The 57,424-nt window shown below is 60.7% G+C and carries 53 protein-coding genes, 1 tRNA gene and 2 pseudogenes (2 of these 56 only partly in view); 25 read left to right on the plus strand and 31 right to left on the minus strand.

Annotated elements, in window-relative coordinates; genetic code table 11:
* The 4 genes from ABH944_RS13610 to purT form a co-directional block, all read right to left on the minus strand.
* A protein-coding gene (locus ABH944_RS13610) for an acetolactate synthase large subunit (protein WP_404607018.1) crosses the window boundary here: on the minus strand, positions 1 to 723 show its 5' end (the start). Its footprint begins 930 nt before the window's first position; 723 of the gene's 1,653 nt are visible here — the first part of the coding sequence; its start codon is at positions 721 to 723; the stop codon falls past the left edge of the window.
* A gap of 334 nt (positions 724 to 1,057) precedes the next feature.
* A complete protein-coding gene (locus ABH944_RS13615) occupies positions 1,058 to 1,486 on the minus strand; it encodes an MliC family protein (RefSeq protein WP_404607020.1) in 429 nt (142 codons plus the stop codon).
* A 72-nt stretch (positions 1,487 to 1,558) separates the two neighbouring features.
* Complete coding sequence (locus ABH944_RS13620; protein ID WP_404607339.1) at positions 1,559 to 1,714, minus strand: DUF6726 family protein; 156 nt, start codon at positions 1,712 to 1,714, stop codon at positions 1,559 to 1,561.
* A 66-nt stretch (positions 1,715 to 1,780) separates the two neighbouring features.
* Positions 1,781 to 3,043: a formate-dependent phosphoribosylglycinamide formyltransferase gene (purT, locus tag ABH944_RS13625; protein ID WP_404607022.1), complete on the minus strand. Its 1,263-nt coding sequence runs from the start codon at positions 3,041 to 3,043 to the stop codon at positions 1,781 to 1,783.
* Between the two features lie 371 nt (positions 3,044 to 3,414).
* Between purT and ABH944_RS13630 the strand changes: the two genes are divergently transcribed.
* Both ABH944_RS13630 and ABH944_RS13635 read left to right on the plus strand, forming a co-directional pair.
* Positions 3,415 to 3,933, plus strand: coding sequence for an META domain-containing protein (locus ABH944_RS13630; protein WP_404607340.1), 519 nt, complete (start codon positions 3,415 to 3,417; stop codon positions 3,931 to 3,933).
* 299 nt (positions 3,934 to 4,232) lie between these two features.
* Positions 4,233 to 8,309, plus strand: a complete 4,077-nt coding sequence (locus ABH944_RS13635) for a DNA translocase FtsK (protein ID WP_404607023.1) — start codon at positions 4,233 to 4,235, stop codon at positions 8,307 to 8,309.
* Positions 8,310 to 8,378: 69 nt separating this feature from the next.
* On the opposite strand, the gene ABH944_RS13640 is transcribed toward ABH944_RS13635, so the two are convergent.
* Positions 8,379 to 9,440, minus strand: coding sequence for a transporter (locus ABH944_RS13640; RefSeq protein WP_404607024.1), 1,062 nt, complete (start codon positions 9,438 to 9,440; stop codon positions 8,379 to 8,381).
* Positions 9,441 to 9,560: 120 nt separating this feature from the next.
* Positions 9,561 to 10,781, minus strand: a complete 1,221-nt coding sequence (locus ABH944_RS13645; RefSeq protein WP_404607025.1) for a lactonase family protein — start codon at positions 10,779 to 10,781, stop codon at positions 9,561 to 9,563.
* Between the two features lie 284 nt (positions 10,782 to 11,065).
* On the opposite strand from ABH944_RS13645, the gene ABH944_RS13650 reads away from it, so the two are divergent.
* Entirely contained in the window at positions 11,066 to 11,218 is a 153-nt protein-coding gene (locus tag ABH944_RS13650; RefSeq protein ID WP_089160676.1) for a DUF3096 domain-containing protein, read from the plus strand.
* Between the two features lie 182 nt (positions 11,219 to 11,400).
* On the opposite strand, the gene ABH944_RS13655 is transcribed toward ABH944_RS13650, so the two are convergent.
* Positions 11,401 to 11,649 carry a hypothetical protein gene (locus ABH944_RS13655; protein ID WP_097261824.1) on the minus strand — a complete coding sequence of 83 codons (249 nt, stop codon included), beginning with the start codon at positions 11,647 to 11,649 and terminating at the stop codon, positions 11,401 to 11,403.
* A gap of 374 nt (positions 11,650 to 12,023) precedes the next feature.
* On the opposite strand from ABH944_RS13655, the gene ABH944_RS13660 reads away from it, so the two are divergent.
* Positions 12,024 to 13,889, plus strand: a complete 1,866-nt coding sequence (locus tag ABH944_RS13660; protein WP_404607026.1) for a glycoside hydrolase family 15 protein — start codon at positions 12,024 to 12,026, stop codon at positions 13,887 to 13,889.
* Positions 13,890 to 14,370: 481 nt separating this feature from the next.
* The gene (locus ABH944_RS13665) at positions 14,371 to 15,642 is read left to right on the plus strand and encodes a polyhydroxyalkanoate depolymerase (protein ID WP_062090971.1); all 1,272 of its coding nucleotides are present in this window, start codon (positions 14,371 to 14,373) and stop codon (positions 15,640 to 15,642) included.
* Between the two features lie 123 nt (positions 15,643 to 15,765).
* On the opposite strand, the gene ABH944_RS13670 is transcribed toward ABH944_RS13665, so the two are convergent.
* Entirely contained in the window at positions 15,766 to 16,398 is a 633-nt protein-coding gene (locus ABH944_RS13670) for a TetR/AcrR family transcriptional regulator (protein ID WP_165088084.1), read from the minus strand.
* 503 nt (positions 16,399 to 16,901) lie between these two features.
* Here ABH944_RS13670 and rsxB point away from each other — a divergent pair.
* The 3 genes from rsxB (at position 16,902) to ABH944_RS13685 (ending at position 18,979) form a co-directional block, all read left to right on the plus strand.
* Positions 16,902 to 17,819, plus strand: coding sequence for an electron transport complex subunit RsxB (rsxB, locus tag ABH944_RS13675; protein WP_404607027.1), 918 nt, complete (start codon positions 16,902 to 16,904; stop codon positions 17,817 to 17,819).
* A 5-nt stretch (positions 17,820 to 17,824) separates the two neighbouring features.
* Positions 17,825 to 18,469, plus strand: a complete 645-nt coding sequence (gene nth, locus ABH944_RS13680; RefSeq protein WP_062090973.1) for an endonuclease III — start codon at positions 17,825 to 17,827, stop codon at positions 18,467 to 18,469.
* Between the two features lie 78 nt (positions 18,470 to 18,547).
* Positions 18,548 to 18,979, plus strand: a complete 432-nt coding sequence (locus ABH944_RS13685; protein WP_062090974.1) for a DUF1841 family protein — start codon at positions 18,548 to 18,550, stop codon at positions 18,977 to 18,979.
* Positions 18,980 to 19,076: 97 nt separating this feature from the next.
* On the opposite strand, the gene ABH944_RS13690 is transcribed toward ABH944_RS13685, so the two are convergent.
* Positions 19,077 to 19,457 (minus strand): c-type cytochrome, encoded by a 381-nt coding sequence (locus tag ABH944_RS13690; RefSeq protein WP_404607028.1) that lies wholly within the window; start codon positions 19,455 to 19,457, stop codon positions 19,077 to 19,079.
* A gap of 79 nt (positions 19,458 to 19,536) precedes the next feature.
* Positions 19,537 to 19,902, minus strand: a complete 366-nt coding sequence (locus ABH944_RS13695; protein WP_097261818.1) for a c-type cytochrome — start codon at positions 19,900 to 19,902, stop codon at positions 19,537 to 19,539.
* 418 nt (positions 19,903 to 20,320) lie between these two features.
* Between ABH944_RS13695 and ABH944_RS13700 the strand changes: the two genes are divergently transcribed.
* The 5 genes from ABH944_RS13700 (at position 20,321) to ABH944_RS13720 (ending at position 24,928) form a co-directional block, all read left to right on the plus strand.
* Positions 20,321 to 21,163 carry an AAA family ATPase gene (locus tag ABH944_RS13700; RefSeq protein WP_062090977.1) on the plus strand — a complete coding sequence of 281 codons (843 nt, stop codon included), beginning with the start codon at positions 20,321 to 20,323 and terminating at the stop codon, positions 21,161 to 21,163.
* A gap of 13 nt (positions 21,164 to 21,176) precedes the next feature.
* Entirely contained in the window at positions 21,177 to 21,812 is a 636-nt protein-coding gene (locus ABH944_RS13705) for a GNAT family N-acetyltransferase (protein WP_404607031.1), read from the plus strand.
* 18 nt (positions 21,813 to 21,830) lie between these two features.
* Positions 21,831 to 23,006, plus strand: a complete 1,176-nt coding sequence (locus tag ABH944_RS13710; protein ID WP_404607032.1) for a vWA domain-containing protein — start codon at positions 21,831 to 21,833, stop codon at positions 23,004 to 23,006.
* 382 nt (positions 23,007 to 23,388) lie between these two features.
* Positions 23,389 to 24,342, plus strand: a complete 954-nt coding sequence (tal, locus tag ABH944_RS13715) for a transaldolase (protein ID WP_404607033.1) — start codon at positions 23,389 to 23,391, stop codon at positions 24,340 to 24,342.
* A 169-nt stretch (positions 24,343 to 24,511) separates the two neighbouring features.
* Positions 24,512 to 24,928 (plus strand): VOC family protein, encoded by a 417-nt coding sequence (locus ABH944_RS13720; protein ID WP_404607035.1) that lies wholly within the window; start codon positions 24,512 to 24,514, stop codon positions 24,926 to 24,928.
* Positions 24,929 to 24,950: 22 nt separating this feature from the next.
* On the opposite strand, the gene ABH944_RS13725 is transcribed toward ABH944_RS13720, so the two are convergent.
* The 6 genes and pseudogenes from ABH944_RS13725 to ABH944_RS13750 form a co-directional block, all read right to left on the minus strand.
* Positions 24,951 to 26,060: an FUSC family protein gene (locus ABH944_RS13725; protein WP_404607037.1), complete on the minus strand. Its 1,110-nt coding sequence runs from the start codon at positions 26,058 to 26,060 to the stop codon at positions 24,951 to 24,953.
* A 139-nt stretch (positions 26,061 to 26,199) separates the two neighbouring features.
* Entirely contained in the window at positions 26,200 to 27,750 is a 1,551-nt protein-coding gene (gene mctP / locus ABH944_RS13730; protein WP_404607342.1) for a monocarboxylate uptake permease MctP, read from the minus strand.
* Complete coding sequence (locus tag ABH944_RS13735; protein WP_404607038.1) at positions 27,750 to 28,004, minus strand: DUF3311 domain-containing protein; 255 nt, start codon at positions 28,002 to 28,004, stop codon at positions 27,750 to 27,752. The genes mctP and ABH944_RS13735 overlap by 1 nt, the downstream gene beginning before the upstream one ends.
* Before the next feature lie 226 nt (positions 28,005 to 28,230).
* Positions 28,231 to 29,154: a class I SAM-dependent methyltransferase gene (locus ABH944_RS13740; RefSeq protein WP_404607040.1), complete on the minus strand. Its 924-nt coding sequence runs from the start codon at positions 29,152 to 29,154 to the stop codon at positions 28,231 to 28,233.
* Entirely contained in the window at positions 29,151 to 29,624 is a 474-nt protein-coding gene (locus ABH944_RS13745) for a DNA-deoxyinosine glycosylase (protein WP_404607042.1), read from the minus strand. The genes ABH944_RS13740 and ABH944_RS13745 overlap by 4 nt, the downstream gene beginning before the upstream one ends.
* A gap of 11 nt (positions 29,625 to 29,635) precedes the next feature.
* Positions 29,636 to 30,187: pseudogene (locus ABH944_RS13750) on the minus strand (chorismate--pyruvate lyase family protein); the annotation flags it as partial.
* Between the two features lie 148 nt (positions 30,188 to 30,335).
* Between ABH944_RS13750 and ABH944_RS13755 the strand changes: the two are divergent.
* Entirely contained in the window at positions 30,336 to 30,593 is a 258-nt protein-coding gene (locus ABH944_RS13755) for a hypothetical protein (protein WP_404607043.1), read from the plus strand.
* Between the two features lie 95 nt (positions 30,594 to 30,688).
* Here the strand turns inward: ABH944_RS13755 and htpG are convergent, their stop codons facing one another.
* Positions 30,689 to 32,593, minus strand: a complete 1,905-nt coding sequence (gene htpG, locus ABH944_RS13760) for a molecular chaperone HtpG (protein WP_404607045.1) — start codon at positions 32,591 to 32,593, stop codon at positions 30,689 to 30,691.
* Between the two features lie 214 nt (positions 32,594 to 32,807).
* On the minus strand, positions 32,808 to 34,250 hold the full coding sequence (locus ABH944_RS13765; protein WP_404607046.1) for an aminotransferase-like domain-containing protein: 1,443 nt from the start codon (positions 34,248 to 34,250) through the stop codon (positions 32,808 to 32,810).
* 313 nt (positions 34,251 to 34,563) lie between these two features.
* Here ABH944_RS13765 and ABH944_RS13770 point away from each other — a divergent pair.
* From ABH944_RS13770 to ABH944_RS13785, 4 genes and pseudogenes are all read left to right on the plus strand, one after another.
* Positions 34,564 to 35,226, plus strand: a pseudogene (locus ABH944_RS13770) (VOC family protein); the annotation flags it as partial.
* A gap of 389 nt (positions 35,227 to 35,615) precedes the next feature.
* Entirely contained in the window at positions 35,616 to 36,812 is a 1,197-nt protein-coding gene (locus ABH944_RS13775) for an aminotransferase-like domain-containing protein (protein ID WP_404607048.1), read from the plus strand.
* Positions 36,813 to 36,897: 85 nt separating this feature from the next.
* Positions 36,898 to 37,362: a RidA family protein gene (locus ABH944_RS13780; RefSeq protein ID WP_404607050.1), complete on the plus strand. Its 465-nt coding sequence runs from the start codon at positions 36,898 to 36,900 to the stop codon at positions 37,360 to 37,362.
* A 606-nt stretch (positions 37,363 to 37,968) separates the two neighbouring features.
* On the plus strand, positions 37,969 to 40,374 hold the full coding sequence (locus ABH944_RS13785) for a bifunctional diguanylate cyclase/phosphodiesterase (RefSeq protein ID WP_404607051.1): 2,406 nt from the start codon (positions 37,969 to 37,971) through the stop codon (positions 40,372 to 40,374).
* Between the two features lie 131 nt (positions 40,375 to 40,505).
* Here ABH944_RS13785 and ABH944_RS13790 read toward each other — a convergent pair whose 3' ends face one another.
* The 5 genes from ABH944_RS13790 to ABH944_RS13810 form a co-directional block, all read right to left on the minus strand.
* Positions 40,506 to 40,964, minus strand: a complete 459-nt coding sequence (locus ABH944_RS13790) for a CopD family protein (RefSeq protein ID WP_404607053.1) — start codon at positions 40,962 to 40,964, stop codon at positions 40,506 to 40,508.
* A gap of 242 nt (positions 40,965 to 41,206) precedes the next feature.
* A complete protein-coding gene (gene parC / locus ABH944_RS13795) occupies positions 41,207 to 43,519 on the minus strand; it encodes a DNA topoisomerase IV subunit A (protein ID WP_404607054.1) in 2,313 nt (770 codons plus the stop codon).
* A gap of 49 nt (positions 43,520 to 43,568) precedes the next feature.
* Positions 43,569 to 45,584, minus strand: coding sequence for a DNA topoisomerase IV subunit B (locus ABH944_RS13800; RefSeq protein WP_404607055.1), 2,016 nt, complete (start codon positions 45,582 to 45,584; stop codon positions 43,569 to 43,571).
* A 311-nt stretch (positions 45,585 to 45,895) separates the two neighbouring features.
* Complete coding sequence (locus ABH944_RS13805; protein ID WP_404607057.1) at positions 45,896 to 47,830, minus strand: ATP-binding cassette domain-containing protein; 1,935 nt, start codon at positions 47,828 to 47,830, stop codon at positions 45,896 to 45,898.
* Positions 47,831 to 48,019: 189 nt separating this feature from the next.
* Complete coding sequence (locus ABH944_RS13810) at positions 48,020 to 48,424, minus strand: DUF4399 domain-containing protein (protein WP_404607059.1); 405 nt, start codon at positions 48,422 to 48,424, stop codon at positions 48,020 to 48,022.
* 365 nt (positions 48,425 to 48,789) lie between these two features.
* Between ABH944_RS13810 and ABH944_RS13815 the strand changes: the two genes are divergently transcribed.
* On the plus strand, positions 48,790 to 48,972 hold the full coding sequence (locus tag ABH944_RS13815) for a rubredoxin (RefSeq protein WP_075644035.1): 183 nt from the start codon (positions 48,790 to 48,792) through the stop codon (positions 48,970 to 48,972).
* A 54-nt stretch (positions 48,973 to 49,026) separates the two neighbouring features.
* On the opposite strand, the gene ABH944_RS13820 is transcribed toward ABH944_RS13815, so the two are convergent.
* Positions 49,027 to 49,761: a class I SAM-dependent methyltransferase gene (locus ABH944_RS13820; RefSeq protein ID WP_404607061.1), complete on the minus strand. Its 735-nt coding sequence runs from the start codon at positions 49,759 to 49,761 to the stop codon at positions 49,027 to 49,029.
* 49 nt (positions 49,762 to 49,810) lie between these two features.
* Positions 49,811 to 50,614, minus strand: a complete 804-nt coding sequence (locus ABH944_RS13825; protein ID WP_404607063.1) for a bestrophin-like domain — start codon at positions 50,612 to 50,614, stop codon at positions 49,811 to 49,813.
* Between the two features lie 134 nt (positions 50,615 to 50,748).
* On the opposite strand from ABH944_RS13825, the gene ABH944_RS13830 reads away from it, so the two are divergent.
* The 4 genes from ABH944_RS13830 to ABH944_RS13845 all read left to right on the plus strand — a co-directional run bounded on the left by ABH944_RS13830 (position 50,749) and on the right by ABH944_RS13845 (position 54,458).
* Entirely contained in the window at positions 50,749 to 51,033 is a 285-nt protein-coding gene (locus ABH944_RS13830) for a hypothetical protein (RefSeq protein ID WP_404607065.1), read from the plus strand.
* A 471-nt stretch (positions 51,034 to 51,504) separates the two neighbouring features.
* Positions 51,505 to 52,704, plus strand: coding sequence for a GGDEF domain-containing protein (locus ABH944_RS13835; protein WP_404607066.1), 1,200 nt, complete (start codon positions 51,505 to 51,507; stop codon positions 52,702 to 52,704).
* 1,176 nt (positions 52,705 to 53,880) lie between these two features.
* A complete protein-coding gene (locus ABH944_RS13840; RefSeq protein ID WP_404607068.1) occupies positions 53,881 to 54,078 on the plus strand; it encodes a hypothetical protein in 198 nt (65 codons plus the stop codon).
* 305 nt (positions 54,079 to 54,383) lie between these two features.
* Positions 54,384 to 54,458, plus strand: a tRNA-Arg gene (locus tag ABH944_RS13845).
* Positions 54,459 to 54,930: 472 nt separating this feature from the next.
* Here the strand turns inward: ABH944_RS13845 and ABH944_RS13850 are convergent.
* A complete protein-coding gene (locus ABH944_RS13850) occupies positions 54,931 to 55,149 on the minus strand; it encodes a hypothetical protein (RefSeq protein ID WP_404607069.1) in 219 nt (72 codons plus the stop codon).
* Positions 55,150 to 55,360: 211 nt separating this feature from the next.
* Between ABH944_RS13850 and ABH944_RS13855 the strand changes: the two genes are divergently transcribed.
* A complete protein-coding gene (locus ABH944_RS13855; protein ID WP_404607070.1) occupies positions 55,361 to 55,684 on the plus strand; it encodes a hypothetical protein in 324 nt (107 codons plus the stop codon).
* A 246-nt stretch (positions 55,685 to 55,930) separates the two neighbouring features.
* On the plus strand, positions 55,931 to 56,191 hold the full coding sequence (locus ABH944_RS13860; protein ID WP_404607072.1) for a hypothetical protein: 261 nt from the start codon (positions 55,931 to 55,933) through the stop codon (positions 56,189 to 56,191).
* A gap of 56 nt (positions 56,192 to 56,247) precedes the next feature.
* Here the strand turns inward: ABH944_RS13860 and ABH944_RS13865 are convergent, their stop codons facing one another.
* From ABH944_RS13865 to ABH944_RS13885, 5 genes are all read right to left on the minus strand, one after another.
* Positions 56,248 to 56,424 carry a hypothetical protein gene (locus ABH944_RS13865; protein ID WP_165936509.1) on the minus strand — a complete coding sequence of 59 codons (177 nt, stop codon included), beginning with the start codon at positions 56,422 to 56,424 and terminating at the stop codon, positions 56,248 to 56,250.
* Between the two features lie 186 nt (positions 56,425 to 56,610).
* Positions 56,611 to 56,802: a hypothetical protein gene (locus ABH944_RS13870; RefSeq protein WP_404607074.1), complete on the minus strand. Its 192-nt coding sequence runs from the start codon at positions 56,800 to 56,802 to the stop codon at positions 56,611 to 56,613.
* A 70-nt stretch (positions 56,803 to 56,872) separates the two neighbouring features.
* Positions 56,873 to 57,046: a hypothetical protein gene (locus ABH944_RS13875; protein WP_404607075.1), complete on the minus strand. Its 174-nt coding sequence runs from the start codon at positions 57,044 to 57,046 to the stop codon at positions 56,873 to 56,875.
* A gap of 106 nt (positions 57,047 to 57,152) precedes the next feature.
* Positions 57,153 to 57,356: a hypothetical protein gene (locus tag ABH944_RS13880; RefSeq protein WP_031361269.1), complete on the minus strand. Its 204-nt coding sequence runs from the start codon at positions 57,354 to 57,356 to the stop codon at positions 57,153 to 57,155.
* 56 nt (positions 57,357 to 57,412) lie between these two features.
* Positions 57,413 to 57,424 carry the 3' portion of a hypothetical protein gene (locus tag ABH944_RS13885; RefSeq protein WP_404607076.1) on the minus strand. Its footprint extends 210 nt past the window's final position, so 12 of the gene's 222 nt are visible here — the last part of the coding sequence; the start codon falls outside the window, past its right edge; the stop codon is at positions 57,413 to 57,415.

Here is a 57,424-nt window from a genome sequence, read left to right on the forward strand (position 1 = left end):
ATGTGATTCGTCGATCACGCCCTTGCCCATCTGCGTGGTGAAGAACGGAATACCGATCTGGTCGACGAACTCGCGCAGCATCTTGGTGGTGGTCTTGCGATTTCCGCCCGCGCCGATCATCAGCAGCGGATATTTCGCCTCGCGGATCGCCTCGACGGCGCGTTCCACCGCCTTTTCCTCCGCTATCGGACGGCGGCTGAAACTCTTCGGAATCGGCGCGCCGTCGCCCTCTTCGTGCGCCACGTCCTCCGGCAGTTCGAGGTGCACCGCGCCCGGACGCTCCTCTTCGGCACGCCGGAACGCCTCGCGCACGGACGCCGGAATATTGCCGATAGACACCATCGAACGCGTGTATTTGGTGAGCGGCTCCATCATCCGCACGACATCGACAATCTGGAAACTGCCCTGCTTGCTCGATTTGATCGGCTTCTGGCCGGTGACCATCAGCATGGGCATGCCGCCGAGCTGCGCGTACGCGGCGGCGGTCACGAAATTGGTCGCACCGGGTCCGAGCGTCGCCAGGCATACGCCGGTTTTACCCGTCAGGCGGCCGTAGGTCGCGGCCATGAAACCCGCGGCCTGTTCGTGGCGGGTCAGGACCAGCTTGATTTTGGAGCGGCGCAGCGACTCGAGGAGATCGAGATTTTCCTCGCCGGGAATGCCGAACACGTATTCGACTTTTTCTGCTTCGAGGGCTTTGACAAACAGATCCGATGCTTTCATGGGGAGTCTCGCTTGGGGACGCGTGCACGGTAAATGTCGTGCAAAAGACGGAAATGAAATGGACCGGGTGTTGCGAAATAAGGCCGCGCGGCACCCGCCCGTCCGTTTATGGTCGGTTGACCTGCGCGCGGTTTCCGCGTGCGAATACAACCTTACTCCGGATAGCCATTTGATGTCGCGGACGACGAGGCGGTTTAAGTTGGCCAGGGTGTCAGCCTTCAAACCTTACGCGTGTTCGGGTTCACGGTCAGGGAAGGATCGGGCATGGAATGCAAAGAGCCCGTTCCGACGTAAATTGGAACGGGCTCTTTATCATCATGCGGCCGAACAGGTCCTAGCTACCCGTTTTGCAGTCGGCGAGCATTGGCGGGGTCTTGGGATCGGCCGTGTCGTCGGTGAGCGAACCTTCCGGGCCTTTCGTCCACCACGTGTAGTGATCGCCAACGTATTTCGCGCCCGATGCCGCCAGCACGTTCACAAACAGCATCTTCCGGCCATCGACGGTCAGCACCGCAAAACTCTGCTTGTTCTTCGTGTTCATGTACTGCACAGTCAGCGTGCTGCCGCCGTGGCATTCGTAACGCAGCGTGTTGGTCGTCGCGGTCTGGATCTGCGGCACGGTCAGCGGCATGGCCACAGCCGAATGGGTCACGGCCATCACACACAGCGTCCCGGCAATCAGCGCGGCCGATCTGACCCGTCCTGCGATTCGTTCGATTCGTATGATCCTTTCAAACAGCGGTTTCGTCTTTCCGTCCTTCATCGTTCTATCCTTTCGTTACCTCTTTCCTGCGCAGGAAAAACCGGCGCCTTCAAAGCACTCACCCGACATCCATCAAGGATCGATCACATCCGCGCACGCGTCAGTTGGCGCGGCCGCCACGTGGCCGACCAGCGGCACCATCTTCAATCCCGCCGAGGCCACCCGGCACGGCGCCGCCGCAACACCGCACCCGGCCAGCCCAACCACCGTCGCGCACAGCGCGACCATTGCACACCATTTCACTTGAAACCTCCGTGCCGCTCGCAAAAGCGCGTCGCGAGGGGCGTGTTACCGTCATCGAGTGGAGACGGGTCTTACCTTAGACGCGGCCAGCTTCGCGCGTTCCCGCGCTTCGCCGGTATCGCGTCCGGTTGCAAGCGCGACGCCCATGCGGCGCTTCGCAAAACTTTCCGGTTTGCCGAACAGGCGCAGGTCCGAATCCGGCACCGCGAGCGCATCCGCCACTCCTTCGAACGCGACGCCCGCTTCCTCCAGTCCGCCATAAATCACCGCCGATGCACCCGGCGCGCGCAACGCTGTATCCACGGGAAGGCCGAGGATCGCACGCGCGTGCAGGTCGAATTCGGAGAAGCGTTGCGTGGCGAGCGTGACCAGCCCGGTGTCATGCGGTCGCGGGCTGACTTCGGAAAACCACACGTCGTCGCCACGCACGAACAATTCGACGCCGAATAATCCGCGGCCGCCGAGCGCCGTAGTGACCTTCGCGGCGACATCGCGCGACTTTGCAAGCGCCGCGGCGCTCATGGCCTGGGGTTGCCACGATTCCACATAATCACCCGCCACCTGGACATGGCCGATCGGCTCGCAGAAATACGTCTGCAGATCGCCCGTTTCCGGGCTGACCGCGCGCACGGTGAGCTGCGTGATTTCGTACTCGAAATCGATAAACCCTTCCACGATCACACGGCCGTGATTGACGCGGCCACCGGCCATGGCGTGCTGCCAGGCAGGTTCGATATCGGCGGCGCTCTTGAGCACCGACTGCCCCTTGCCGGACGACGACATCACCGGTTTCACCACGCACGGAAAACCGATCTTGCCGATGGCGGCCGTCATCTCGTCCAGCGACTCGGCGAACGCATACGGCGACGTCGGCAGGCCAAGCGTTTCCGCAGCGAGACGGCGAATGCCTTCGCGGTTCATGGTGAGCTGGGTCGCGCGCGCGGTCGGGATCACGACGGCGAGTTGTTCGGCTTCGATTTCGGCGAGGGTATCGGTTGCTATGGCCTCGATCTCCGGCACGATCAAGTGCGGCCGTTCGGCTTCGATCAGCGCGCGCAACGCCGCGCCGTCAGTCATGTCGATCACGTGCGAGCGATGTGCGACCTGATGGCCGGGGGCATCGGCGTAACGGTCGACGGCGATCGTCTCCACGCCGAGCCGCTGCAATGCAATGATCACTTCCTTGCCGAGTTCACCCGCGCCGAGCAACATCACGCGCGTCGCGCCGGGTGTGAGCGGCGTGCCGATTATCGACGGCTGCGCGCCGGATTGAAGGGAAGAAACGGCGGACGCAGCGGACTTCGCGCTCTGCATGGATGCTCCAGAAAAAGAGGCCTGACAAGCCCGCGATGTTAACACGCATGCCCTTTTCCGAACCCGATCGGTGTTGCGTTTCCGGGCGCGGCGGTCAGATCCGGAATGACGGCGAGGTCGTCCGCGGAGCGGCTGCGCGACGGCTTTCGCTTGATCAAGCGCGCGGCCGCGCTAACTTTTCTTTACATGTTGCAATCACTTTGCCGCAATCTGCCTTGGTCAATCTTAGGACGAGTGCGATACCCTTACGGTTTTGCCAGCCCCAAGGAAATTCCATGTCGATGCAGCCTTCCCGTTCGCAACCTGCGCGTGTTTCGGCGCGCTACCGGGTCCATGCTGCGTTCCCGCGTTCCAGGCCCTCGTTTGCCGCCATGGTGTCGATTGCGGCCGTCGTTTTCGGCACCACGCTGGCGGGTTGCAGGATGCCGACGCATCCGGACAGCGCCGCGCCGCCGACCGATCCCTACAACCCGGCCGCGACCCAGCTTCTGGACGATACCCAATGGCAACTCACCAGTTGGACCGATGCCGACGGCAAGACGCGCCCGGTCCCGTCCAATCCGGCCGGTAGCGCCGGTGGCAGCGCTGGCGGAGCGCCGATCACCCTGAATTTGTCGACGCAAGGCGGCCAACGCAAAGCGAATGGCTTTTCCGGCTGCAACCGTTTCACCGGCACCTACGACCTGATCGACGGCAAGCTCTCCTTCGGCCCACTCGCCAGCACGCGAATGGCCTGCGCGCCGGGACCGGGCAGCGGGCTCGAACAACCGTTCCTGCAGGGCCTCGCGGACATCGAAAAAACCGGTGTGCAAATGCGCCCGCCGCAACAATTGCAGATCACGCTCAAGAACGGCGATGTATTGACGTTCACACAAGCCACGCAACCTTGAGGGTAGTTGAGGTTAATGAAGGGCGGTTTGGAAGGTTGAGGTTGTGAGCCTGCTCAGGGGGCAGGCTCGGGGATGATGGCCGGTTTGGCCTTCCACCCTCGAGACCGGATCTTCAAGACTGCCTGACCCGGCCGGCATCGTCTCGATGCACACTTTTTCGTTCCCGGCCGATTACATGTTTCGCTTGGCCACCGCCTGCATCGCCGCGTTCATGGCGGTTAAACTCGGCGGTATCGATTCATCTTTGTCCGAGCCTGGGTTCGCTGCTCACATCGCTTACATCATTCCTGGTTCCTTGCATGCACACGGTAGTTTTCGGCTGGTTCGGTGCTTCGGCCGTCTGGTTCATCCCCCTTCTCTGGCGCGTGGCCAAGTCCGTTCTCCCGAACGGCGGCGGCCTGCGCGGCCCGGGCACGATCCGGCTTTGGCTCGGTTTCTTCTGCGTGCTCCTCGCGAGCTGCACGCTGGAAGCCGCGCTGTTTCATTCGTTCGCATTTGCCGCCGATGTCGACCATCTCGGCCACGCGCTGTTGCTCGGCCTGGGCGGACGTGCCGGCGTTATCGGCACGCCGGCTGCGCTGGGCGTGGGTGCCGGTGCGGCGGCGGTTTTCCTGGTCAGCTTGCCGTGGCTCTGCGGATTTAGGTGGCGCGACACGCTTGGCTGGGCAAACGGCGCGTTTGGCCTGGGCCTGAGACCAGAATGGCTCACGCCACGGGAACGGCCGGTCCGCGAGAAACCATCGCGCGGGCGGGCATCGCGGGAGAAGACGGAAACGCGGGGTGCAAGCGCCGGCCTTGGAAGCTTCAAGGGAGGCGGCCCGGGCGCAGGCGTCACCACGTCCGGCAGGACCTCGCACGATGCTCCGGCGCTCGGCTTACCAACGGCGACGCAACGCCAGGGTGGACGCTATCAGCGGCCGACTGTCTGGCGGCCGCAGCCGGCGCGTCGAAGCGAAAGCGAGCGGCCGCTGCGCGGCCCCGAGGCCGCGCGCCCGATCGAACCCTTGCCGCAGGTCCGTCGTGAGCCGCGTGCTGGCAAGGAGAGTTATTCGGATCGATTCCCCGATGCACGCCCGGCCGCTTCGCGCAACGAGCGTGGCGCGGGAACGCGGGAGCCAATCGAGCCGATCGCACCGGCCGGGTGGTTGAAGACCGGCGCGGCGTCGGGAACCTCCTCGGGAACGCGGGAAAAGACAGCGGGCGTGAACGCGCCCGCCGCTGCGACGGGTGCGGGTGCGGCTGGCGTCACGCGGGTCGCGAATGCAGCGGGTTCGGCGGGTTCGGCGAGTACCGTACCGCCCAATGTCGCTCCGACATCGACAACACGGGCAACCGGCCGCTCTGTGGATTCTGGCGTGCCACAGCGGCCAGAAGTATCGCGTTCGTCACTGAACCGAAGCGCACCGGGCGCTGTCCGTTCGTCAGGTTCCTCCAGTGTTTCTCACGCCGCTTCTCGCAATACATCGATGAACCCGGCTCGTGGCGAATCGGTTCCTCCGGTGGTGTCGAGCGACTCTTTTTTTGCTTCGACAACATCGTCGGCGGCCGTTCCGCCCAAGCCCGCCGGTCCGCCGCCAGCACCTGAACGTATCAAGGAGACGCTGCGCTCCATCGAGCAAAGCACCGCGCAATGGACCACGCGCGGAGGTAGTGTCGATGCCGCACGGGAAGCGGGAGCGGTGCCTGACGCGAGTGGTGCGAATAGCGGACAGGGCGCGGCGGCGTTCAATGTTGCGGGTGCTTCGAGTGCGCTTGCCGCTTCGGCAGGCTCCGTTGTACCAGCGTCCGTGCCGATTACTGCGTCAGCTGCATCGCTGGCGTCAGCGCTTGCACCGTCTGCCGTCTCGGTATCTTCGGTTAGCGTTGATCCCGGGAGTCACGCAGCCTCGGGCACGCCGATGCCGGGTGCATCGGATCTGGCGAAAAGCGCTATCGCCTCCGATTCGCCCCTGACGCCGAGCACAAACACGCCGTCGCCGACAACACCAAGCCAGCCCGCCGCCTCGGCAAGCGCAACGCAAAACCCGGCCGCGCCCCCGCCGGTTGCGTCGACGGCTGCTCTGCCCCACCTCGCTTTCCCAACAGCGCACGGCAACGGGACCGAACAAGCGAGCGCAACCAACTCGGGCACGGCACATTCCGTCGATGCTCACCCGAACCCGGTATCGAGCCAGCCAACGCCCCACGTCGATGACAACCAGCCTATGGATCGAACACCGAATCCCAAGTGGCCGGCCAGCATTGATGGAACTGCGCCCCTGACCTCTTCCGGTGCATCGGGCAATCCGCCGAGCGGTTCATTTGCGCTGCCGGAAGCGGCAGCGCCGGATGCATCGACGTCGCCGCCAACGCAAACACCAACACCGACGCACACATCGGTTCATCTCTCCGATCTGCCGCCATGGGCTATTCGCGCCGGTCAAACGCACCCCGTACAGACGACGCAGGATATCGCTGCAACGACACCGTCATCGCAGGTATCGGCAAGCGCTGAAACACCGTCCGCGGTTCTGGTCAGCACGCCGCCATGGCAAGCCGATGGGGGCGCCGCGCGCCCGCCGTTCAGAGTCGTCGACACATACACCGCGCCGGCCGAAACCGAAGCCGAAGCCGAAGCCGAAGCCGAAGCCGAAACCAGTGTCGATGCTCACTCCAGCACCGACACCGCGAACGGATACGCGGCGCACGCCCAAACGCAAACGCCATGGCAAACCGCGCCGGAAGCACAACCCGAGCCGAACCTGGACCACGCATCGAACGTCGTGCACTTCCCGCGCGCGGGTTCGACCTTTACCCCTATCCCTGCCCCTGAAACCACCCCGCCGCAACCTGAGCCCCGCCCGCCGGTACGCGGTTTCATCGCGACTGAATTCGAGTTCCACGCGCCAGCGGCGTCGGCCGTCGATCTCCCCGGCCTCGATCTCCTCGAACCCGCGTCCGACGAAGTCGAACCCGTCTCCGAGCAACATCTCGCTGAAACGGGCCAGTTGATCGAGCAGCGCCTGCAGGAATTCAAGGTACCGGTCACGGTGGTCGGGGCATCGGCGGGACCCGTCATCACGCGCTTCGAAGTCGAACCGGCGCTCGGCGTGCGCGGCAGCCAGATCGTCGGCTTGATGAAGGACTTGTCGCGCGGGCTCGGACTCACGTCCATCCGCGTGGTCGAAACCATTCCCGGCAAGACCTGCATGGGGCTCGAACTCCCGAACGCCAAACGGCAGATGATCCGGCTCTCCGAAATCCTGGAAGCCGATGTCTATCGCGACTCGAAGTCGTTCCTCACGATCGCGATGGGCAAGGACATCATCGGCAATCCGGTCGTGACCGACCTCGCGCGCGCACCGCACATGCTGGTCGCGGGCACGACGGGTTCCGGCAAATCGGTGGCGATCAACGCAATGATCCTGTCGCTGCTCTACAAGGCGAAACCGGAAGACGTGCGCCTGATCATGATCGACCCGAAGATGCTGGAACTGTCGGTGTACGAAGGCATTCCGCACCTGCTCGCGCCGGTGGTCACCGACATGAAGCTGGCCGCGAACGCGCTGAACTGGTGTGTCGGGGAAATGGAGAAACGCTACAAGCTGATGTCGGCGGTGGGCGTGCGTAACCTGCAGGGTTTCAACCAGAAAATCCGCAATGCCGAAGCTGCCGGCAAGAAGCTGACGAACCCGTTTTCGCTCACGCCCGATGCACCCGAACCGCTCGCCAAACTGCCAATGATCGTGGTCGTGATCGACGAGCTTGCCGACCTGATGATGGTTGCTGGCAAGCAGATCGAGCAGCTGATCGCGCGGCTGGCGCAGAAAGCGCGCGCGGCCGGCATTCACCTGATTCTCGCGACGCAGCGGCCGTCGGTGGACGTGATCACCGGCCTGATCAAGGCGAACATTCCGACGCGGGTGGCGTTTCAGGTGTCATCGAAGATTGATTCGCGCACGATCCTCGACCAGATGGGTGCGGAGTCTCTTCTCGGCGCCGGCGATATGTTGTTCCTGCCGCCCGGCACCGGTTATCCGCAACGCGTGCATGGCGCGTTTGTCGCGGACGAGGAAGTGCACAGCGTCGTGGAGTATCTGAAGCAATTCGGCGAACCGGAGTACGAGGAAGGGATCTTGTCGGGGCCGACGCCCGAAGGCGGTACGCCGGACCTGTTCGGCGATACGCCGGATGCCGAAGCAGATCCGCTCTATGACGAAGCCGTATCGTTTGTGTTGCGCACGCGCCGGGCATCGATTTCTTCGGTGCAGCGGCAATTGCGCATTGGCTATAACCGCGCGGCGCGGCTGGTTGAACAGATGGAAACAGCGGGTCTGGTTTCGCCGATGGGCACGAACGGGAACCGCGAAGTGCTCGCGCCGGGACCGGCAGACTAAGCGATTACCAGAAGATCGATGCACAGGCAGGGTTGCAAAACCATAAGCCTGGACATCGGCCGGACTACGTCACCACAATCGCAAGCGCCGCAACAAATACAGCGTGAAGCCGGCACAAATGGCCATCACGCCGATCACGATCAAGAACGAATAGCTGGCATGTGTGCCGGGTAATCCGGCCACGTTCATGCCGAAGATACCGGACACGAGTGTCGCCGGCATCAGCAACGCGGACATGATCGCGAGCCATAGCAGCTTGCGGTTGATGTCCTCCGAGAGCAACGCGGCAATCTCGTCCTGCAGCAGCTTCGAGCGTTCGTATTGGGCTTCGAGCCCGGCGGCCAGCCCGTTGAGCACCTGAATTGCCTGGATCAGCGTTTCCATCGACCTCGGTTCCGCCCATTCCAGCCGCTGCATCACCAGTTGCGTCAGTGCGTGACGTTCCGGGTCCACAAACCGCTTCACCTCCACCAGGCGCCTGCGAACAGCCCCCAGCTCCGCGCGCCAGTTCGAGTGCCGGCCGTCGAGCACGCCCTCTTCCACGTCGTCGAGCCGGTCGCCGGTTTCATCGATACGATCCGCGAACGTGTCATTCAACGCACGAATCAGGCCGGCAAAAAGATCGACGGTATCGCGAAACATCGCGCCTTCGAGTACCGCATGGCGTAGCCGGTCGGTGGATTGAAGCGGCTGCGCGCGCACCGTGATCATGCGGTTCTTATCGACGTAAAACCGCAGCGCACCCGTCGCCCGGCGCGTGGCCTGCGCGTTCGGATCGGCGTCCGGCGTTTCCGATATGCGCTCCAGATCCGCCACCACGCCGTACATGAACGTCCCGCCCATGTGCACGCGCGGGCGCTTGTCCTCACCGTTCAGGAATTCACGCGCGACATCGGGCATCGCGGTGACGCCGGTCAGCCAGCTTTCGACGGTGTCGTCGTTTGCACTCAGATGCAGCCACGTCGGACCTGCGCCCGCGATCTCGCGCCGCGCTTCATCCCACGACAGCCGTAACGCCTGCGCCCCGACAAAGTGGAACGCGCAGATAAAACCCGGCGGTATAGGCGAGTCCTGCTGCGTACTGACGGCGGTCCGATCAGATTCCCTGCTTGATGCTGACGTATTGTTCAACGTTGAATTCCTTCCATAGCGGGACGACCCCGGCCTTACCCGTTAAACCAACACCGTGATACCTGAGGAAACTGTGCGGGCCGCGAACAACCGACGGCCTGCACCGCTGCAGGATAATCTTCAGGATGGCGAAACAAACTTGAAATCGACCGGTGAACCGATCTCCAGGCACTTCGGATCGGACGCGAGTTCGCCCGTGTCCGGATTGCGCCGGAAAAAGTAGACGCTGTCGCTGTCCTGATTGCCGACGATCAACCAGCGCCCGGTCGGGTCGATGGCGAATTCGCGCGGCGTCTTGCCGAGCGTCGAGTTGCGGGCGAGCAGCTTGAGATGACCATTGGACGGATTCACGGCGTAGGTCAGGATTTCGTTTGCATCGCCGCGATTGGTGGCATACAGGAAGCGGCCATCCGGCGACAGATGAATCGCGCCGCCGCCCACCTTTCCTTTGAATCCGGGTGCGGTCATTGGCAGGGTTTGCCTCAACGTGAGCTTGCCGTCGTCATAGTCGTACACCGACACCGACGCATTCATTTCGGTCGTGAGATACGCATGTTTGCCGGCCTGGTCGAAGATCAGGTGGCGCGGCCCGGAACCCGGTTTCACGAGCGTATAACGCGACTCGGTCGGCCCGAACAACCCGCGGCTGCCGTCCGGGGTGTACCGGTACGAATAGATCTTGTCGGCCCCCAGGTCCTGCGCGAACAGGAAACGGCCATCGGGCGAAAACACCGTGGAATGCACGTGCGAATTGTCCTGGCGCCCTTTCACGGGGCCACTGCCGTCGTGATGCACGGTCAGCACGGACGGATCGACGCGGTCGCCTTCCAGCGGAAACACGGCGAAGCTGCCACCCGGATTCGATGCCACCGAGTAGTTCGCGGTCAGCAGATAACGGCCATCCGGCGATAGGGCGAGATACGCGGGATCGTTGCCATCGGAGGAGACGCGGTTCACGAAGGTCAGCTGCCCGCTTGGCGGATCGAAGCGGAATGCGCTGATACCGCCACGTTGCGAAGCAGGACCATTGTCCCCCGGCAGTTCGTTGACCGCGTAGACATGCTGCCGGTCCTTGCTCACCACGAGATACGACGGATTCACCGCCTGCGCGGATGAAAGGCGCGTGATCGCACCGGTGCCCGCATCGAACCGGTACACATAAATGCCCTCGCTCTTGCCGCTGCCGGTGTACGTGCCCACGAGCAAGTCGTATACGCCGTTACCGGACGCACCGGAAGCATTCGCCGACGCCCCCGCAGCCGTGCCGGCACCTTGCGCGAAGGCCTGAACAGCCGCGAACGACAACACGGCGGCAACGCCCGCTGCAACACCTTTTGACATCAATCGCGACCGCCGGGACGGCTTGAAATGCTCTGACGCGACGACGCGGCACGATGTTTGCGTGGGAGCAAAGCTCCGGATACGGAACGTGGAAGTCAACCGCACAAAACTCGTCACACGAGGGAAATGAGTGAAATTCGTCAAATGCATACTGCCTCCTGATCATTCGTTATTACGGCTTGTTTCAGGTTATGTGAGACTTGGGCAGCGCCCGATTGTTGCCTGTCACTGCTTCGGCGCATGATGCAGACCCATTCCCATCAAAAAACCAACAAGGAGTCACCATGGATATCCATCTGAGCCTCGGACCGCTGGTCGCGCTGATAGCAGGCATTCTGATCCTGATCGTGCCGCGCCTGCTCAACTTCATTGTCGCGATTTACCTGATCATCATCGGACTGATCGGCGTGTTCGGACTGAGCGGGACGCATTTCTGACGGCCGCGTCGAGCGCGGCGCATCCCCCGGCCCCTCCGGCCATCCAGGATGCGTTTCGTAAGACGTTGTTATTGGAATGAGGTTCCGAAAGCCGAGCAAGCGCCGGACGCGCGGCCGCCATCCGCGACCCGCGTTCCAGGAATGCTTGAAGTTCGACGAAGGCGCGGCGTGCTGCAGCGCAATCAGTTATTGGCGAGCTGGTCGAGCCGCATGCGGCCCTGCAGCGACAAGCCGCCTACGGCGGTTTGCCCGTCTGCCTCGCGATGCCGCGTGAAACAGGCGCGTTCGATCAGGAACGACGCAGCGGTTTCCATCCCGTTGCGGGAGAGGCCGAGATTCTTGTAATTGAGATCCAGGAGCGTGTTTTGATCGGCGATACGGCTCGCAGCCGACAGGATGGCGATGCAATCGGCTCTCGACGGATTCAGCATGGCTTTCACTTTCGATGTCCTCGAAACGTTAAGCAAGCAGGAAGCGCGTGACGTGCATCAACAGGTTCTGGTGCCGCGAACCCACCCGTGGCCATCTCGGGCAAACCGTCAGGCGCGAAGTTTCATTCTATGCATTTGTCACACGGTTTTTCAACCTTCATTCGATTGCCGTTTTTGCAAGGCGCCCCGGGCTCGGCGTGAAGGGCTGAAACGTGAGGCTGAAACGTGGAGTCAAAGCGGCGCACCGACATGCATGAAAGACGCAAAACACGAATGCGCTTCATAATCGAACGCTCGAAGGACCGGAACAGCCTGGCCTCCCCCAACCACGCGGCGCCTGCACTGCGGCCGCATCGACATCATTTTCCTAGCCTATGCCCGCATTGATCGAGGACTACGCCCTGGTCGGCGACGGCCACACCGCCGCCCTGATTTCGAAAGAAGGCTCCATAGACTGGCTGTGCTGGCCGCGCTTCGATTCAGGCGCGTGTTTTGCCGCCCTGCTGGGCACGCCCGAAAACGGCCGCTGGCTGATCACGCCCGACCTGCCCGATGGCGCCGCGCCCCCTGTGATCACCCGCCGGTATCGAGGCGACACGCTGATCCTGGAAACCGATTTCGAAACGCCCGACGGCCGGGTTTCGCTTATCGACTTCATGCCGGTCCGGGACGGCGCGTCCGATCTCGTGCGGATCGTGGTCGGACGGCGCGGCACCGTGAAGATGAAAATGGAACTGGTGCTGCGCTTCGATTACGGCTCCTCCATTCCCTGGGTCAGCCGCCTTCCCGACGACAGCGGCATCCGCGCGATAGCCGGTCCCGATCTGTGCGTGTTGCGCACGCCTATCGAACTCACCGGCGAGAACATGCGCACTGTCGGTGAATTCACCGTGAGCGAAGGCGAGCGCGTGCCCTTCTCGCTCGTGTATTCGCAATCGCACTTGCGCCTGCCTCCCGCGCTCGATCCCCATACGCAGTTCGCGCGCACCGAGAACTTCTGGCTGGAATGGTCGGGACGCAGCAAGCTTGATGGCCGCTGGGGTCCGGCTATCCGCCGCTCGCTGATTACGCTCAAGGCGCTGGCCTACGAACCGACCGGCGGTATTGTCGCCGCGCCGACCACGTCGCTGCCGGAGCAGCTTGGTGGCACGCGCAACTGGGACTACCGTTACTGCTGGTTGCGTGACGCCACCATCACCCTGCTCGCCATGATGCGCAGCGGTTACTACGATGAAGCGCGTGCGTGGCGGGCATGGCTCGGCCGCGTGATGGCCGGGTCGCCGGACCAGGTGCAGATCATGTACGGCATTGCGGGCGAGCGGCGCCTGCCGGAATGGGAAGTTGAATGGCTGGCGGGTTATGAGAACTCGAAGCCCGTGCGGATTGGCAACGGCGCGGTCAACCAGTTGCAACTCGATGTCTACGGCGAAGTGATGAATGCGCTGCATCTCGCGCGCGTGGGCGGCCTGCAAGGCGATGACACCGTGTGGTCGATCCAGCGCGCCATGCTCAATCACCTGGACACCGTCTGGCAGGAAGCCGATGAAGGCATCTGGGAAACGCGCGGCGGGCGCCAGCAATTCACGTTTTCGAAGGTCATGGCGTGGGTGGCCTACGACCGCGCGATCAAATCGGCGGAACAGTTCGACCTCGAAGGCCCGCTCGACCACTGGCGCAACATGCGCACCACCATTCACGCGGACGTGTGCGAGAAAAGCTGGAATCCATCGATGAACTCGTTCGTCCAGACCTACGGTGGCGACGATCTCGACGCAAGCTTGCTGCTGATTCCGCTGCTCGGCTTTCTTCCGCCGGATGATCCGCGGGTGATTGCAACGGTCCACGCCATCGAGCGCGATCTCACGCATGACGGGCTGGTCAAGCGCTACCACACGGCGGAAGTATCGGATGGTCTGCCGCCTGGTGAAGGCACGTTCCTCGCGTGCAGCTTCTGGCTGGTCGACAACCTGGCGTTGCAAGGCCGCCACGATGAAGCGTATGCCATGTTCGAGCGTCTGCTCGGTCTCGCGAACGACGTCGGCCTGCTGGCCGAGGAATATGACACGGTCGCGAAACGTCTGGTTGGTAACTTCCCGCAGGCGTTTTCGCATGTCGCGCTGGTTCATACCGGCATGAACCTGATGCGCCACGAGCAAGGCATGGCGAAGGCAACGGGCCAGCCTGCGTCGCCTCAGGACAAACCCTCGGACGCAATGTTAACAAAAGAAAGCGAATCGTAATGTTATTCGCACGATTGACTCGGATTACTGATTTTTTAGCAAAATTCACGCTGAATAGCGGTAAAGAGCACGTATGTTGCGTTGCACAAAAGCCTATTCTTGGCTATGATCAAAGAGGCTTTCCCGACCGGTCGTTCGGCGAATTGAAATTGGGAATGGGGTCTGGTTTCACGGCTTAGCCGGCATGTGTTTCGTGTGCTGTTCCATGTTCAGCCCAGAAGGCGCAACGCCGGCTTTGCCCAATCCCTGCCCCCAATTCCCCGTGACCGGTCTTGACCGCCCGTGAAGCAAACAGGCAACAACCAAACAGCGACGTAGCTACGAACAACTGCCAGCACCAGCATTGCGGTGCAATCGACGAACTGCACGCCGAGCCGGGAACCAGCGAAATCCTGACCCCGGCATGACGCCACCGCCGATAGAGGCCAACCGCCGGACACGCTCACCAACGTGGGCGGCACCGGTTTTACACAGGTCAGACATGCTCTATCAATTCCACGAATTCCAGCGGGCCATGTTGAGCCCCCTTACGGCATGGGCAGAGGCGGCATCGAAGTCGTTCACGAATCCTTCCAGTCCCCTCGCGTATGTACCCGGTTCCACCCGGCTCGCCGCCGGCTACGAATTGATGTATCGCCTCGGCAAGGACTACGAAAAGCCCGAGTTCGAGCTGCATCAGATCGAGAAGAACGGTCATGCCATTCCTATCGTCGAGCAGATCGTGCTGGAAAAGCCCTTCTGCCGGCTGATCCGCTTCAAGCGTTTCTCGGATGACAGCGCTACCGTCACCGAACTCAAGACCGAACCTATCGTGCTGGTCTGCGCGCCGCTGTCGGGCCACCACTCCACGCTGCTGCGCGACACGGTGAAAACGTTGCTGCACGATCACAAGGTGTACCTGACCGACTGGCTCGACGCCCGCATGGTGCCGCTCGAAGACGGCTCGTTTCATCTTGACGACTACGTGGAGTACATCCAGGAATTCATCCGCCATATTGGCGCGAAGGATCTGCACGTGATCTCGGTGTGCCAGCCCACCGTGCCGGTGCTCGCCGCCATCTCGCTGATGGCCAGCCGCGGCGAAGACACGCCCCGCACCATGACCATGATGGGCGGACCCATTGATGCGCGTCGCAGCCCGACGTCGGTCAACTCGCTCGCCAGCGAACATTCATACGAATGGTTCGAGAACAACGTGATCTACACGGTGCCGGCGAACTATCCGGGTGTAGGCCGCAAGGTGTATCCGGGCTTTCTGCAGCATGCCGGTTTTGTCGCCATGAACCCGGAGCGGCACGTGACAGCTCATTGGGACTTCTATCAGAACCTGATGCGCGGCGACGACGAAGATGCCGAGCAACATCGCCGTTTCTACGACGAATACAACGCCGTGCTCGACATGGACGCTGATTACTACCTCGAAACGATTCGCATTGTGTTTCAGGAGTTCCGCCTTGCCGAAGGCACGTGGGACGTCAATGGCGAACGGGTACGTCCGCAGGATATCCAGGACACGGCTCTGCTGACCATTGAAGGCGAGCTCGACGACATTTCCGGCAGCGGCCAGACCCGCGCGGCACATGACCTGTGCACCGGTATTCCGGCGAAGAACAAACGCCACTACATGGCGGAGAAAGCCGGCCACTACGGCATTTTCTCAGGACGCCGCTGGCGCACGATGGTGTATCCGCAACTGCGCGAATTCATTCTCGCGCACGACAAGGCGCCGAAGAAGGAAGCTGTCCCGGCTTGATCGCGGTCTGATCCGGATAGCGCCTGAAATTAATTGGCATGACAAAACACGCCGCGTTTTACGCGGCGTGTTTCATTTGCGGCCGCCTCTGCGACGAGGAGGCGCGAGGAAACCGCACAACTGTCACCGCCGCAGCAAGTACGCGAGCAGCAGTTCAGTATTCATCTTGATGATTTCATCGCGTTCGGCGTCGCGGCTGAAGTCGAGTCCGAACGTGGCTTCGAGCGTGAATCGATTCGATACGATGTAATAGCCCAGACCCGACAAGGTCACGTAAAAGCGCAGCGGATCGACGTTATTGCGAAATAGTCCGGCGTGCTGACCACGTTCGAGAATCTTCGCGAGCGTGGCGACCACCGGCGATATCAACTCCCGAATACGCGTGGAACCCTTTATATAGCGGGCTTCGTGCAGATTTTCGTTATTGATGAGCCGCAAGAGTTCGGGATGCTCACGATAATAATTCCAGATGAAATGCGCCAGTTGCGTGATGGCTTCGACGGGTGCAACACCGTCGAGGTCCAGCGTCTTTTCGGCGTCCGTCAGTGCGGCGAATGCATGTTCGAGCACGGCGGTGAACAACTGCTCCTTGCTGCCGAAATAATAGTAGAGCATTCGCTCGTTGGTTTCGGCACGGCGTGCAATTTGGTCGACACGTGCGCCGAACAAGCCGCCCGCAGCAAATTCCTCTGCAGCGGCCAGCAGGATGCGACGGCGTGTACCCTCGGGGTCTCTTTTGATTTTTGGCTGGTTCATGGTGGCTTTGTGATCGACAAACCGCGTTATCTGGATAGCGTCACGCGTTCCCGTGTCCTCAGGAAGCATGCGATGGATCGGTTACGCCAACGTGAGTGGGGAATACCGTCCTGCAGTCAATCGAAAGCGATTTGATTATGTGCACATCGTTGGCATGTTGGCAATTGGGAATGATTGGGAACAGATTGAAATTCAGCGATAATGCCGCTTCCCGTGCAACGGTCGGAAACGCTCGAACATGATGTCAATGAGCGCGAACCTGAGCGGTCGACATGTCCCCACGTGCCGTCACCGACGGTCACCGCGGTCGCCGCGCTCACCCACGGTCTCCGAATGCGGATCGTACGGATCGCGCCCAATGGCCAAGCGTCTGTTTGCCTGACCCGCGGGCCCGGCCAAGGCCGGATGAGCGGTCCGTTCGTGTTGCATGCATTCGCGCCTGGCTTGTGAGCCCGTTCGCGCCGCCCTCCCCACGCTGTTAGCAAGCCGTTAATGTGACCGTAGTGACTGCAACCTCTTCCAAGACTCTCGCCGACCAGATCGAAGACCGGCTGCCCCAGACGCAATGCACCAAATGCGGCTATCCCGCATGCCGGCCGTATGCGGAAGCAATTGCCGCAGGCGATGCAAACATCAACCAGTGCCCGCCGGGCGGCCGGGAAGGGGTGGTTCGCCTGGCCACCTTGCTAGGCATGCCCGTCATCCCGTTGAACCCGGATAACGGTGTGGAACGGCCACGGCCGCTTGCGATCATCGATGAAAATCTTTGCATCGGCTGCACGCTTTGCATGCAGGCATGTCCAGTCGATGCAATAGTTGGTGCAGCGAAGCAGATGCACACGATCATTCCCGAGCTCTGCACCGGCTGCGACCTGTGCGTGCCGCCCTGCCCGGTCGATTGCATCGCAATGGTCCCGGTCACCGGCCAACAGACCGGCTGGGACGCGTGGAGCCAGCAGGAAGCCAACGCGGCGCGCAAGCGGCACGACCGGCGCCTGGCGCGCCTTGAACGTGAACGCGACGCGGCCGAAGCACGCAAGGCAGCGCGCGTCGCCGGGTCGTCGGCTACTGAACCTGATACTGAGTCTGGCAACGAGCCCGGTACTCAGTCGTCTAGTCAACCGGATAGATCGGTTGAATCAGGAACGGAGCAACCCGCCGCCGCGGCCGACGACGCGCAGGCGAAAAAGCGCGCCATCATCCAGGCCGCGATGGACCGTGCGCGCCAGAAGAAAGAAGAGCTGGCCAGACTCGGTGCAGGACCGAAAAACACCGACGCGGTCAGCCCGGAGGTTCAGGCACAGATCGATGCCGCCGAAGCCCGGCGACGCCGTCTCGGCATGACTCGCACGGGTGAAGAGAACAGTTCGACGCCTGTCATCGACCCCAACCGTGAACCTGGTAGCGATAACAAGACCTGAACACGATGAATCCTAAAAAACGCCATGCGATCTTCGAGACGCTGCAAAGCCTGAATCCGCATCCGACCACCGAACTCGAGCATGAATCGCCGTTCGAATTGCTGATCTCGGTGATGCTGTCGGCACAGGCCACCGATGTCTCCGTCAACAAGGCCATGCGGCGCATGTACCCGGTCGCGAACACGCCGGCCAAGGTGCTGGCGCTCGGCGAAGAAGGTGTGACGGAATACATCAAGACCATCGGATTGTTCCGGACGAAGGCGAAGAACGTGATTGCCACGTGCAGGATCCTGGTGGAGCAATACGGAGGCGAGGTGCCGGACGATCGCGAGGCGCTCGAAGCGCTGCCGGGCGTGGGACGCAAGACGGCCAACGTGATCCTGAACACGGCGTTCGGCCATCCGACCATCGCTGTGGACACGCATATCTTCCGGGTGTCGAACCGCACCGGGCTTGCACCGGGCAAGGACGTGCGCGCGGTCGAAACGGCGCTGGAGAAATTCGTCCCCGACGAGTTCAAGCAGGACGCGCATCACTGGCTGATCCTGCACGGCCGTTATGTATGCCGGGCGCGCGTGCCGGAATGCTGGCATTGCGCGATCGAGCCGCTGTGCGAGTACCGGCCGAAGACGCCGGCGCCCATCGAGTAACAACGGCGGCCGGGACGCAAGCGGGCGAGAGACGCCGATGCAGCTTAAAATGGCCCTCTGAAAACGACCGCCACAACCATGTTCAACCCCAGCCGCGACGAAGTTCGCCAATTTTTCACCGACACCTGGCGCAAGCAGCGCGAGGGTGGCGTCCTCACGCCGCTTGAGAGCATTGCGGCGGATTGGATCGGCGAGCATCCTGAATACCAGCAAGAACTCGCCGATCCCGATGTAACCCATGCCGACTATTCGCCGGATCAGGGCAAGAGCAACCCGTTCCTGCATTTATCGATGCATCTCGCCATTACCGAGCAACTTTCCATTGATCAGCCGCCCGGTATCCGGCGCGCGCATGAGCGGCTGGTCGGACGCCTGGGTTCGACGCACGACGCTCAGCACGCGATCATGGAATGCCTCGGGCAGATCATCTGGGAATCACAGCGCAACAACACGCCGCCGGACACCGACGCGTACCTTGCGCTGATCGAACAGCGGGCGTCACGAGACTGAAGGATCAAAGGCTGAGTCAAAAACGAAAACACCCCGCGGGTAGCCACCGGCGGGGTGTTTTTTAGCGCACATCAAGACAGCGGCAAGCCGGTGATGCTTACTTCTTCACGACCAGGTCGCCTTGCAGCGATTCGATATACGCCGAGATGTCTTTCAGGTCGCTTTGCGACAAGCTTTGCACCTGCGCGGCCATGATCGGGTTGCTGCGCCCGAAGTTCGGATTGCCGTTGCCCATCTGGTACTGGCGCAGCGCCCAGTAGAGATAGTCGGCGTGCTGGCCTGCGAGCTTCGGATATTCCGCGCTCACCGGCTTGTTCAGGTTCGGGCCGTGGCAGGCCGCACAATTGTGGGCCTCGGTAAGCACCTTGCCATTGCTTGCATCGGCTGCATGCGCCGGCTGCATGGCCAGGACGCCGATCGCGCCGATCAGCGCGGCTGCCGTGCATGCTGTCTTCAACACTGTGTCGAGTGCCTTCATGAATTCTCCTATCCGCGATTAGTGATTACCGGGTGACGGGCGCCGTGGATCTGACAATCAGATTCGGGCGCAGCGCGGATCACTTGTCGGGATTGTTCTTCGAAGAGGGGGTTTGCGCGGCGTAATACGCAGCAATGTCTGCTATATCCTGATCGGACAGCGTGGTCGCTATGCCATGCATGGTCTCGAAATGGCGGTCGCCCTTCTTGTAGGCATGCAGCGCGTTCTCGATATAACGCGCGCTCTGGCCGCCAAGCATGGGAACCCGGTAGACCTCGGGATACGCGGTGCGGTAACCGGGAATGCCGTGGCACCCGATACACATCGCAACTTTGCCCTGGGCTGCCTTCGCATTGCCCACGACATCGGCGGATGCCTGTGTCGCGAAGCCGGCAAGCCCCGACAGCGCTGCGATCACGGCACATTTGCCGACGAATTTATTCATAGCTTCTAACCTGGCATGAGGGGAAATCCGGCACCTTGGACGCCTGGCGTTCCGGGACTTTCTCGGGACTGGTCAAACGGACGCGCTCTGAATCCTGCCTTGGAGCACTGCCCCGCGCGGATTCGTGCAGATTCGCGCGGGTTCGTTCACCAGCCACGCGGGCCAAAAAAATCGCGCTAATTGTACCGCGCGACCTACCCTGCGTCCACCGGCCGCAGCGGGGCCAGCCCCATTGCGCAAGGCCGCTGCGCCTGGGGTCCCGGGAGACTGCGACAATCTGTCCGATAGACATTTGCTTCTTCCTCGGCAGCAATGGCCCGGTCGAGCGCGGGTTGCGTGCGATCGGGCGTTCCCGAGGCGCCGCCGCCAAAACCCTTCTGACTTATACTGCAATTTTTCCTTCTCCGAGGGACGCGTCATGCGTTTTGAAGGTTCATCGCAGTACGTCGCCACCGACGATCTCAAGCTCGCCGTCAACGCCGCCATCACTCTGCAGCGCCCGCTCCTGATCAAGGGCGAGCCCGGCACCGGCAAGACCATGCTGGCCGAGGAAGTCGCCGCCGCGCTCGGCATGCCGCTCCTGCAATGGCACATCAAGTCGACCACGAAGGCCCAGCAAGGCCTCTACGAGTACGACGCGGTGTCGCGCCTGCGCGATTCCCAGCTCGGCGACGAACGCGTGAAGGACATCCGCAATTACATCGTCAAGGGCGTGCTGTGGCAGGCATTCGATGCCGATGAACCCGGTGTGCTGCTGATCGACGAAATCGACAAAGCGGACATCGAATTCCCGAACGACCTGCTGCGCGAGCTCGACCGGATGGAGTTCTACGTCTACGAGACCCACGAACTGGTGAAAGCAAAACACCGGCCGCTGGTGATCATTACGTCGAACAACGAGAAAGAACTGCCCGACGCGTTCCTGCGCCGCTGCTTTTTCCACTACATCAAATTCCCCGAACCCACGACGATGAAGCAGATCGTCGAAGTGCATTTCCCCGGCATCAAGCAGGAACTGCTCGCCGCCGCGATGCAAAGTTTCTTCGAGTTGCGCAACGTGTCGGGCCTGAAGAAGAAACCGTCGACATCGGAACTGCTCGACTGGCTGAAGCTGCTGCTGGCCGAGGACATTGGTCCGGAGGCGCTGCGTTCCACCGACCAGAAACAGGTCATTCCGCCGCTGCACGGCGCATTGCTCAAGAACGAACAGGACCTGAGCCTGTTCGAGCGCCTGCTGTTCATGAACCGCAACAACCGCTGAAAGGGCTGCACGCATGAGCCGCTGGATCGAACCGGTTACGCTCGAAGGCACGTATGTGAGACTCGTGCCGCTCGAACGCGAGCACCAGGACGCACTTGCCGACGCCGCCGCGGACGGCGAGTTGTGGAAGCTCTGGTACACGAGCGTGCCCTCGCCCGACACGATCGCCACCTGGATGGACACGGCACTCGCCATGCGCGATTCACAAGGCGCGCAACCGTTCACGATCATCGACGCGGCGACGGGTGACGTAGTCGGCAGCACGCGTTATATGAACGTTGAAGCGGCGCATCGGCGGCTTGAGATCGGCAGCACCTGGTATGCAAAACGCGTGCAGCGCACGGCAATCAACACCGAAGCCAAGCTGCTCCTGCTCTCGCATGCGTTCGACACGCTGAAGACCATCGCCGTCGAGTTCCGGACCCACTTCATGAACCGTCAATCGCGGGCGGCCATTGCGCGGCTGGGGGCGAAGGAAGACGGGATCCTGCGCAATCACCAGATCGGCCGGGACGGCATTTACCGCGATACGGTGGTGTTTTCGATTATCGAATCCGAGTGGCCGGCCGTGCGCGCAAATCTGCGCGGCAAACTTGAAACGCGGCACGAATCCCGGCTTGAATCCCGGCTCATCACGCGGCTCGACTGATTGGGCAAGGAGCCCGGCATGCTGATCGACTTTTTCTACTCCCTGCGCAGCGCCAAGCTACCCGTTTCAGTGAAGGAATACCTGACACTGCTTGAAGCGCTGAAGGCCCAGGTAATCGGGCCGTCTATCGACGAGTTCTATTTTCTCGCGCGCATGACGCTGATCAAGGACGAAAAATATTTCGATAAATTCGATCAGGCGTTCGGCACATATTTCCACGGCATCGCAGCGCTCGATGAAAACGCGTTCGACGTACCGCTCGAGTGGCTCAAGAAACGACTGGAGCGCGATTTCACGCCCGAGGAAAAACGCCAGATAGAAGCGCTTGGCGGTATCGATAAATTGATGGAGCGCCTGAAGCAGCTTCTCGATGAGCAGAATGAGCGGCACGAAGGCGGCAGCAAATGGATCGGATCAGGCGGAACGTCGCCGTTCGGCAACGGCGGGTTTAACCCGGAAGGGATCCGGATTGGCGGGGATTCCGCCGGGAATAGAACGGCCGTCAAGGTTTGGGACGAGCGCGCCTACAAGGATTACGACGATCAGGTCGAGATCGGGACACGCAATATCAAGGTGGCATTGCGCCGCTTGCGGCGTTTCGCGCGTGAAGGCGCGGCTGAAGAACTCGATCTGCCGGACACCATTCGCAGCACCGCCGCCAATGCGGGCTGGCTGGATCTGAAGATGGTGCCGGAGCGCCACAACAATGTGAAGGTGCTGATGCTGCTGGATGTAGGCGGGTCAATGGACGACCACATCAAGCGCGTTGAAGAACTCTTTTCCGCGGCGAAATCAGAGTTCAAACATCTGGAGTTTTATTACTTCCACAACTGCGTCTATGACTATCTGTGGAAAAATAATCGGCGGCGACATGGTGAGCGCACCGCCACGTTTGATGTGCTGCACAAATTTTCGCCGGATACGAAGCTGATTTTTGTCGGCGACGCCACCATGAGTCCGTATGAGGTCGTTCAACCAGGCGGATCGGTTGAATATAACAATGCCGAGGCGGGTGCGGTCTGGTTAAGGCGGCTCGCCGATCAGTTTCCCCATTTTGCGTGGCTCAACCCGGAGCCGGAAAGACTGTGGGAATACCGGCAATCGGTGTCGATCATTCGTCAGGTGCTCGGCGGACGAATGTTCGGGCTGACGCTTGGCGGACTCGAAAGCGCAATGCGGGCGCTGTCTAAATAATCGGCGCTTGGAGCAAGTGGCGGGCGTTGTCACACAGGCGCGGCGGGCGTAGATTGATTGCATCGACGCGAAATATTCACGCGAAAAACGTGTAATGGACGGGTTGACGAACGGATCAACGGGTGAACTCTCGACGCCACCCACCGTCGAAACGAACTGCGCACCGTATGCAATGCAGCAGTTCGGCGGCCGGACGCAGGAAACACGGCCGCGAACCATGCCGTACTCTGCGCCGAATGGCGTGGCAGGAATAGAATGGCATTTAGGGCGAGCCGCTCGCCAGCAGCTTTGGCGCAGCATCGGCACCGGCGGCCTCGCAAAACCCTTTCACCCGCGGGCACTCCGCATCTTTGACAACGGCACAACGCGCCGAAAACCAGATATGACCTCCGCTCTCGACCAGCTCAAGCAATACACGACCGTTGTCGCCGACACCGGCAACTTCCAGCAACTCGACGAGTTCAAACCTCAAGATGCGACCACGAACCCGTCGCTGATCCTGAAGGCCGTCCAGAATGACTCTTACAAGCCGCTGCTCGAGAAGACCGTCAAGGAGCACGCAAGCAAGCCGATGGCGCAGATCATCGACCAGTTGCTGATCGCTTTCGGCAAAGAGATCCTGAAGATCGTCCCGGGCCGTGTATCAACGGAAGTCGATGCCCGCCTGTCGTTCGACATCAAGGGTTCGATCGCCAAGGGCCGCGACATCATCAAGCTGTATGAAGACTCGGGCATCGACCGCAAGCGCATCCTGGTCAAGCTGGCGTCAACGTGGGAAGGCATCCGCGCGATGGAAACGCTGCAGAAGGATGGCATCCACTGCAACATGACGCTGCTGTTCTCGACCGCGCAAGCTGCAGCCGCAGCGGACGCCGGTGCGCAGTTGATCTCGCCGTTCGTCGGCCGGATCTACGACTGGTACAAGAAGTCGGCCGGCGCGGATTGGGACGAAGTCAAGATGGGCGGTGCGAACGATCCGGGCGTGCAGTCGGTGCGCAAGATCTACGCGTACTACAAGAAGTTCGGCTACAAGACCGAAGTGATGGGCGCGAGCTTCCGCACGGTTAGCCAAATCACGGAACTGGCCGGCTGCGACCTGCTCACCATCAGCCCCGACCTGCTGAAAAAGCTCGCCGAGAGCAACGAAAAGGTCGAGCGCAAGCTGTCGCCGGAAGCGGTCGCAAACGATCCGGTGAGCAAGATCGCTATCGATGAATCGAGCTTCCGCTTCCTCGTCAACGACGACGCCATGGCGACCGAAAAACTCGCCGAAGGCATCCGCGCGTTCGCGGCAGACGCGGTCAAGCTCGAAAAACTGATCGAAGCGCTGAAATAATTTCTCGTTCGTAACACCTGCATTGCGCGTCTGAAAACGGGCGTCGGCGTTATTGCGCCGACGCTTTTTTTTATGCGGATCGAGGCTGCGCGGTGCGTTTTTAGCCCCCGGGCGTGGGCTAGACTTTTGGCACGGGCAGCAGGGCTGCCCGACAAACCAGGAGTTGCCAATGCGTCTCGAACCCTATTTGTTCTTCAACGGCCGTACCGAAGAAGCACTCGCGTTCTACCAAAAAGCGCTAGGCGCGCAAACACTGTCCGTCCTGCATTTCAAGGACTCTCCCGAGGGTGTGACCGCCACGCCCGAATGGCTGGACAAGGTCATGCACGCCACCTTCCGGATAGGGTCAAGCGTGATCATGGCATCGGACGGCGTGAACCCCGCTCCGCAGTTTTTTTCAGGCTTCAGTATTTCGATAGTCGCCGACGACTTCGCTTCAGGCCAAAGAATGTTTGACGCATTGAGCGCGGGCGGCGAGGTACGGATGCCGTGGCAACCGACGTTCTGGAGCAGCGGTTTTGGCATGGTCTCCGATAAATTCGGCATGCCTTGGATGGTGACCGTGATGGGCGACATGGAGGGCTGACGCCGCCTTCGTCTGCATCGCTTTATCGATGAAACGGCTGCGCGCCTTCGATGTTCCATTGCCGCTCGATCTCGATCAGCCGCAAGCGCAGCCGGTCGACCTGTTCCGCCAGCCGTTGCGCGAGCCAGTACGGTCCCTGCAGCTCAGGTGCCAGGCTCGCCGCGACATTCGCCGTCTGCTCCAGTCGCGCCGATGCTGCGGCAGGCCCCGTCGCAGCGTGCAGCAAACCCACCCGCCCAAAACGCAACGCGCGTGCAATCAGCAGCAACGTGTGCCGTACCGCGCGCTCGTCAGTGTGAGCCCTCCCGGTGAATCCGGGAGCGCCGGCCGGCACGGCCGCCGCCATCATTTCCAGCGCGGTGAGAAGCGAGCGGTGCTGGCGCTGGATGTCGTCGAGCACGGCAGCCGGCACATTGATTTCCTTTGCCACCGACGCCAGCAAGGAGCGCGAACTCACCAGCCTCGCGTTCATCGCGAGGAAGCGCTTGGTCAGGGTATCAGGGGGAATTGGCCGCCCTTCCATGATCGCGCCGTAGATCTGCGCGCTTTCGCGCATGTTGTCGGCGAGCCGGTAGCGCCATGAATAGGTGGCGTATTGGGGCAGCACGAACGAAAACCCAAGCGCGATCACGATCCCGATCAGCACCGTCAAGGTGCGCCACAAGCCGACCTCAATAGACAGGTCTCCGTGCCCCGCGACGATGATCGTGGTAATGGCCGTCAGCAACGCGATATATCCCGGCTTGCCGATGGCGTGATACGCGCATACGCCCGCTATCACCGCGAGCAGCACGTACGTGACCATGGTCGAATGGGTGGCCGACTGCAGCAGGATCAGCCCAAGCCCGAGCGACGCCCCAAGCAGCGTGCCCAGCGCGCGCTCCGCCGCTTTCTTGCGGATATTGCCGTGATGCTGCAATCCGCCGATCACTACCAGCAAGGTCACCGACGACCATTCGCCATGCGGAATATTGATACCCGAGGTCAGCGCAATCGACGAGAGCATGGCCAGCGCCACGCGCGCCCCGTGCAGGTATTTGGCATAGCGATAACGAAAATACGGCGAGCCCAGCACATGCAGTAAGCGCCGTGCCTGGCTGCGGTGGGGCCGGGTCGTATCGGTCGAGGACATGCGGTTCCGGTGAGTTTGGCGGACGAAAGGCGGATGAAACCGGACGCGCAAAGACAAAACGCCCGCAACATCCGTTACGGGCGTTTTACCAGCTTTCGGGACACAACGGGGTTGGATCCCCGCTTTTTCCCTTTTTGGATCAGGTTTCCGCGACGTCCAGGTAATCCTCTGGACTCGTATGGTCATGCGACCGCTTCAGACCGATCACGCGCACCAGGATACTCACCACGATCGATACCACCAGGTTCACAACCAGCGCCCAGACCGCGGCGTAACCGGGGATCGCATAGCCGAACAGATGGATCGTGAAGATGGAGCCCGCCAGCTTCAGCGACACCGCCATCCACGTACCCGTCGCAATACCGGCAGCCCAGCCGAGCAGCAGGCCGCGGTGATCCAGGACCCGCGTATAAAGCCCGAGCACCAGCGCCGGCAGCGTCTGGATGATCCAGATCCCGCCGAGCAGTTGCAACTGGATGGCGTAGGTCAGCGGCAGCGCAAGAATGAACACGACGGCACCCACCTTCACCAGCAGCGACACCAGCTTGGCGACATTGGTCTCCTGCTCCGGCGTCATGGTCCTGTTCACGAACTCCTTATGCACGTTGCGCGTGTACAGGTTGGCCGCTGCGATCGACATGATGGCCGCCGGAACCAGCGCGCCAATACCGATAGCCGCAAACGCCACGCCCACGAACCACGACGGGAAGAAGTGCAGGAACAGCGCCGGGACCGCGAAGTTCGAACCATACGCCTTGAAGTACGGAGCGAATTCCGGCATGTCCTTCACGCCCGATGCCAGCGCCATGTAGCCCAGCAACGCGAGCAGCCCGAGCACCAGCGAATACGCCGGCAGCAGCGCCATGTTGCGGCGGATCGTGTTGCCGGACTTCGACGACAACACCGCCGTCACCGAGTGCGGATACAGGAACAGCGCAAGCGCCGACCCTACCGCCAACGTCGCATAAGCGCTGTAGCCGTTCAGGCTCGATGCATCCGGTGCCTTCAGCAGGATCTTCGCCGGATCGACATGGCTGAAGATCGCGCCGAAGCCGCCGAGCTGCGCCGGGATGATGATCATTGCGGCGATGATCGTGATGTAGATCAGCACGTCCTTCACGACCGCGATCATGGCCGGCGCGCGCAGGCCTGACGTGTACGTGTAGGCCGCCAGGATCGCGAACGCGATGATCAGCGGCAGGTCGCCGATGAAGCCCGTTGTATCGAAACCAAGCGCACCAATCACCACTTCAATACCCACGAGCTGCAACGCGATGTACGGCATGGTCGCGATGATCCCCGTCACGGCAATGGCCAACGCCAGCATGCGGCTGTTGTAGCGGGCGTGCACGAAGTCGGCGGCGGTCACATAGCCGAACTTCTTCGAGATCGCCCACAGCTTCGGGAACACCACGAAAGCGAACGGATAGATCAGGATGGTGTACGGCAACGCGAAGAAGCCGGTGGCGCCGGCGCCGAACACGAGCGCGGGAACCGCGACGAACGTGTATGCCGTATATAAGTCGCCACCCAGCAGGAACCACGTGACGATCGTGCCGAAGCGACGGCCGCCGAGGCCCCATTCATCGAGTTGACCGAGATCGGCCTTGCGCCAGTGAGCGGCGACAAAACCCAGGATCGTCACGCCGATAAAAAACAGGACGAAGACGAAGGTTGCGGTGGAATTCATCATCGCGGGCTCCCCGGTGTGAGCTTGGGAACGTCATGGACAGGCTTGGTCTTCACATAGACCACGGCCGTGATGACCGCGCTGATCAGCACCCAGAGCAACTGGTACCAGTAGAAAAACGGAAAGCCCCAGAGGACCGGTTCAATCTTGTTGTAAAACGGCACCCAGACAACGCCGATCCAGGGAAGAACCAGCAGCCAGAGCCACTGCTTGTTGCGGACTTGACCCGTGGCGGCCACCGCTTCTTGAGCCATGACGGCCTCCTCTTTTCTCTTGAAATATGCTTCCAGACTGTTGCTCTGCGCGGATCTCGCGGCAAAGCTCAGTCTAATAGCGCCCCGAAATAACACGTGGAGTATATGGACGCATAAAAGTGGGTCAAGCAGGGCGAACCCGAACCGTAATGAACGCGGAAAGCACTATGTAATACCTTCTTTATCGCGTGGCTCGGCTCGGCGCGGGTTCGTCCCTCGTCAGCGACTAGATCGAAAAACTCGCTGCGTTGTCCCCGCCTGCGCTGATCGACAGGCCCTTCACCCATTGGCGTGCCGGCAACTTCAATTCCTTCTCGATCAGCTTCGCGCGCTGTTCAAGCTGCGCGTACGGCACGTCGAGCGCAGGACCCGCGAACGCGATGGCAATGCGGTTGCCGTCGTGAACTTCGGGCAGCGCGATCACGCGGCCATCGAAGGCTTCGTTCAGGCGCTTCATGTTGCGCACGAAGCTTGGATGATCGCCGAACAGGTTGACCGTCACCACACCCGCCGGCGCCGTCAGGCAGGCGCGGCACGCACGATAGAACGCCACGCTGTCGAGCACGGGGCCGCGCGCGGTGGCATCGTAGACATCGATCTGCAAGGCGCCGATGGTGCCGTGATTCGCACGGTCGTTGACGAAGTCATACGCGTCCTGCTCATGGACGGTGAGGCGCGCGTCGTCGTTCGGCAGCTCGAACATCGTACGCGCCGCTATCACGACGGAGGGGTTCAGCTCGACCGCTTCAACCTTCGCGCGCTTCAGGAACGCATGCGCGAACTTGGTCAGCGCGGCCGAACCGAGACCGAGTTGCACGATGCGCTTCGGCGTTTCGATGAACAACAGCCACGCCATCATCTGCTGGGCGTATTCAAGCTCGATGTGATTCGGCTTCTTCAGGCGCATGGCTCCCTGCACCCATTCAGTGCCGAAATGCAGGAAACGCACACCGTCCTCTTCCGAAAACGTCACGGGCGCGAAGCGCGGCTTGCGGGGGACATCGATGCGCGGCGCGTCGTCGAGATCGTCATCGCGTTCGCGCTTGAAGCGCTTGTCCTGCTTCTTCAGTTGCTTGCCGTGTTTCTTGTCTTGGCGCTTGCCGCCGAACGCGCGCGCTTCAGCCGACGCACGTTTGATTAATTGGGTCATTTGAGGATGTCGCGCCAGATGCGCAATTTTTGATCGAACGAGAGGATAGCATTCGCCGGACTCGACGACGGCAGGACCAGGGTTTCGTAGCCGGCCGCACGGATCACGGGCTCGAAACGCCCGGAGGTCTTGCCGTTGAAGCAGAGCTTTTTCAGCCGCGGCGCATGAAGGCGAAATGAAGCGAAGTCGTTGGGGTTGGCGTTGCGGATCGCGGTGTCCAGGCTGCCTTCGCGTTCGCACGCGGCAAGCACGTCCCACAGGCCGATGCCACGTTTCAGGAGCTTGAGCACGCGTTCGTCGTAGGGGAGCTCGTTCAACGGCTCCTCGATCACCGTGCCTACCAGCCGCCAGAACTGGTTACGCGGATGCGCGTAGTACTGCGTCGCCACCAGCGACGCCACGCCGGGAAAGCTGCCGAGGATCAGCGTATGGGTGTTCTCATCGGCGACGGGCGGGAAGCCTTTTAGCATGCATCCCCGCGTGCGAGAAACGACCATAGGGCCGGCAGGAAACACTCGGTGACCATGAGCGGTGCGCCCAGTCTCACGAACACCGAACGGCGCGCGACAAAGGCATGGGGTTTTTCATGCTGTATTTGCCTGGCGGCAAGCCGGTATAGCGGATCGCGTGCGTCGATCCTTCGGCTGGTAAGCGGCGAACGCCACACGCTGCTGTCGCCATATAACAACTCGGCGAGCGGCCGCGTTCTCAAGCGCCGCATTGCCTGCCACACGCCCGAGCTGACATCGAACGGCACAACGCTGTGCGCCGCGACGAACGGCACGCGATTCACATTCAGCACGACTTCGCGGATCCATACCGGCGTGCGCGGCGTGATGTCCAGCGCGGCGGCTTCGTCGCGCCACGGCTGACCGACCGCCTCACGCGTGACATGGACGGTGACATCGCCCAGTTCACGCAAATGCGCGGTCAGCGAGCCGCCGCGCGTGAGCCAGTCTTTCTGATCAGCGGTGAAAGTGGGAAGCGGGCGCTCGCGCCACGCATGAGTACCGGCAAGAGGAGCTTTTGGCATGCCCGGGATTATAAAACCAGAGACGTAAATAGGAGGATTCGTATAGATGCCGGCAGACACTCACAGGAGACTGGCGAACCGGTCGGGGTACGACCGGTGCTCGCGGCGGCTTCGCGACGAGCTATCAATAAGTCATGAGAGGACACACATGCCGGTCAATACGAAACAGACATCGAAGGCAGTCGCCACGCTGGCGTCGCATACGCTGCACGACCCGAAGGCGTCGGTGATTGCCAAGAGCCTTGCTGCCTCGGCGTTATCGCAAACGCATACGATGAATCAAACGGGCGCCGAGATGGAACACAAGGCCGGGCAGGTTCTTCACAGCGATAAATATTCAAAGGACACCAAGACGCTGGCGGGATCGGTCGTCGCGCAGGCGAACAAGGAACGCCGGGCAAAATAAACCGCAACGCTGCGCAGCTCATGCCTCGTCTGCAATAAAAAACGCGCTGCCGGTTTCCCGGCAGCGCGCTTTCCTCGCTTCTTCCCAACGATAACTTATCGCGCCAGCAACAACGCGTTCGTGCGCTTCACAAAGCTCGCCGGATCTTCCAGCGTGCCGCCTTCGGCCAGCATCGCCTGATCGAACAGCAGATGACACCAGTCGCCGAAATTCGCATCGTCGGCGCGAAGCTTCTTCACCAGCGGATGCTCCGGATTCACTTCCAGGATCGGCTGCATCTGGGGCGCCTGCTGCCCTGCCTGTTTCAACATGCGTTGCAGGTAACCGCTCATGTCGCCGTCATCGGCGACGAGACACGTCGGCGAATCGGTCAGGCGGAACGTCAGGCGCACATCCTTCGCCTTGCCTTCCAGCGCCGCCTTCATGCTTTCCACGAGCGGCTTCAATTCTTCGCCAACCTTCTCCTGCGCCTGCTTTTCCTCGTCGTTCAGCGCGCCGAGATCCAGGTCGCCGCGCGCCACGCTTTGCAGCGGCTTGCCGTCGAATTCGTTGAGGAACGACAGCATCCATTCATCGACGCGATCCGTCAGCAGCAGCACTTCCACACCCTTCTTGCGGAACACCTCCAGATGCGGGCTGTTCTTCGCGGCCTGCCAGGTATCAGCGGTGACGTAATAGATCTTCGTCTGCTCGGGTTTCATGCGCGCCACGTAGTCGGCGAGCGCCACCGTCTGCTCCGACGAATCCGTATGCGTCGATGCAAAGCGCACGAGCTTGGCAATCCGTTCGCGATTACCGTAGTCCTCGCCGATGCCTTCCTTGAACACCTGTCCGAACTCTTTCCAGAAGCTGGCGTACTTGGCCTTCCCGGTCTCATCCGTCGCTTCGGCTGACGACGATGCCACTTCTTCCAGCATCGACAGAACGCGCTTGGTCACGCCTTCGCGAATGGCCTTCACGTCGCGGCTTTCCTGCAGGATTTCACGCGATACATTCAGCGGCAGATCAGCCGAATCGACCACGCCCTTCACGAAGCGCAGATACGCGGGCACGAGTTGTTCCGCGTCGTCCATGATGAACACGCGCTTCACATACAGCTTCAAACCTCCGCGATGATCGCGGTTCCACATATCGAACGGCGCGTGCTTCGGCACATACAGCAACTGCGTGTATTCGCTACGGCCTTCCACCCGGTTATGCGTCCACGCGAGCGGATCGTCGTGATCGTGGGAAAGGTGTTGATAGAACTGCTTGTATTGCTCGTCGGTGATGTCGCTCTTCGAACGCGTCCACAACGCACTCGCCTGGTTCACCGTCTCGTCTTCGTCCTTCGTGACCATCTCGGACTTCTCGGCATCCCACTCTTCCTTCTTCATCAGGATGGGCAATGCGACGTGATCCGAGTACTTCTGGATGATCGACTTCAGCTTGTGCGTGGAGAGGAATTCGTCTTCTTCCGGGCGCAGATGCAGCGTGATGCTCGAACCGCGTTGCGCGCGTTCGATCTGTTCGACCACGAAATCGCCCTCGCCCGCGCTTTCCCAGCGCACGCCTTCGCTGGCCGGCAAACCGGCGCGACGCGTTTCAACCGTGATCTTGTCCGCGACGATAAAACCCGAGTAAAAACCCACGCCGAACTGGCCGATCAGCGCTGCGTCCTTTTGCTGGTCGCCGGATAGCTTCGAGAAAAATTCCTTCGTGCCCGAGCGCGCGATCGTGCCGAGATGGGAGATCGCTTCGTCGCGGCTCATGCCAATGCCGTTGTCGTCGATCGTCACGGTGCGAGCGGCCTTGTCGTACGAGATGCGGATGCGCAGATCCGGATCGTTCTCGTACAGTGCACTGTTTTCAATGCCTTCGAAGCGCAACTTGTCCGCCGCGTCCGATGCATTCGAAATCAGCTCGCGCAGGAAAATTTCCTTGTTGCTGTAGAGCGAATGGATCATCAGATGCAGAAGTTGTTTCACTTCTGCCTGAAAGCTCATGGTTTCTTGTGCCATGGTCGGTTCCTCTGGTTGTGTCGAATGTTGACGGGTTTTTTCAGCGGCCGCGATACAGCCGGACGGTGCGCCCGGACAGCGCATGAGCATCATGGCCTCCTGCCGGAACGCACCGCGCGAATTCTGCGGAACATGAGGTCGCCGGCGATAATTTCAAGGGGCCGACGAGACCCGCAGCGCCGCGTGATTGCGTTTGAGGATGCTGCAGGCAGGTCTACCCGACGCGATCCGAGTAACCGGCCAGCATCGCGGGCAGGCCCGGATCGGCGCAGTTCGCGATGTTGAAACGCATCCACGTGCTGGGTAGTTGATGCGGAGAAAACAGGCTGCCGGGCGTCAGCAAAAAGCCGGCTTCGTGTCCGGCAGCGGCGAGCCCTTCGGAATCCACGCCGGTGTCGGCCCATAAAAACATGCCGGCCGATGGCACCAGATACGGCTTGTAGCCAACTTTTTCGAGCATCCGGACGGTTTTCTCGCGAACCCCGTCCAGTTTCGCACGCAGCCTTTCCACGTGACGCCTGTAGTGGCCCTCGGTGAGCACTTTATACAGCACGCGCTCATTGAGTTCGGGGCTCGTCATGCCGACCAGCATTTTCTGATCGGCGATTGCATTCGCCACCTCCGGCGCCGCCGCGACGTAACCCACGCGCAGGTTCGGCGCGAGCGTCTTCGAGTAGCTGTTGAGGAAAATCACGCGCTTCAGCTGGTCGAGGCTCGCGAGGCGCGTCGCGGGAAAATTGGTCGGGCAAAGATCGCCGTAGATATCGTCTTCCACGACGATGAAATCGTAGGTTTCAGCGAGTTGCAGAATGCGAAACGCCTGCGCCGCGGTCAGCGACGTGCCGGTCGGATTCTGCAGCACGGAATTGATCACGAGCATCTTCGGGCGCCAGGTCTGGACCATGGATTCGAGCGCATCGAGATCCGGACCGTCCGGCGTGTACGGCATGCCGACCAGCCGGGCGCCCTGCGCCACGAAGCGGCCGAACATCTGGAACCAGGCGGGGTCGCCAACTATCACGGTGTCGCCAGGTTGCACGAAGACCCGCGCAATCAGATCGATGGCCTGCGTGACGCCGGACACCATCACGATCTGGTCCGTCGACGCGCCAATCTCAAGTTCCTCCAGCCGTGTCTGAATTTGCTGGCGCAGCGGCAGAAAGCCCTGCGGCGTGCCGAAGCCGAGCAGTTGTGCGCCGCTTTGCCGGCTCAGGGCGCGAAATGCGCCAGTCAGCAACTCGCCGTTCAGCCAGCTAGCCGGGAGGTAGCCAATGCCCGGCCCTTTCGCCGGACTCGACGTGTGCAGCATGTTGCGCAGCAGCCAGACCACGTCGATCGTGCTGGGCACCGGTGCGCGCTCGGTGGCCAGTGCCGGGTGGACGTGGGAATCGTTGGAACTGGTCCGGTCGCGCACAAAGAACCCGGAGCCGCGCCGCGAGTCGAGATACCCATGCGCGACCAGCCGTTCATACGCCTCGACCACCGTGAACCGGGACACGCCCTTGTCGACCGCGAGTTTGCGGATGGACGGCATGCGCATGCCCGGGCGGAACACTCGCTCGTCAATACGGCGCCGGCCCCATTGCACCAGCTGGTCGACGAGCGTGAGTTGCGGCGCGCCGTGGGGCGCGGGAATCTGGTCGAGCGGAACGGACATGTCAGGTTCCATCGGGGTTGAATGCGTTCGATGACTGTACAGAAGGGTATCGGATGAATTGTACCGTTACTGTTACGGTCGTTGCCGATACATTTAAGACTGGGACTATAGGTAAAGTTGGCGGTATTTGTCCGCGTTTCACGCGTTTTCAGTACCGCCAAGGCGGTTCGGCCGGGCGGTTCAGTCTCTTCGGGCCAAGTGCCAATTACCCGGCCGGATGGCTAACGCAGAGCTCATGGGCGGGCGGAACGGGTATGCTGACGGGCTTAGCCGGCGTTGTCCGGGCAATCTTCCTTCAAGTTATTCGTGCACTATGACCGCTCATCCGCTGCAACTCGACCACCTCGTTATCGCCGCCCGCACGCTGGAAGAAGGCGCGGACTTTATCGCCGCGAAACTGGGAATCGAGATGACCGGAGGCGGTGCGCATCCTCTTATGCGCACGCATAACCGTCTGCTGAACCTGTGGGGCGGCGCGTATCTCGAGGTGATCGCCGTGGACCCGGACGCAGCGTCCGTCGATACCCCGCGCCCTCGCCTGTTTGCGCTCGACGACCCCATGCAGCAACAACGTCTTGAAGCCGGCCCGCAACTCGTGCATTGGGTCGCGCGGGTGAATCGCCCGAAAGTGCTGACGCGTTGGCAGGCGCAATATCCGGAGCGCATCCCGGCCGTGGTGCCCATGACGCGAGGCGCTAACGCGTGGGATCTCACCATTCCCGCCGATGGTACTTTTCCAGCGTGGCAAGGCGCCGGCGACGGCCTCCTGCCGTCGCTGATCCAGTGGGACACGCCGCAGCATCCGAGTGAATCGCTGCCGGAAACGGGTATCGCGCTGAAGTCGTTGACGGGGTTTCATCCGCGCGCACACCTGATCTCCGAGCAACTGGCATGGCTGGGTGTGTCGCATCTGATGCGGGTCGAGGTGACGGCGGGCACGCCGGTGCTCGTCGCGGAGTTCGAGTTGCCGGATGGATCAATTGTTACGCTGGGGGAATCGGCGGAATCGATCGAAGCAGCGAAGCAAGCCGAGGCCGCGCCGGCCAAACCGGCCCGCAAGCGCGCGAAGAGCAGGAAGACCGGGGACGCAGACGCAGCGAATGACACGGACACGCCCGAGGAGACGGCCGAGGCCGAGCCGGCGCAAGACGAATCCGTGCAGGCAGATCCGCGTTAGAACATCCGGCGGCGGGCACGCCATAATATGTGTCCCCCACTGTTTATCGATTGCGCTGAATTGCAGTGAATCGCGCTTTTCGAACCAGATGCAGAAACGCAGTGCGCATTAACTTTTTCGCAGCACCGTGCAGCATTTATCAACCCGCAGGCGCAATAGACCGCTTACCGAGACCAACCGAGGACCCCATGAATCAAGCCGACCTTCAAGCCAAGCCGTGGCAACTTTCCGAACGCGCGAGAAAGCTCACCAGTTCGGCCATTCGCGAAATCCTGAAGGTCACCGAGCGGCCCGAGGTCATTTCGTTCGCGGGCGGATTGCCGTCGCCGGCTACGTTTCCGGTGGAGGAAATGCGCGTGGCATGCGACCGCATCCTGCGTGACAGCCCTGCCGCCGCGTTGCAATACAGCGCCACCGAAGGTTACCTGCCGCTGCGCGAATGGGTCGCGCAACGCTACTCGGTCAACGGCGCATCGATCCGGCCGTCGCAGGTGCTGATCACCACAGGCTCGCAGCAAGCGCTCGACCTGCTCGGCAAAGTGCTGATCGATCCCGCCAGCCGCGTACTGGTAGAAACGCCCACGTATCTCGGCGCCCTGCAGTCGTTTTCCATGTACGAGCCGAACTACGTGCAAGTCCCCACGGACGAACACGGCTTGATCGTGTCCTCGCTCGACGCCACGCTCACAGCCGGTGCACGCTTGTTGTACGCGCAGCCGAATTTCCAGAATCCGACCGGCCGTCGCCTGTCGCTCGAGCGCCGCACCGCACTGGCCGCGTTCGCACAGCGCGCCGGCTTCCCGGTGGTCGAGGACGATCCCTACGGCGCCCTGGACTACGCGGGCGCACCGCTGCCGACCATGCTGTCGATGGCGCCCGATCACATCGTCCACCTGGGTTCTTTCTCGAAGGTCCTGTCGCCGGGCATGCGCGTGGGTTACATCATTGCGCCCGAGGAGCTGCACTTCAAGCTGGTGCAGGCCAAGCAGGCAACCGACCTGCATACGCCGAGCCTCACGCAGCGGATCGTGCACGAAGTCGTCAAGGACGGCTTTCTCGAAACGCATATCCCGAAGATCCGCGCGCTGTATCGTGATCAATGCGCGGCCATGCTGGCGTCACTCGAACAGCACATGCCGGCGGGCGTTGAATGGAACCGTCCGGAAGGCGGCATGTTCGTGTGGGTGAAGCTGCCGAAACACATCGATACAATGAAACTGCTTGAGCAATCCATCGAGCAGCATGTGGCATTCGTGCCCGGCGGCCCGTTCTTCGCGAATGAAGCGGAGCACAACACGCTGCGGCTGTCGTTCGTCACCGTGCCGCCGGCGAAAATCGACGAAGGTGTCGCCAAGCTCGGCGCGCTGGTCCGCGCGCTGGTCTGATCTCGTTGCAAGGCGGGCGCGCAAGGACGGAACGACCGCCCCGGTGCGCTCTCGCGTCATCCTTTCCATCTCTAGGGAACACCCCATGGCCCAATTGAACGTCTACGACAAGCTGAAGGAACTCGGCATCGAATTGCCTACGGCCGGCGCCCCTGCCGCCGCCTACGTGATGAGCGCGCAAAGCGGCAACACGATCTATTTGTCCGGTCACATCGCGAAGAAGGACGGCAAGGTGTGGGTGGGCAAACTGGGTGCCACGCTCACCACCGAAGAAGGCCGCGCCGCCGCACGCTCGATCGCCATCGACCTGATTGCAACGCTGCACGCGCATGTAGGCGACCTGAACCGGGTGACGCGGATCGTGAAGGTAATGAGCCTCGTCAACTCCACGTTCGAGTTCACCGAACAGCATCTCGTCACCAATGGCGCGTCCGAGTTGATCGCCGATATTTTCGGTGAGCGCGGCAAACACGCACGCTCGGCATTTGGCGTAGCGCAAATTCCGCTCGGCGCTTGCGTCGAAATCGAATTGATTGCCGAAGTGGCCTGAAATCGCTGCTTTAAACGCTTAAGACGCGTAAATAGTTGCAACAAATTTTAGTCTTGTTCTTAATCCCGATGCCGCCTGGCATCGGGATACAAAATACCGCAGTTCGTTGGTTTAAATTCACATTGGCGAAACAACTGCCGCCCGGTCAGAACCGCTCCAGACAAGCGCTTCAGCCTATCCGTGTATACCTCGATACCTCACTTCACCGCCGCGCTTCCTTAAATGGGTCGCCTTCAGTAATATCTAATCCGGTTGTCATTGGTATTATCTGACTCAGCCGTCATTATGGAAATCAGCCTCACGCGGGGGAGGCTGGATAACCAGCGGCAATCGGTCAACCCGGTCAACGCCGGACAGAGTTCTAAAAATAGTATTACTAAAACCATCGTAAGCGAAATGCAAGCACGCTTGATGTACACGTAGGCTCATGCCTGCAAAGAGAGCCTGCAAACAAATTCGAACGATGGCCCGGATTCACCGGAAAACGGCAATAATGCCCCGCCTCACCGGCATTGAACGTGCTGCAGTAATGCCGACACCCATTTGTGTTGTTCCGGACGCACTATCGGCGCAACCCGTCACAGGGTCCATGGACTGACCAAACCCATGAATCGATCACGGCCCAAAGCGCCACGCGACATGAAGCAAGCGGATTTTCCGCGACGGCGCCGCGCATTGTTCGCCATTCCGGCGCTGGGCGGGCTCGTGCTCGTCCTGCTGTGGACGGTAATCTTTGCGCGCCTGTCGGTGGAACGCGACGCCGCGACGCACGCATCCATGGCGTCGGCGGCCATTCTGTCGTCCGCGCTCGAGCAGCACACCATCAAGGCGATTCACCAGGTCGACCAGATCACGCGTTTCGTCAAATACGAGTTCGAGAAGACACCTGGACAGTTCAACCTGGCAAGCACGGTTGAAAAAGGCGTGGTGCAGAGCGACACCCTTGTGCAGGTCTCGTTGATCGATGAACACGGCATGCTGATCGCGTCCACATCGGGCGCCACGCCAAAACCCGTCGATCTTTCCGATCGCGAACATTTCCGCATTCACGCTCTTTCGAACGACGACCTGCTCTACATCAGCAAGCCCGTCCTCGGCCGCGTCTCGCGGCAGTGGACACTGCAAATCACCCGCCGCCTGAATCATCCCGACGGGTCGTTCGCCGGCGTGGTGGTGGTTTCGGAAGACCCCAGCTACTTCACGAGCGACTTCTACAACGTGGCGTCGATCGGACGCGACGGCGTGGTCGCCGTGATTTCGGACAACGGCTCGGTGCTCGCGCGCAGCACCGGCGTGGGCGCAACCTCGCCGCTTGGCAAACCGGACGGCCACCCGATAAAAACAGCCGAGAGCGGTAGCAACCGGCAAGGAGCGTTCACCGCAAGCGGCGTGTACCCAACCTCGGACCACGCATCCGGCATCTATGTCGATCCAATCGACAACGTCACGCGCATCGTTTCGTATCGGCATATAGACGGTTATCCGCTCGGCGTGCTCGTCGGCCTGTCGCAGGCTGAGGAATTCACCGACTTCAATCACACGCGGCGTGTTTATCTGCTGATGGCGACCTTCATCTCGCTCGCCATGCTCGGCTTCTTCGCGGTGGCGACCGGGTTGATCGGCAAGCTGCTCGGGCGCGAGCGCGAGATGACGCATCTGGTCGAATATGATTTGCTGACGGGCCTGCGCAACCGCTACTCCACGCTGCAAATGCTGCGCCACGACGTGGCGAAGCAGGAGAATGTAGGCCACCTTGCGCTGCTTTTCATCGACCTCGATAACTTCAAGACGGTCAACGACACCCTCGGCCATAACGCCGGCGACATCGTGCTGCAAATGACAGCGTCGCGACTGGCGGAAACGGTCAGTGACAACGGCATGCTGTCGCGTATTGGCGGCGATGAATTCGTCGTGGTGGTCAAGGGCGCCGACGTCGAGCGGCAAGCGGTGGAACTGGCTGAAGCGGTTTCGCATATGTTCGCCACGCCGTTCGATGTACGCGGCAGCGCCTTCGTGCTGCATGCGAGCATTGGCATTGCGTTGTATTCGGTTTCGAGCGAAAGCGAAATCGACTTGTTGAAAAAAGCCGATCTGGCAATGTACAGCGCGAAGGACGCGGGCAAGAACTGCTATCAGTTCTATTCGCCGCAGTTGTCACACCGCGCGGATCATTTGATGAAGTGGGAGCAGCAATTACGGGTTGCGCTGGCTCAGAATCAATTGTTTCTGGCGTATCAGCCGAAGATCGACCTCACCCGCCGATGTATCACGGGCTTCGAGGCGCTGGCACGGTGGAATCATCCGCAACACGGGCTGATTCCTGCCAATGAGTTCATTCCGGTCGCAGAATCGACGGGGTTGATCGTGCCTATTGGCGACTTCGTGATTCATACAGCTTGCCGGCAATTGGCCATTTGGCAGAGTCAGGGGTATGACGGATTGTCGCTTGCGGTGAATATCTCCGCCGTGCAGTTCTGGCGCGGAGATTTGCTTGAGACGGTTGCGGTCGCCATTCGCGAAAGCGGTATTGCGCCGGGGAAACTCGAACTCGAGATTACCGAAACCGTGATGATGGAGTTTCCGGATATCGTCGCGGAAAAGATTTCGGCCTTGAAGCGCCTGGGTGTCCGGATCGCACTCGATGATTTCGGCACCGGATATTCGTCGTTGTCGTATCTGAATCGCTTTGCTGTCGATACGCTCAAGGTCGACCGGTCATTCATCCAGGCTATTCCACACGATCGCAGCGTCTGCGTCATGGTTTCTGCAATCGTCAATCTCGCGCGGTCGTTGGGACTGACGGTCGTGGTTGAAGGGACCGAAACCGAGGAGCAGATTGCATGGTTGTCGCGGCTTGGGCCTATTGAGGCCCAAGGGTTTCTCTTTTCCCGTGCCGTTCCTGCCGAGGGCGTGCAGGCCCTGCTCGATCGGTTTGGCGTCTGCGGCCTGGGACTCATGGCCGACGTTGCGGCAATGCCGTTTGGCGAAGCGCCTTCCAACGCCATCGATTGAACATGCGGTTCGTGGTTGATTCAGCACGTACGGCTTGCTGCTAACGCAATGCTGCCCGGCCAGGTGAATCCCCGAATGCGTTTTCGCAAGAGCTGACGCCGGGCCTCCTACATGGGCCACCCAGCAGCGCGCTACATTCCCCTCGATAACACTGCGGCACCCACCGTCACCACGCCCAGCACAATATTGACCAGCACCAGCCTTCGGATGGTGCCCACCGCCCTCGCGCCGTCCGGCCAGTTTTGCGATTGCACTGCGCGGCGGATTTTCGGGAATACACCAAACCGGATATGGCCGAAGATCAGCATCATCACAATGCCAAGACCCGCCATGATGTGTAAAGGCAGCGCCGCGTGAGCCCCGCCGAATTGCGTCAGTAAAAAGCCGCCCGTCAGCAGTATCACCAACACGGATGCCGCCACCCAGTTAAAAAACCGGACGAATACCGATTCCCATAACGGCAACCTCAATTGCGGCGATAAATCCGCTATTGCCGGCCGAAGACAGAAGTGAGCAAAAATCATTCCGCCAATCCACACCGCCACTCCAAGCAAATGCAGGAACAACGCCACTTCAATCGCTTTATTCATTGATGTTCCTAAATGCAGATGAATCACCGGATCCTGCTGTCGAGCCAAACACTTAGTCACCCCAAGCATTTATCCGCCACTTCGCCCGCCGTCTCCGTTTCAAGTTTTTACAAGGGTCGGGCGTTCGACTCAGCTAAACGGAGCCAGTTCAAGTATTTTCCAGATAAACAAACGCCCCGGGCCGGCTGAGCCAACCCGAGGCGTTATGACTCGTCGCTTATGCGTCGTATATTCGTCGCCTATCAGCCTTCGAACACCGGCCGCAATTCGGTCACCTTGATAGTGGACTCGGGAGCACGGCCCTTGCGCGCCCGCTTGCCCACATGCGTTTCCAGAGCCGCGCCCGCCAGTTTCTCGTCACGCGCCTTGCCGCCCCGGCCCGTGCCGATCAGCACCAGGCCACGTGCGTCGATAGCAAGCGCCTGCCGCAACGTCTCCTTGGGATCGAGCGCGATCAAGATGACGCCGCGGCCACCGCCCGACAGGGTCTTCATCTCATCGATGTCGAATACCAGAAGGCGCCCGTTGCTCGACAAACACGCGACCTGGGTCGCGCCCGGCAAGACCGGCATGGGCGTGAGCGGCGCCGCGCCTTCGTCGATAGTCATGAACGACTTGCCCGCCTTCACCCGGCTCACCATGTCGCCGAGCTTGGCCATGAAACCAAAGCCGTTACTCGACGCCAGCAGCAACGGCTGCTCGACCGACGCGGCGAAGTAATGCAGCAAATGCGATCCCGACTCGAGCTCGATCAGCGACGTGACCGGCACACCATCGCCCCGCCCGCCCGGCAGCATTGCAACGGGCACGGAGTACACGCGCCCGTTGCTGCCCCACGCGATCAGCATGTCGGGCGTCCGCGCCTGGAAGGCCGCATAAATGCCGTCACCCGCCTTGAACTGGAAGCTGGCCGGATCGAGGCCATGGCCCTTCAACGCCCGCACCCAGCCCTTCTGCGATACCACCACCGTCACCGGATCATCAACCACGCGTGCCTCGAACATCGCCCGCTTTTCCGGCTGGATCAGCGTGCGGCGATCGTCGCCATATTGCTTGGCGTCGGCTTCGATCTCCTTGATCAGCAAGCGCTTCATGGCCGCGTCGCTGTTCAGCAGCTCTTCGAGCTTTTCCTTCTCGCTGCGCAATTCCTTCAGCTCCTGCTCGATCTTGATTGCTTCGAGCCGCGCGAGTTGGCGCAAACGGATTTCGAGGATGTCGTCGGCCTGGCGTTCGCTGAGACTGAACCTGTCCATCAACGCCTGCTTCGGCTCGTCGGCTTCACGGATGACGCGGATCACTTCATCAATATTCAGGAAGACGATCATCCGCCCTTCAAGAATATGGATCCGGTCGTTCACCTTCCCCAGCCGATGCTGCGTGCGGCGCGTGACAGTCGCGAACCGGAAGCCCACCCATTCGTGCAGGATCTCGCGAATACTTTTCTGACGCGGCCGGCCGTCCGCGCCGATCATCACCAGGTTGATCGATGCATTCGATTCCAGGCTTGTGTGCGCGAGCAGCGAATTCACGAACTCCGTCTGGTCGATACGGCTCGACTTCGGTTCGAACACAAGCCGCACCGGCGCGTCCCGGCCGGATTCGTCGCGGACCGTGTCGAGCAACGCGAGCAGCGTCTGCTTGGTCTGCAACTGATCGGGACTCAGCGCCTTCTTGCCAAGCTTGATCTTCGGGTTGGTCAGTTCCTCGATTTCCTCGAGCACCCTCTGGCCCGACGTGCTTGGCGGCAATTCGGTAATGACGAGTTGCCACTGACCACGCGCCATCTCCTCGATCTTCCAGCGCGCCCGCACCTTCAGGCTGCCGCGTCCGCTTTCATAAGCCGCCGCAATCTCGGCCTGACTCGAAATGATCTGCCCGCCGCCGGGGAAATCCGGACCGGGAATCAGTTCGGCCAGCCGCGCGTGATCGATCTTCGGATCGCGGATCATGGCGACCGCCGCGGCCGCGACTTCACGCAGATTGTGCGAAGGAATCTCGGTCGCCATGCCCACGGCAATACCCGACGCGCCGTTGAGCAACAAGAACGGCAGGCGTGCAGGCAAGAGCTTTGGCTCCTGGAACGAACCGTCGTAGTTCGGCATGAAATCGACGGTGCCCATGTCGATTTCATCCAGCAGCAATTTCGCGATAGGCGTGAGACGCGCTTCCGTGTACCGCATGGCCGCAGCGCCGTCGCCGTCGCGCGAGCCGAAGTTGCCCTGCCCGTCGATCAACGGATAGCGCATCGAAAATGCCTGCGCGAGACGCACGAGCGCGTCATACGCCGACTGGTCGCCGTGCGGATGGTATTTACCCAGCACGTCACCCACCACGCGCGCCGACTTCACCGGCTTGGCCGTGTTGGCGAGGCCCATCTCGTTCATCGCGAACAGGATGCGGCGCTGCACGGGCTTCTGCCCGTCGGAAACATCGGGGAGCGCCCGGCCTTTGACCACGCTCACTGCATAGTCGAGATACGCACGCTCGGCGTAATCGCCAAGCGTCAGTTTTTCGCCTTCAGGCGCGGCTTCTTGGTCCGCGAAGAGATCGTCCATCAGATTTCCAGTGTTATGCGTTGACGAAGTTCAGGGGGTGCATGCGGCGTCAGATGTCGGCTTCGACTTCGTTGCCCTTCTCCTCGAGCCAGCTGCGCCGCGACGCCGCTTCACCCTTGCCCATCAGCATCGTCATGCGTGTGACCGTGTCTTCAAAACCGAGATCACCCACTTGAACCGGCAGCAAACGCCGTGTGTCCGGGTTCATCGTGGTGTCCCACAATTGCTCCGCGCTCATTTCGCCCAGGCCCTTGAAGCGGCTGATCGACCATTGGGTTTCCCGAACGCCGTCCTTCCTCAGCTTGTCCAGAATCGCCTCGAGCTCGCCTTCATCGAGCGCATAGAGCTTTTGCGCCGGCTTCTTGCCGCGCGCGGGGGCATCGACGCGAAACAGCGGCGGCCGCGCGATGCACACATTGCCCTGCTCGATCAGCTGCGGAAAGTGCTTGAAGAACAGCGTAAGCAGCAGGACCTGGATGTGCGAGCCGTCCACGTCCGCGTCCGACAGGATGCAGATCTTGCCGTAACGCAGGTTAGAGAGATCGGCCTTCTGGTCCAGGCTGTCCGGGCTATGCGGATCCACGCCGATCGCCACTGCGATGTCGTGAACTTCATTGTTCGCAAACAACCGGTCGCGCTCGGTTTCCCACGTGTTCAACACCTTGCCGCGCAACGGCAGGATGGCCTGGAATTCCTTGTCGCGGCCCATCTTCGCGGAGCCGCCCGCCGAATCGCCCTCAACGAGGAAGAGTTCGTTGCGCGAGACATCCGTGGATTCGCAGTCGGTCAGTTTGCCGGGCAGCACCGCCACGCCCGAGCTCTTGCGCTTTTCTATCTTCTGCCCGGCGCGCGTGCGCGCCTGAGCCTGCCGGATCACCAGTTCCGCAAGCTTCTTGCCATACTCCACATGCTGGTTCAGCCACAGTTCGAGCGCGGGCCGCGTAAACGACGACACCAGTTTCACTGCGTCGCGGCTATTGAGGCGTTCCTTGATCTGCCCTTGGAACTGCGGATCGAGCACTTTCGCCGACAACACGAACGACACCCGCGCGAACACGTCTTCCGCCAGCAGCTTCACGCCCTTGGGCTGAAGGTTGTGGAGTTCGACGAAGCTCTTGACCGCCTGGAACAAACCGTCGCGCAAGCCGGATTCGTGCGTGCCGCCGGCGGGCGTCGGGATCAGGTTGACGTACGACTCGCGCAACAACGGTCCTTCTTCGCTCCACGCGACGACCCACGTTGCGCCCTCGCCTTCGGCGAAGGTTTCCTCGGTCGACTTTGCATTGCCCGCGAAACGCTCACCTTCGAACAAGGGGATCAACAGGTCGCTGCCGCCCATGCCTTCGAGCAGGTAACCGCGTAATCCATCCTCGTATTTCCAGCTTTGGCGCTCGCCGGTTTTTTCGTTGATGAGCACGACTTCCACGCCCGGCAGCAACACTGCCTTCGAACGCAGGAGCCGCTGCAACTCACCAACCGGCAGATTCGGTGAATCGAAATACTTGGGGTTGGCCCAGGCGGTGACGCGGGTTCCGGACTTCTTTTCGCCGCGGTTCATGGCGCGGGTTTCGATCGGCTTCACCACATCGCCGTTCGCAAAACCGAGTTCCGCGACCTTGCCGTCGCGCCACACGGTCACGTCCAGGCGCGTTGACAGCGCATTGGTCACCGACACACCCACGCCGTGCAGGCCGCCCGAAAACGTGTACGCGCCGCCGGCGGCCTTGTCGAACTTGCCACCCGCGTGGAGTCGCGTGAACACGATCTCGACGACGGGCACGCCTTCTTCCGGATGCATGCCGAACGGAATGCCGCGTCCATCGTCTTCGACAGACACCGAATGGTCAGCATGGAGCGTGACCGTGATCTGCTTGCCGTAGCCGCCGAGCGCCTCGTCCGAGGCGTTGTCGATGACTTCCTGAATGATGTGCAGCGGATTTTCGGTGCGGGTGTACATGCCGGGCCGTTGCTTGACCGGCTCGAGGCCCTTGAGCACCTTGATCGATGCTTCGCTGTATCCGCTGTTCTTGCCGCTGTCGGTGGTACTCGGTTTTTTCGTGGACATGTCTGGACGTGGGTCCGGCGGTCCGGGCGGCCGCAACTTGATGGCAGCGGCCACGCCGGACAACCGGCGAATGCGTGAACATAGCAGGCCAACCCGGCCAACCGCGCCTGAGCCGGCCGCGCCGGATTGCGCGTGATTAACTCGAAAACGCGACGGCCTCTCGCGTGACTACAGCGTTTCACTACAAGGTGTCACCACGGTGTAACCGCAGAGATCCTTGTCCGCCAGGCCGTGCGCCCGAAAACGCGACGTATTTTACTGTTTCCGATAAATTTTTCGATATGGGGAAGATGCTGGCCCCGAAGGCCGGCTTACTTGCGCTTCGCTTCCAGTTCTTCCCAGCGTTCGAGCGCGACCAGCAATTCCTCGTCGATAGCCGCGTGCCGTTCGCTCAGGCGGGTCCCTTCTTTCGGATCTTTCGCGAACACCGAACCGTCTTCAAGCTTGACCGCAATCGACTTTTGCTCGGCTTCGAGTGCCGCGATCTGTGCAGGCAACGCTTCCAGCTCGCGCACTTCCTTGTACGGCAGTTTGGTCGAGCGCTGCGAATTGCGCCCGGCGCCGCTGTCTTTCGAGGTGTCTTCCTTCTTCGCCTGCTTGGCCGTGTCACGGGCGGCGTCCAGAGCGATTCTCTCCGAACGTTCGCGCTGGATCTGCCAGTCGGTGAAGCCGCCCACGTATTCACGCCACTTGCCGCCGCCTTCGGATGCAAAGACCGAAGTCACCACGTTGTCCAGGAACTGGCGGTCGTGGCTCACCAGCAGCACGGTGCCGTCGTAGTCGGTGAGCAGTTCTTCCAGCAGTTCGAGCGTCTGGATGTCAAGGTCGTTGGTCGGCTCGTCCAGCACCAGCACGTTCGCCGGCCGCGCGAACAGGCGCGCGAGCAACAGCCGGTTGCGTTCCCCGCCCGACAGCGAGCGCACGGGCGAACGCGCGCGCTCCGGTGCAAACAGGAAGTCGCCGAGATAGCTCATCACATGCTTCTTCACGCCGTTCACTTCGACCCATTCGCTGCCCGGGCTGATGGTGTCGGCGAGGGTCTTGTCGAGGTCGAGCTGCGCGCGCATCTGGTCGAAATACGCCACCTGCGTGTTCGTGCCGGTGCGCACGGTGCCTTCGTCGGGGGCGAGTTCACCCAGGATCATCTTGAGCAGCGTGGTCTTGCCCGCGCCGTTCGGGCCGATGAACCCGAACTTGTCGCCGCGCATGACGGTGGCCGTAAAGTTGTCGACAATCGTTCGATCGCCGTATTTCTTCGTCACGTCGGTCAGTTCCGACACGATCTTGCCCGAACGCTCGCCCTGGCCCACGTCCAGCTTCACATTGCCCTGTACATTGCGGCGTTCGGCACGCTCGTTGCGCATTTCCACCAGCCGCGCGATACGGCCGACGCTGCGCGTGCGCCGCGCCTCCACGCCCTTGCGAATCCACACTTCTTCCTGCGCCAGCAGCTTGTCGAACTTGGCGGCTTCCACCTGCTCGATTTCGAGTTGCTGCGCCTTGCGTGTCTGGTAGGCCGTGTAGTTACCCGGGTACGACAGCAGGCGTCCGCGATCCAGATCCACAATCCTGGTCGCGACCTTGTCGAGAAAAGCCCGGTCGTGGGTGATGAAGAGCAAGCCCGTGCGCAACGTCACCAGCATCTCTTCCAGCCAGCGAATGCCGTCGAAGTCGAGGTGGTTGGTGGGTTCGTCCAGAAGCAGCACGTCCGGTTGCACGACCAGCGCACGTGCCAGTGCCACGCGCTTTTTCATGCCGCCCGAGAGCGCGCCCGAACGGATGTCGCCGTCCAGGCCGATCTGCTGCAGCGTGGTCGCCACGCGCGTTTGCCAATTCCAGGCGTCGTGAAGGTCGAGCGAGGACTGCAGCGCGTTCATGCTGTGCAGCAGTTCGTCGTGCTCGGGACCTTCGGGGGTATCGGCGAGTTTGTGCGCCACGACGTCATATTCGTCGAGCAGTTCCCGTTCATGCGACAGGCCGGACGCGACGACGTCGAACACCGACGCCTCCAGGTCGAACTCGGGCTCCTGCGGCACGTACACGGTGGTGAGCTCGTTTTGCCGCGTGACAAGGCCGTCGTCCGGCTTGGTGAGCCCGGCAATGATCTTCAGCAGCGACGACTTGCCGGCACCGTTACGGCCGATCAGACCGACGCGTTCGCCCGCTTCGAGTGAAAGGTCAGCGTGATCGAGCAACGCAACGTGGCCGAACGCGAGTTGCGCGTTCGAAATTGAATAAAGCGACATGGGAGGCAGCCGGAAAAGTGCAAATACTGGAAGCGGCCATTGTACCGGTCTTGACCGGCACGCTCGGAGGCCCTATGTCTTCAGGACAAGGCAACGTACCAAATTTGAGATGATCAGGAACAAAAAAACGCGGCCGCGCCGCGTTTTTGAGATTTGCGCGAGGATCACGAGGATCCTGCGCGATAGCGGTCATTTCACATGGATCTTGATAGTCTGGCTCATTTCCGGTCCGAATGACTGGTGTGCGCCGTCGCCGAACTGCAGGGTCAGCGTGTGATCGCCGGGGGGCAGTTTCACGTCTGCTTCCGTCTGCGCCTTGCCGAAATGCAGCGATTTATCGTTCATCGGGATCACGAGGCCTTTTTGCATCGGGCCTGCGTCGATCAGCACATGGTGGTGGCCTTTCTTCGGATCCGGATCACCGGCCGGGGCGAGTCCCATGCCTTCCAGGCCGAACACCATATGTACCGGGCTTGTGACGGTTGCGCCGTCTTTCGGTTCGACAAAAAACACCCGGGCTTGCTGGGCGTTCGCCGCGGCTGCCACGAGGAAAACGCTCGACAACACCGCTCCCGACAACAGTTTCTTGAACATCACTTTTTTGCTCCCAGAAGAATGCAACTGCCGGATCAACGATCCAGGCAGGCCAAAACGGTTTCGTGCTTTCGTGCGATAGGCATGGCGAACGACACAGAGCGACGGGCCGGACGACACGCGAGAGACTCAAAAACCGCCGGGGAGAGAATACACCGCGCATGCGAAATCGCGCAGATTCATGCTTGCGCCCTGCCCGTGCGGTCACTTCACTTCGATGAACCTATCTTGACATTCCGGTACTATGCGGATCGCCGGACGTTTAGGCGGCCGCGCGCGGCGTAGCCCCGAATCCGAATTTTCCGGGATGCGCCGCCAGTTGATTATTTAACGATTTTTTGTTGACCGAGAAGAAAGAGTCTGTCGTGAGTGAAGTTTTAGAATATAAAAGCTGGGTTTGCCTGATTTGCGGCTGGATATACAACGAAGAGGACGGTTTGCCGGAAGAAGGCATTGCGGCCGGAACCCGTTTCGCCGATATCCCCGATACGTGGCGCTGCCCATTATGCGACGTGGGCAAAGACGATTTCGTGGCAGTCGAGTTCTGATTCGGCCGCCGCCCGGTCATTCAGAGGGTCGTTTCAGTCTGAGTTCGCGCCGCATCAGCGCGCGACCACAATCAGTTCCGGGCTAGCGGCAGATACCGCCGCCCCGTCCCAATCGCCCTGCCATGTGAAGTGACGGAACCCGGCGGACTCGAGTTGAGCGGTGAGCTCATCCTGGGTGCGAAAGCGCAGTTCGCTGGCGGACGTCAACGTCTCGTCTGTCGCCTTGAATCGATAATACGTGTTGAAGCGAATGCCCGACTCCGGGCTTCCGCTCACGTCGTCTTGCCACATCTCCACCTCGCCGATCCCGTCCACATCGATCAATCTGCGCGATTGCGCCGGAGTCCACGATTCCCACGCTCGCGCGGCGGGATTGCGGCTCTCGAACGCCAGTGTGCCGCCGTCGCGCAGCGCATAGCGGGCGGCTTTGAGCGTATCGAGGAACGAGGTGTCGTCGACAAAAACCTGCGCGACGTGGCCCGTCATCATCACCAGGTCGGCGGGCGGCAGCAACGCGAGCGCGCGGGCGTCGCCTTCAATCCACTGAACCCGCTCACCTTCGGGCCTGTGCCGCGCGACATGCAACATCTCGGGCGCGGGATCGACGGCAATCACGCGATGCCCGCGCGATGCCAGTTCGCACGCGAGCAAGCCCGTTCCGCAACCGAGATCGATTACGCGCTGCTTGCCTGCGGCCAGCGCGAGGTAGAAGGCTGTATCGGCGGCAAAGGGGTTCAGGGTGTCGTATAGCGCGACGAGGCGCGGATCGGTGTAGAGCGTGGATGGCATCAGATATCAGATAGGCGGCAGGGGCTTCAAGCGTCGGGCGTTCAGTGTTTCAGCGGTTGAGGTAAGAGAGCGCGTCGCGCATGGGTTGGCTTGGCACGAGGATGGCGCCCGTGAACGGCGTGTCGAGATCGAGGATCACAAGCACCGTGGACGCTATCGATAACGCCCCGAGTGTAATCGTCACCAAAGCCAGTGTGTTGCGCGGCGCGATCAGCCCGAAGCAAAGGAAGATGACGAGAAGCCAGAAGACCAGAATCCGGTCGAACGGTGACGAAGCCGAACCACGCGCCTCCTCCACTATTTTCCAGCGTTGCTGGATTAGCTGGTCGAATCGGCCAAGCGCTTCTTCAGCTAGCTTCTGGTGGAACGCATCGCCCGGCTGCAACTCGCGGGTATATCGTTGCGCCCTTTCAAGCATGGCGCCCAATACGCGGCTGTCGAGATTATCAGTGCCGTAGCCCGGCCCCAGCGTTTTCTGATAATAGTCGCCGGCCGGCGGCGGTTCCTGCGACCAGGTGGACGCGATCGCAGCTGCCGTGTACGCGCGCAGGATGTGCCGGGGAACATCGGCGGCCGGGCCATACTCGCGCAGGCTGTTGTCGAGCTGGATCAGCTCGGCGGCGTAAGTACGGATGTCGGCGGTGGTGGTATCGAATACGGTTTTCGACGATGCCGTCAGCAAACCCAGCACGAGCGCCGCGAACGTGACCAGCATGCCGACCACCAGCTTCAGCAACTGCACGGTTTCATCCGCCTTGTGTTCCTCAGGCAGCAAGGGGCGCACGAGCACGCCAAGCCCGGTGGCCGCGAGCAGACACAAGAACACGACAGCAGCGGTTTCGAGTTCGGTCATGACGGAGGGCCGGGAACGTTTGCATTATGGGATGAAGTGGCGGGTTATTCCAGACGATAGAATTCAAGTTGACCTGATCATGAAGCGGCAACCATAATCGGCAGTTGTGCTTGTTAAACGGCCGGTGAAAAATCATGAAGAAGACAAAATACTGGGCGGCCGGGTTTGCACTGGCAGCCAGCGGTTGTGCGTTCGCAAATATCGTCGAAGATAACGTTGTTCGCAGCGCGGTACCGGCGAATGACCGGGTCGTGGGCAACGAGTGCACGGACCGTTCGATCAAACCGTTCGCCCGGCCAAAAGACAGCGCGCTGTCGGACGATATGTTGCGGGCGGCGTTGATCCTGGTTTCTGGTTTTGCTAGCGGTAGTACTCGTGGGGTCGAGACTGGTGTGTGCGGAGAGCGTTCGACGCGTTAGCGTGCTGATTGTGGGGGGTGCCTCGGGCGCCGCTGCATGGCGTCGCTGGGTTTTGCGACTGCGACGCGAATCGTTCTAGCCAACCTTCCCCCGCCTCCTTTCAGCGATTCCGTAGCAAAGCTCATTCAAGCGGTCCGACGAACGCGCTCTTCCTTGCATGACCCTGCTTTTCGGCTATGGAAGTTGGTACAGCCGGAGCCGCCCTCGGGTCTACTTCCCGCCAGCAAAACCTCTACAGACGTACAAGAAGCCAGCCCTGTTGCTTCCAACCGTACACGCAACATGCCGCTGCGCCGACAACGAAAGTGCGCCATCGTTCAGCATTTTTATGAAGGTTGGGTGCCAGAGCGTATCATCACAGCCGCGAGCGTCATCGTTCAGCACTTTGTGCAACGCGGAAACGAGAGTGACAGGCGCTCTACCCATTCGGCTCGCACGAATCTTTTCAGTCACATTTCCTACTGAAAACATATGTTCAGTCCCGTCGCACTTTACGTTGTCGGAATCATGTCCGGCGCGATCAGCGTAGTCGTATTCGGCTCGCTGGTGCGGTCCGGGATACCCGGGTTGTTTCGCTGGATCACTGCAAACGTCCTGATTGTTGCCGCATTGATTGCGCTGGCCCTGGATGACACTTCGCCCGCACCACTCACCATTGTGGTCGCCAGTTCGCTATTCGCCGGGGCCGCATTCCTTGTACTGCAAGGCTGCCGGGTGTTCTTCGGACTTCGACCCTCGCGGCTTCATGAGGTGGTGGCGTTCACAATGCTGGTGATTGGCATTGTTTACTGGACCTATGTTTCGCCGAACGAAGTTCCCCGCGTTGTCCTGATGTCCAGCTTTCTCGCCTACGTTCGTCTGTCGGTGGGTTGGATAACCTACACCCGGAGACCGCGGCATCGCCCCGGATACAGCTACCAATTCGTAGCAGTTGTCGCCGCGCTCGGCGGGCTCGTTCACGTCGCTCGCGGACTCGCCGCCGCCGTCGGCTGGGAACATCACGCACGGTTTCTCGAACCAACACCGTTGACCATTGCGTTTCTCGCGCTCGGCATTGTCACCCTGCCCTGTCTCTCGATCGGTGCGCTCATGCTTGCGTATGACCGGATGGCGGAGAGGATGGAACGGCTGGCCGCTATCGATGAATTGACCGGTGCGCTCGTGCGGCGCGAGTTCATGGCTCAGGCTCAGTCGCAGTTGGAACGTGCAAACCGCACACACTCCCGGTTCGCCGTCGCAATCCTCGACATCGACAACTTCAAAGCCGTAAATGATAGTCACGGCCACGCGGCCGGCGATCGGGCGCTCGCACTGTTTGCCTCGATCGTGGCGCAAGGTATCCGCCGAGGAGACATTTTCGGGCGGCTCGGCGGGGAAGAGTTTGCAATCCTGTTCCCCGAAACATCGCGGGCGGACGCGCTCATTTTGGTGAACAGCGTGCGGTTGCATTTGGCTACGTCTACGTTGGCCGTGCCTTGTGGGGAAGTGACTTGCACGTTCAGTGCCGGCGTGGATGAATATCAACCTGGCGAGACGCTGGCGAATTTGATAGCACGGTCAGATGCGGCGCTCTATTCAGCAAAGGCCATGGGACGAAATCGGGTGGTAAGCGCGGTCGATATCGGCGATGAGCCAGTGGGGGCTACTAAGGACGCGCCAAAACCTACGTGAGAGGGTGGGGGTTCTTAATATTCTTGAAGGCAAGGAAATCTCCACCATATTGGCGGCCATCGCAGGATACGTATTGGGCAAAGCGAGTGCCAGCGCAAGGCAACAATATGAGAGACCTTCTAGTCAGGAAACCGACGATGATCTGGATCGCAAGCGTTAGGCGCAGCGTGAGAATGTGTTTTGTCGAATAGGTAACGTCCGTTCTCAAAGTCCAACCGCAGTTCAGGTCAGTAGGCGGCTTCGCGAGCATCGTCATCGCATGATGGAACGCGCCGCACCCTGTTGTCACTCCGAAATCTACCGGACTGCCGGGCGACACCACCAGTTTTGAGCGAAGGCGATCGACCCGATCAATTCCAAACCGGAAAGATCGAAACCGCCGCGCCCCATGTGGGAAAGCCTGCAGTCGTAGAGTGCGGACCAGAGCTGCTCCCACCCGTCCTCGGCGGCGCTCGCTCTCGCGATATCGGAATATCGCCCTAGCGCTTTCGAGTTTTCGTGAGCGACGATCACCTCCGCGTTTGCTCGCACCGGCGCCTTTCGGGTCAAGATCCGCAAGCCGGCGGATGAGATCGCGCTGGCGGCCGATATTGAACTGCACGACCTTGTGCGCGATGAAGTGGGCAGCTATAGCCGGCGCAAAGCCACTCGAGAAGCACGCACACGGATGGCGACGCCGGCATCCAACTCCAAGCAAGACTAATGATGCTCGATCGGACTATTCACTCAAAGATCACAACCGGAGACAATACTCAATGAAACTATTGACCCAAGAAAATTATCGAGCCTCGCTGATTTCGCAACTGGCCGAATGCCGATTCCATCGCGCCCGATGGATGAAGCAGCGCTAGAAATCTAGGCCGGCTTCCAAGCGGCAGCGAATCTTCCTCGGCGGAGCGCCGGTCCTCGCAGCTACGCCTCTTGCACCAACTTCAAACGCCCCTTCCTGGCAACCTGAACAGGATCAAATCCGTATAGTGCTTCAGGCTTCGCCAGTCTTTGCGCCCTCACGGCGGCCATCTCCTGAATGTCCCAATCTGCCTCGTCGCATATGTTTCCGGCACCGGGTAACGCGACTGGCGCATGATGATTTCGAGCAAATCACCGATAAGTGGGATCCATTCGTCGTTCCCGATCTTCTGCCGAAAATGATTGCGGAGGCGCACGAGCACTCAGGTGGCGCTCCGCGTCGATATCGTCCCGCCGCATCTCGAACAATTCTCCACGCCTGAACGCACACTGCATCGCCGCGCGCAACAGGTCGGGCATCGCCTGTTTATGCTCCGCATCGACGGCGTTGCGCCCTTTGTCGATGTCGACCTCTTGATCGCGCGTCCACGCTGGGGTCGAGCCTTTCGTTTTAAACGTCTTTGATATACTCTGCCCGCTGCATCGGATCTGTGCTCGCCAGCGTTCACCGACGGGTAAGATTGAGGCCTTGGTCTTTGCCCCAAAACCGTTGTGTCGCAAGGCCAAGCGATCTGGAACTGCTACAAATTGCTAGAAGGCGCCAAAACGGCTTGTTGTAGTAAAAGCGTAGCAGCAAGATCGAGAAAACCACGATTCACACTGCGTCACGGTGCTTCATTTAGGAAGAAGCGAATCAACCGGAAGCGCAAGCTGGGTAAGGCTAGAGCCTTGATCTACAAGGTTTCGATCCACCCATTTAAAATATCCATCTCCCCGTAGTTCAATGGATAGAACAAGTGCCTCCTAAGCGCTAGATGCAGGTTCGATTCCTGCCGGGGGGACCAGTCCCGTGCCAGCCGCCCTTTATCCACAAGCAACTCAGCTTAATCAGGCGTGATTCTGGCGTAGTCAAACTCCCAACCCATCCCCGCGAATCCGAGAACCCGCGAATCCAAACGATCACCTTCTCGGCCTGTAAGCCCGTCGTCCATCGGCGAATTCAGAAAAGCGGCGATTGCCAATTGCACTGGCCCAAGCATTTACCCAGCGAGTAGCGAGAGTCTTCTCAACCTCCGTCTCGGCGACGTTGAGACGGTCGGTCGCGAGACGCAGACGCTCCAACGCGTACTGCTTGCGAGAACATTCCGGGTTTCGACACGCGGCGTTTGTATGCATCGCTCACGAGTGAAAGACGTGGAAGGTTGCGACGAGGTACAGCTCACCTACACCCGATACTACCGCAACGAAATACCGTCCACCGCAGCAAATCTCGGCCTACCCCGGCAGAGACTAACTACGCGCGCCGTAGCAACCGAGTCAATTACACACGCCGTCAACTTCAAGACTGGCGAGCGCCTGGCTCCCATCGGTGCGTGCAGCGTCTTCAACCGGGAAGGTCTTCTTACTGAACGCAATCACTTTGAATCCGGATCCCAACATTCGCGGGACGGTAATACCCCAATGCCAGCCGCCGGCTTGCTCGAACACATGCAATGCGGGGATGGTTGGAGTATGTGAGGACTGAGAAGTCGTCATGGCACATTCTCCCGTCAGAACAGAACTGCGAGCACAAATGCACACGCTCGTTTTCTAGTTTATACACATTTTGCTGCAGCGCAATATAAGACCGTGGCGAAAATGTCAAATCTGCCCGCGACACAATATTGAAATATGTTCGCCCGCATTGCGCTGTGCGATTATGAATTGAACAGCTTTTAATCTTAAGATTGTGATCCACGGGGGCTTCATGAGTAGCCATGTGCTTATTTGGGCAGCGGTGCCGCATAACAGCGACGGCGTCGTCTTCCAGGTTCGTATGGTCCACGGACTTCAACGTTTCCATATGTCGCGCCGCGTGCTCGAAAATGTGTTCGACCTCGAACCACGGGCTTCAGACGCAAGACAACTCGAACTCTTCTACGAATTTCTAGAGCGTATCCTCGTTCGAGCCGGCAAGAGGCGTTCGATTGCCAGTTCGGACACGGTCGCACTTCACGCAACGGACTTCATCCCACCGAGCAAAAAGGAAAGCGGGTCGAATCTGTATGCAATCGCACGAGGTGCGGTTTAAGCAACGGCGCGGCAGACTTCTCGCATCGATTTATCCCACACCGCCTCACCGAATTTCCAAGCCTCGCAAGCCTCGCGCTCCGAGGCTTTTTTGTGTCGTTACGGTCTTGAGGCAATTCCTGTATCCGTCTCTGCACGGCTTGTTGCCCGGCCCACTTATCCCACTGCACGAGGGCCGCAGAAAGCGCTACTCTTAGCGAACCCTGTACCGCCTCGCAGGGTTTCGATTTTTTTCCGGGACCCGACCATGGCCACGACCTTCACCGCTTTCAAGGCTCAGCTCAACATGCTGCTTCGCGATCAGCCGCGCGGCATGACCGCGGACCTGACCGATTTTGCAGTGGCTTATTGGGACGGCCGTCAGGTGGTGGGCGCCTATCTGCGAGACGCAGGCCATGTCGACGAAGTGTTCGACCTTGACGAGAATGCTTTCGAGCAGTGGCGTGACGAGTTTGTTGCGTGGCTAGCCGATCCCCGCTTCACAAGGCGGCCGGACCTGCTTGCATAGATAAAGGGGAACCCGCCGTTCAATGCCGGCGGGGATCAGGATCAATGCGCTGATATCTACCGGGCGCCGATCCAGAATTCGTCATCGAGTGCCTGGAAGAAAAACGCTTCCAGTGCCTCCTCCGACAAATCGTCGAGCGTAATGCCGCGCATGCGGCAAAGCACGTGGAGCGTCTCGTCGGCGGCAATGACGAGATTCCTAAACGCGGCAGCAGTGGGGTTGGTCGTGTCCATGCATCCGCTAACGGCCCCTGCGAACGAAACTTTAGACTCAAATGCGTGATATTTTCGATTGACCACGCCGGGCCGGATCATGACGTGCCACGGTAATAAATCGTAAGCAGTCCACGCCCTGGCGCTCCGCGAAAAAACATCCTGGCGCCCATTTCAAACGCCGTCACATCGGTCCCAATACGATCCTTAAGGTCGACCGCCAAGATAAGCAGCCCCACCGAGTTCGTCTTCAAGTGCATTAAAAAAGAACTCGCCCAATTCGGCGTCCGACAAACTGTCGAGCGGAATCTGCCGCAAGCGGCAAAACAATTCCAACGCTTCATCGGCCGCATTCAATGCGCTACGGGTATCGGTATAAGCAAGTTTGTCGAGGTTCATGAGCGGAATAATGGCGCACGTCTATCGGACTTTGATGTCTCGCTGAAGTTTGAAAAACCGTTGATCCCAATCACCAGGGGCCGACGATGCTATCGCCGAGCGCATGGGAAAAGAATTCGCCTAACTCGTCGTCGGAGAGTTCTTCGATATTGACCCCACGCAGGCGGCACATCAGTTCGAGGGTTTCACCCGCAGCCCGGATGAGGGCGCGGGAGGCTTCGGGGGTGGGTTCTTTGGTGTCCATGCCAACACTAACGGCGTCGACGCAAGGAACTTTAAGCCCGTATCAGCCGCTCCCTGATCTGCAGCGCCGGGCAGCGTTCATGAGCGACGTCGAGCCAATAAACCGGTCACTCCGGTTCCACCGGAAAACGCCGGTTCAACTCACGCTTCGCCCAATGCAACGCTTCGTTTTCCGCGACATTGCTGGTCGGCGCCATCTCGCCCGCATTCGTCTTGAGCGGCAAGCTGCCCGCCTGCACGGACCAGTCCCAGCGGGTGCCGCGTTGTTCGACGAACACGTCGATGACATGTTCATTGTGCATATAACGCATGACTTCTCCCGTTGGCAGGACGCGATCCTAGCATGGTGGTGCGTTCGGACTCGCCATCAAGCGCCGTG

This window comes from Caballeronia udeis (genome assembly GCF_044909315.1).
Taxonomy (GTDB): Bacteria; Pseudomonadota; Gammaproteobacteria; order Burkholderiales; family Burkholderiaceae; genus Caballeronia; species Caballeronia udeis_A.

Coding starts and splice junctions, on each gene's coding strand:
- ABH944_RS13620 (WP_404607339.1), bottom strand. CDS start 1,714: ATGGTCGCGCTGTGCGCGACGGTGGTTGGGCTGGCCGGGTGCGGTGTT.
- ABH944_RS13690 (WP_404607028.1), bottom strand. CDS start 19,457: ATGAAGGCACTCGACACAGTGTTGAAGACAGCATGCACGGCAGCCGCG.
- purT (WP_404607022.1), bottom strand. CDS start 3,043: ATGCAGAGCGCGAAGTCCGCTGCGTCCGCCGTTTCTTCCCTTCAATCC.
- htpG (WP_404607045.1), bottom strand. CDS start 32,593: ATGGCACAAGAAACCATGAGCTTTCAGGCAGAAGTGAAACAACTTCTG.
- ABH944_RS13800 (WP_404607055.1), bottom strand. CDS start 45,584: ATGTCCACGAAAAAACCGAGTACCACCGACAGCGGCAAGAACAGCGGA.
- ABH944_RS13685 (WP_062090974.1), top strand. CDS start 18,548: ATGTTCAACCCCAGCCGCGACGAAGTTCGCCAATTTTTCACCGACACC.
- ABH944_RS13880 (WP_031361269.1), bottom strand. CDS start 57,356: ATGCGTTATATGCACAATGAACATGTCATCGACGTGTTCGTCGAACAA.
- ABH944_RS13705 (WP_404607031.1), top strand. CDS start 21,177: ATGAGCCGCTGGATCGAACCGGTTACGCTCGAAGGCACGTATGTGAGA.
- ABH944_RS13820 (WP_404607061.1), bottom strand. CDS start 49,761: ATGCCATCCACGCTCTACACCGATCCGCGCCTCGTCGCGCTATACGAC.
- ABH944_RS13790 (WP_404607053.1), bottom strand. CDS start 40,964: ATGAATAAAGCGATTGAAGTGGCGTTGTTCCTGCATTTGCTTGGAGTG.
- ABH944_RS13745 (WP_404607042.1), bottom strand. CDS start 29,624: ATGCTAAAAGGCTTCCCGCCCGTCGCCGATGAGAACACCCATACGCTG.
- ABH944_RS13615 (WP_404607020.1), bottom strand. CDS start 1,486: ATGAAGGACGGAAAGACGAAACCGCTGTTTGAAAGGATCATACGAATC.
- nth (WP_062090973.1), top strand. CDS start 17,825: ATGAATCCTAAAAAACGCCATGCGATCTTCGAGACGCTGCAAAGCCTG.
- ABH944_RS13855 (WP_404607070.1), top strand. CDS start 55,361: ATGAGTAGCCATGTGCTTATTTGGGCAGCGGTGCCGCATAACAGCGAC.
- ABH944_RS13720 (WP_404607035.1), top strand. CDS start 24,512: ATGCGTCTCGAACCCTATTTGTTCTTCAACGGCCGTACCGAAGAAGCA.
- ABH944_RS13665 (WP_062090971.1), top strand. CDS start 14,371: ATGCTCTATCAATTCCACGAATTCCAGCGGGCCATGTTGAGCCCCCTT.
- ABH944_RS13780 (WP_404607050.1), top strand. CDS start 36,898: ATGGCCCAATTGAACGTCTACGACAAGCTGAAGGAACTCGGCATCGAA.
- ABH944_RS13825 (WP_404607063.1), bottom strand. CDS start 50,614: ATGACCGAACTCGAAACCGCTGCTGTCGTGTTCTTGTGTCTGCTCGCG.
- ABH944_RS13695 (WP_097261818.1), bottom strand. CDS start 19,902: ATGAATAAATTCGTCGGCAAATGTGCCGTGATCGCAGCGCTGTCGGGG.
- ABH944_RS13810 (WP_404607059.1), bottom strand. CDS start 48,424: ATGTTCAAGAAACTGTTGTCGGGAGCGGTGTTGTCGAGCGTTTTCCTC.
- ABH944_RS13765 (WP_404607046.1), bottom strand. CDS start 34,250: ATGTCCGTTCCGCTCGACCAGATTCCCGCGCCCCACGGCGCGCCGCAA.
- parC (WP_404607054.1), bottom strand. CDS start 43,519: ATGGACGATCTCTTCGCGGACCAAGAAGCCGCGCCTGAAGGCGAAAAA.
- ABH944_RS13830 (WP_404607065.1), top strand. CDS start 50,749: ATGAAGAAGACAAAATACTGGGCGGCCGGGTTTGCACTGGCAGCCAGC.
- ABH944_RS13860 (WP_404607072.1), top strand. CDS start 55,931: ATGGCCACGACCTTCACCGCTTTCAAGGCTCAGCTCAACATGCTGCTT.
- ABH944_RS13635 (WP_404607023.1), top strand. CDS start 4,233: ATGCACACGGTAGTTTTCGGCTGGTTCGGTGCTTCGGCCGTCTGGTTC.
- ABH944_RS13805 (WP_404607057.1), bottom strand. CDS start 47,830: ATGTCGCTTTATTCAATTTCGAACGCGCAACTCGCGTTCGGCCACGTT.
- ABH944_RS13850 (WP_404607069.1), bottom strand. CDS start 55,149: ATGACGACTTCTCAGTCCTCACATACTCCAACCATCCCCGCATTGCAT.
- ABH944_RS13835 (WP_404607066.1), top strand. CDS start 51,505: ATGTTCAGTCCCGTCGCACTTTACGTTGTCGGAATCATGTCCGGCGCG.
- tal (WP_404607033.1), top strand. CDS start 23,389: ATGACCTCCGCTCTCGACCAGCTCAAGCAATACACGACCGTTGTCGCC.
- ABH944_RS13650 (WP_089160676.1), top strand. CDS start 11,066: ATGGATATCCATCTGAGCCTCGGACCGCTGGTCGCGCTGATAGCAGGC.
- ABH944_RS13710 (WP_404607032.1), top strand. CDS start 21,831: ATGCTGATCGACTTTTTCTACTCCCTGCGCAGCGCCAAGCTACCCGTT.
- ABH944_RS13755 (WP_404607043.1), top strand. CDS start 30,336: ATGCCGGTCAATACGAAACAGACATCGAAGGCAGTCGCCACGCTGGCG.
- ABH944_RS13740 (WP_404607040.1), bottom strand. CDS start 29,154: ATGACCCAATTAATCAAACGTGCGTCGGCTGAAGCGCGCGCGTTCGGC.
- ABH944_RS13645 (WP_404607025.1), bottom strand. CDS start 10,781: ATGTCAAAAGGTGTTGCAGCGGGCGTTGCCGCCGTGTTGTCGTTCGCG.
- ABH944_RS13630 (WP_404607340.1), top strand. CDS start 3,415: ATGGTGTCGATTGCGGCCGTCGTTTTCGGCACCACGCTGGCGGGTTGC.
- ABH944_RS13725 (WP_404607037.1), bottom strand. CDS start 26,060: ATGTCCTCGACCGATACGACCCGGCCCCACCGCAGCCAGGCACGGCGC.
- ABH944_RS13700 (WP_062090977.1), top strand. CDS start 20,321: ATGCGTTTTGAAGGTTCATCGCAGTACGTCGCCACCGACGATCTCAAG.
- ABH944_RS13735 (WP_404607038.1), bottom strand. CDS start 28,004: ATGGCTCAAGAAGCGGTGGCCGCCACGGGTCAAGTCCGCAACAAGCAG.
- ABH944_RS13785 (WP_404607051.1), top strand. CDS start 37,969: ATGAATCGATCACGGCCCAAAGCGCCACGCGACATGAAGCAAGCGGAT.
- ABH944_RS13875 (WP_404607075.1), bottom strand. CDS start 57,046: ATGGACACCAAAGAACCCACCCCCGAAGCCTCCCGCGCCCTCATCCGG.
- ABH944_RS13655 (WP_097261824.1), bottom strand. CDS start 11,649: ATGCTGAATCCGTCGAGAGCCGATTGCATCGCCATCCTGTCGGCTGCG.
- ABH944_RS13870 (WP_404607074.1), bottom strand. CDS start 56,802: ATGAACCTCGACAAACTTGCTTATACCGATACCCGTAGCGCATTGAAT.
- ABH944_RS13775 (WP_404607048.1), top strand. CDS start 35,616: ATGAATCAAGCCGACCTTCAAGCCAAGCCGTGGCAACTTTCCGAACGC.
- ABH944_RS13865 (WP_165936509.1), bottom strand. CDS start 56,424: ATGGACACGACCAACCCCACTGCTGCCGCGTTTAGGAATCTCGTCATT.
- mctP (WP_404607342.1), bottom strand. CDS start 27,750: ATGAATTCCACCGCAACCTTCGTCTTCGTCCTGTTTTTTATCGGCGTG.
- ABH944_RS13660 (WP_404607026.1), top strand. CDS start 12,024: ATGCCCGCATTGATCGAGGACTACGCCCTGGTCGGCGACGGCCACACC.
- ABH944_RS13670 (WP_165088084.1), bottom strand. CDS start 16,398: ATGAACCAGCCAAAAATCAAAAGAGACCCCGAGGGTACACGCCGTCGC.